This window comes from Sanguibacter sp. HDW7 (genome assembly GCF_011300875.1).
Lineage (GTDB): Bacteria > Actinomycetota > Actinomycetes > Actinomycetales > Cellulomonadaceae > Flavimobilis.
This window is the reverse complement of sequence record NZ_CP049862.1, coordinates 2,686,561-2,741,337: the sequence shown is the minus strand read 5'-3', so window position 1 is coordinate 2,741,337 and position 54,777 is coordinate 2,686,561. Positions and strand designations below refer to the sequence as shown.

Genomic DNA, 54,777 nt, shown 5'->3' with positions numbered 1-54,777 from the left:
GGCCCGACGGCAGCGCCGTGATGTCGTTGCGCCCCGTCTTCTTCGAGAGCTGACGCGCGAAGACGACGTACGCGATCGCGGCGAGCATGACGGCGAGGCCGAAGGCGGGCGCGATGCGACCGATGACCATCGACGTCGGCAGGCCGACGACGCCGACGAGCAGCGCGATCATCGTGAGGAGGTTGGTGAGGTTGTTCGAGAAGAGCCCGAAGTACGCGGCCCAGTCGCCGCGACGCCACAGCGGTGTGGTGGTGGACATCATTCTGCTTTCCGTGAGGGGTGGCGCCCCGCCGTGAGGGGCGGGGCGCCGGGGGAAGGGGTGGACCCGCCCGGGAGCGGTCAGGCGGTGTAGCGGGAGGCGATGGCCGTGAGAGCCTTCGTGAACGCCTCCGTCGGCGGGTTGACGATCCCCGCCCCGATCATGCCGATGCCGGCGTCCTTGTGGGCGATCGCCGTGTTGATGACGGGCAGGACCCCGGTCTCGACGACCTTGCGCACGTCGATGCCCGTCGGGACGCCCATGAAGTCGAGCGCGGGGATCGTCACGTTGGGGTTGTTGCCGGTCGTGATGTCGTTCATCGTGCGCGAGTAGCCCATCGCCTCGTCGACGGTGCCGCCGACGAGCGCGACGATCGCGGGTGCGGAGGCCATCGCGAAGCCGCCGATGCCGTACGTCTCGGTGATCGCGGAGTCGCCGATGTCGAGGCCCGAGTCCTCGGGCTTGTAGCCCGCGAACATCGGACCCATGACCTGCTGCGCGGGGCCCGTGAACCACTGCCCGGGCAGGCCCGCGACGCGGATGCCGAACTCGACGCCGTTGCGGGCCATCGTCGTGAGGACCGTCGAGCCCTCGATGCCCTCGGCGGCGTCGAGCGCCGCCTTGCACGCCGCCATCCACGTCGGGCCCGAGAAGTAGTCGGACGACGCGACGAAGTTGAGGACGTCGACCTTGTCCTGCGTCGAGAACGACGTCTCGACGAGGTAGGGCGAGAGCGCCTGGACGAGGAGCGTCGTCCCGGCGACGTTGCGGTTGTGGCACTCGTCGCCCATGTGGAGGGCCTGCGCCATCATGAGCCGCAGGTCGATGCCGTCGGTGTTGAGGGTCATGGCCTCGGCGAGCATGGGGCCGAGGACGTCGCGCATCCACACGAGGCGGTCGACGACCGACTGGTCGTTGGCACCCATGCGGAGGATCTTCGAGAGCTGCTCGGAGAGGTTCGTGTACGACGTGTTGCCGTGCGTGCGGTTCTCGACGACGTGCATGAACATGCTCGGGCTCGTCACGCCGGCCATCGAGCCGACGGCACCGTGCTCGTGGCACGGGTCGAAGGTGATGTCGCCCGAGCCGGCGAGCTCGTACGCCTCGTCGAGGTCCTTCGCGAGTCCCTCGAAGACGAGCGCACCGGTGATCGCGCCCTTCATGGGGCCGTTCATGTCCGCCCACGCGATGGGCGGGCCCGCGTGGAGGATCGTCGTCGGCGTCATGCCGGGCACGACGTCGAGCGCGCGGCCGAAGCCCGTGAGGACGGGCTGCGCCGAGACGATCCGCTGGTAGGCCTCCGCGTTCGCGGCCTCGATGGTCGCGGCGACGGTCGGCTCCTCGAGGGCGCGGAGCTGGGCGACGACGGCCTGGTCGCCGCCGCCCGGCGGCGTCCAGTCCATGCGGACGGCGGTGCCGCCCTGGCTCGCGACGTCGTCGGCGAACATGTCGAGGCCGAGGTTGACGACCTTGGGGCTGGTGAAGAGGTCGGTGACTGTCATCAGTTCTCCTTGGCGACGAACTCGCGGGCGAGCAGGCCCGTGTTGGTGGACGACGAGGCGATGGTGACGCCGACGGCCTCGAGCTGGGCGACCTGCTCGGCGACCGACGGGGTGTCGAGGTCGGTGCCGAGGACGTAGCCGAGGATCTCGAGGTGGTGGCCGCGCTCGCGGGCGATCGCCTGGGCCTCCTCGATCGCGGGAAGCGTCACACCGACGGGGTCGGTGTGCGAGCCGAGGCCGACGACGAAGTCGAGGGCGATGACGCCGACCTCGGGGTCCTTCGCGGCCGCGACGATCGCGGCGAGGCGGTTGGACGGGTCGATCATCGGGTGGGGCTTGCCGTCGGTGTACTCGTCGGAGCCGAAGTCGATGAACGTGTGCTCCCGCGGCGCGTCGTGGGCACCGAGGACGAACGCGGGGTCCTTCTGGATGTTCGACCACACGTGGCCGGGGTACTTCGCGATCGCGGCGAACATCGACTCGTCGCACAGGGTGCCGCCGCAGAAGAGGCCGCGGACGTAGCGCTGCTCGGGGGCGAGCTTGCCGCGGACCTCCTCGATGAGCGGCCAGTTGAGCGAGTGGAGGTCGAGGGTCGACTCGTCGACGCCGGTCGCGAGCACCGCGGCGAGCGCGGCGGGCTTGGTCCCGGACGCGAACGTGACGTTCGGGTACGGGGACTCGGAGCGGGCGGAGCCGAGGAACGCGACGACGACGGGCTTGCCGGCCTCGCCCGCGACGGCGAGGACCGCGTCCTCGACGGATGGTGCCGGCGGCTTGGAGACGAGGACGATGACGTCGGTGGCCGGGTCGGCGGCGAGCGCGCGGATGCCGTCGATCATCGTGATGCCGCCGATCTCCTCGCTGAGGTCGCGACCGCCGGTGCCGATGAGCTGGGAGATGCCGCCGCCGAAGTCGTGGACCCGGACGGAGACCTCCTGGGCGCCCGTGCCGGACGCGGCGACGACGCCGATGTTGCCGCGGCGCACGGCGTTGCCGAACGCGAGGGCGACGCCGCCGAGGATCGCGGTGCCGCAGTCGGGACCCATCATGAGCAGGCCCTTGTCGTGCGCGAGCTCCTTGAGCGCGCGCTCGTCGGCGACCGAGACGTTGTCGGAGAACATCATGACGTTCTTGCCGGCGACGAGGGCCTTCTGGGCCTCGCGGGCGGCGAAGGCGCCGTTGACGGAGATGAGGACGAGGTTGGCGTCGGGGTGGGCGCCGAGCGCCCCGTCGAGCGTGCGGTAGCGCGTCTCGGCGGCGGTGGCGCCGGTGTTCTTGCGGTCGAGCAGGTCGCCGAGGGCGCCGAGCGCGGCGTCGAGGTCGGTGCCGTCCGTGACCTCGAGGACGACCATGAGGTCGCCGCCGGTCGCGGCCTCGAGCTCGTCGGTGAGCAGTTCGAGGTTGGCGAGGACCTCCTTGTTCATGGCGGTGCCCATGGCGACGAACGCCTGGGTGACACCGTCGATCTGGTTCGCCTTCGTCGAGATCGACATGAGCGAGACGGAGTCGACGTAGGTGTTCTTCCTGACGGAGCGGTGGATGGTCATGCTGTTCCTTCGGTGAGGCGGGTGTCGACGAGGCCCGTGAGGCCGGCGACGAGCCCGGTGAGGAGGTCGTGCCCGGAGGAGTGCCCGATGCTGAGGACGGCGTGGACCGCGTCGGTGACGTGGCTGCCGGTGTGCAGGGCGTGGACGAGGTCGAGCGCCTGCGAGCGCGCTCGCCCGCCGCACGCGTCCTCGAGGAAGGTCGCGGACAGCGGGACGGTGGCACCGTGGTGGGCGCGGACCGCGGTGACGAGGGTCGTGCGGTACGCGACGGCGGGCGACTGCAGGTGCGTGGCGAGCAGGAGGCCGCAGAGCATGTCGTCGCCCGTCGGGGTGAGCCCGTGGCCGAGCCCGACGAGCGCGGCGACCGCACGGTCGACGTGGTCGTCGTCGCGCGTGGCGAGCGCGGCGACGAGCGTCGCGAGCCGGTCCGTGAGCGTGCGCGCGGTGCGCTCCTCCCACGAGCCGAGCGGCGCGGTCGCGGTGCGTCGCACGAGGTGCTGGACGGCCGCGACGGCCTCGGGCCGTGGGGCGAGCGCGGGCACGGCGTGGTCGACGACCCGTGTCGGGACGGGGACGGAGCCGTGCGGTGTGCCGAGCGCGTCCGTGCCGAGCGTGACGGCGTCGCCGGGGGCGAGCCCGAGCGCACAGGGTGCGTGCACGCCGACGGCTCGCGGGCCCGTCCCGAGGGACGGGTCCGCGAGCGTGAGGACCGTGCCGTCGGGGGCGACGAGGTTCACCGCGCGCTCGAAGGCGGAGTGCACGTGGGCGGTGCCTCCGGCTGCGAGCGTTGCTCGTGCCGCCGTGTCGACGGCGAGCGGTGCGGTGAGGTCCATGAGGTCAGGAGTGCTCGCGGATGATGTCGGCGATCTCCGTGAAGCCGCGGTCCTCGGCGAGCTGCAGCGGGGTGCGGCCGAGCTCGTCGGTCATGCCGGGCTTGGCGCCGTGCTCGAGGAGGAGGCGGACGATCTCCTGCTGGACGGGGCCGCCGTCGCGCAGCGTGATGGCCTCGATGAGGGCCGTCCAGCCGAGCGTGTTGGTGAGGTTGACGTTGATCCGCGTGTTCTCGAGGAGGTAGCGGACGATCTCGAGGTGGCCCTTCTCGGCGGCGGGGGTGAGCCCGTTGCCGCCGAACCGGGTGAGGACGCGCATGTCGGCGCCGGCCTCGACGGCTCGGCGGACGAGCTCGATCTGGTCGGTGATGCAGCCGAGGACGAAGAGGTTGAAGCAGGTCTGGTCCTGCTGATCGACGTCGACCCCGGCGGCGATGAGGGCGTCGACGACGTCGAGGTGGCCGCCGCGGGCGGCGCGGAGGATGGCGCTGGCCTCCTCGTGGTCGACGGCGTCCTTGTCGACGCCGTCGGTGAGCGCCTGCTGAACCGCGGCGAGGTCGCCGGCCGCGGCGGCCTCGAGGTAGCTGAGGGCGAGCTGGTCGGTGGTGGGTTCACGCATGGGACGTGTGGCCTTCCTCGTTGATGGCGTCCGTGTACGGTAGACGGTATACCAACGAGGGGGAACGGCCTAGGCCGGAGGTCCCAGACTCAGGTGGGACCCGGCGCACGCGCAGGGGACCGCGCTCAGCGCAGGTCCGGGTTCACCTGCAGCATCATGCGCACCGACTCGGCGAGATGGTCCGCCGCAAGAGCGTCGACGGCCGCGACGTCGCCCGCCCGCACCGCCTCCCAGATCGCGACGTGCTGCCGGTGCACCTCCGCGACGTCCTCGTGCTGCGCGAGCAGCCAGTGCAGCCGCGGGTCGAGCACACCCATGACCGCCTGGAGGCTCCGCGACCCCGCGAGGTCCTTCGTCAGCGTGTGGAACTCGCCGTTGAGGAGCACCGCCTCCGCGTGACGACCCTCGGCGATCGCGCGCGACGTCCGCACGAGCAACGAGTCGACGAGCGTCCGCGACGACGGCGTGAGCATCCGCGTGAGCCTCCGGAACACGAGCGCGTCGAGAAGCCCGCGCAGCTCGGTGATCTCCTCGACGTCGGCCCGCGTCAGCTCCGTGACGTACAGGCCCGAACGACCTCGCTGCTCCGCGAGACCGTCGCGCACGAGCTCCTTGAGCGCCTCGCGCACCGGCACCCGTGAGACGTCGAGGGAGTCCGCGAGCTCGCGCTCGACGAGGCGCGTGCCGGGCGGGAGCTCACGGTCGACGATCTGACCGCGGAGCGCCTCGTACACCGCCTGGCTCAGCGTCGTGTGGGCGCGACCGACGGTGAGGGCTGAGGCGTTCATGCGACGATCCTAGGCGCGAGGTGGCCCGTGCCTCCGGGACCTCGCGCCGCCCGCTATCCTCGTAGGAGATGACGTCGCGCGTATCGCGCGCGTCCCCCTACTTCTTCACCACGAGGTGCGTGTGCCCAGCGGCAAGGTCAAGTGGTTCGACGCCGAGCGCGGTTTCGGTTTCATCGCGTCCGAGGACGGTTCGGAGGTCTTCCTCCACGCCTCGGCGCTGCCCGAGGGTGCCGTCGTCAAGCCGGGTGCGAAGGTCGACTTCTCCGTCGCCGACGGTCGTCGTGGACCGCAGGCGCTCCAGGTGACGCTCACCGACCCGCTGCCGTCCGTCGCCAAGGCCGTGCGCAAGCCGGCCGAGGACATGGCGATCATCGTCGAGGACCTCATCAAGGTGCTCGACCGTCTGGGCAACGACCTGCGACGTGGCCGCTACCCCGAGAAGACGTCGGGCACGAAGGTCGCGAGCCTGCTGCGTGCCGTCGCCGAGAACCTTGAGGCCTGAGGTGTCCACCGCGACGATGACGCGTCCCGCCCGCCGCAAGCCTGACGCCGTGCTCGACTCGGCGATCGACCTCGCGCGCGCAGCCGCCGAGGAGGTCGCAGAGATCCCGGCGCACGTCGGTGAGCACCTCGGCACCGTGACGGTCGAGGACCGTCTCGTCGAGCACCGATTCGCCGCCGCGATGGGTGGCTACCAGGGCTGGGCGTGGACGGTGACGCTCGCGCGAGTGCCGCGCGGCCGCACTGCGACGGTGTGCGAGGTCGAGCTGCTGCCCGGCGACGGCGCGATCCTCGCGCCCGAGTGGCTGCCGTGGTCCGAACGGATCCGCCCCGGGGACATCGGTCCCGGCGACGTCCTGCCGTTCGTCGCGGACGACCCCCGTCTCACCGCCGGCTGGGAGCCGAGCGGCGACGAGGAGCTCGACGCGGTCGCGATCGGCGAGCTGGCGCTGGCCCGTACGCGCGTCCTCTCCGAGGACGGCATCGAGGAGGCGGCGCAGCGCTGGTACGACGGCGCCGCAGGCCCGCACGGAGAGAGCGCGAAGGCCGCGAGCGACGCGTGCCTCTCGTGCGGCTACCTCGTCCCGCTCCAGGGTGCGCTCGGTCAGGTCTTCGGCGTGTGCACGAACCCGTGGTCGCCCGACGACGGCAAGGTCGTCGCGTTCGAGCACGGCTGCGGCGCGCACTCGGAGACCGACGTGCCCACGCGTCCCTCGGACTGGCCCGCGCCGAACCCCGTCATCGACGAGGTGCGCATCGAGATCGTCGACATGCCGCGCGCGGCCGTCGTCGAGCCTGTCGCTGAGGCCCCGGCCGCCGCTGAGCCGGACGACGAGGCCTCGGACGGCACCGCTACGGCCGACGCCTGACGACTCCGCCCACGCCTGAGACACCTGCCGCCCCGTGCGGGCGGTGACGCAGGGTGGCCGCTCCCCCGGGCATGTCCGGGGGCAGCGGCCACCGTCGGCGGACGAGCAGGGACGCTCGCGTCAGAGCTCGGCACCCGAGGGCGTGAGCGCCGTGAGCACCGCGTCGAGAGCCTCCGGGATCGCGTCGAAGTAGGCGCGGGTCACGTCGTCGACCTCGATCCCCATCGCTGTGACGGCGTCGAAGTCGTTGCGCTCATGGGCGACGACCGCCTGGAGCACGTGGCCGAGGGGGCCCTCTCCCAGGACGAGCGCGCCGTACGCGTCGTCCGACAGACGGGTACGCTCCGCGAGCACGTGAGCGGGGATGCCACGTTCTGTCGAGAGCGCCGAGAGCAGCCCGACCGTGTATGCCGACTCGGAGCCGGGGGAGAGCCGCTCGCACGTGATGCCACGAGCGATGAGCAGCCACAGGTTGTCGATCTGGTCGCTCGTCGAGGCGACGAGCGAGGCCATGACGAGACCCTGCACCTGGACCGGGCCGAGCAGCACGATCGCGCGCCGCACCGAGTCGACCCGGTGGGAGAGGCCCGTCGCAGCGCCGTTGACGAGACGTAGCACGCGCAGGACGAGCGCGGGGTCGGCACCGAGCACCCTGCCCACGGCTTCGACGTCGACCTCGGCCTCGCCGAGAAGCCGCACGGCTTCGAGGCACGCGACCTCGTTGGGGAGGAGCTCTGCGTCCCCGATCTCGACGGCCACGCCAGCGGTCGGGGTACCCAGGAGCACACTGACTCCAGGCACCGGCTCCTCCTTGCCGCCCTCCGTCACGAGGCGCGGTGCGACGACGACGGCGCCCTCGCCGGCTGCCGTCACGGCGACCCGGGCGGCCTCCTCTGTCGTGAGGTTCTGGTCGAGCAGGACGTGCGTGAAGAGCTCGAGCATGGCCAGCTGGTTCTCGGTTCCGCGGTAGACGCCGAGGACAAGGAGGTAGCCGCGGCGGCGCAGCCGCACGAGGTGCTCCGCGATGTTCGGGACCATGAGGGTGAGGGGGGTGACGACGAGCGCGATCCGCCCCGCGTGACGCGGGATGCCGATCTTGCCCTCGACCATGTGCGGCGTCGGGACGAGGAACACCGTCCGGTCGAGGGCGAGCCGCGGCAGGTCGAGGTTGAGGTACGCAAGCTCGAGCTCCGCCCACAGGTCGGGGCGCAGGATCAGCGCTGTGCTCGACGGGGTGACGAAGTAGCCCGTGACGACGCCCGTGGCGTCGTACATCGGCATGCGGACGAAGCGGATGTCGGTGTCGACGTTCACGGTGTTCACGAGGTCTTTCGGACGGAGGTGGGGGACAACGGGGTCTGGACGGGCCAGTCGCCCTCGAGGACCACCTGGACGGCCCGGTGTGTCCGCGTGTCGACGAGCAGGGGCGCGAGGAGGTTGACCGTCGGGACCCCGTCGGCACCCTCGGGGTTGAGGACGACGAGCGTCGCGATGTCGTCCGGGGAGGATGCGACCCCGTCCTCCCCGAGCAGCGCAAGGTGCATGGCCGTGGTGTCAGGCGCGTAGCCCGCCACGTGCGCCGCTGCGTGGACGAGGTAGAGCCGGGTGCCGGGCGCGTCGTCGCACGCGTCCTCGGAGCGGAGCGCGAACACCGTCCCGTGCTCGTCGAGGGCGCGGAGCGTGAAGTCGAGCGTCCCGCCGAGACCCAGCAGCGGCGCGACGAGGCGCACGTGGTCGTCCGCGGCGGTGTGCGCGGGTGGGACGGCGGTCATGACAGGTACTGCAGGAGGGTCGGCTGGAGGACGCGCGCCGTTGCGCCGAGCGCCGCCTGGTAAGCGACCTCCTGCGCCTGGAGGTGCACGAGCGTCTCGGCGAGGTCGACGTCCTCGACCGCGGAGATGTCGGACCTGAGGGAGAGCATCGAGCCCGCGTTGACCGAGAGCTGCGCCTCGATCTGGTTCGTGCGTGCACCCGTCGTCGCGAGCGCCGACGTCGTCCGGTTGTGCCAGGCATCGATCTCGGCGATCGCGGGACCCACGTCCGCGCCTGCGCGGACGTCCGCGGCGACACGGTCGAGCAGGGCGAAGACCGAGCCGGTTGCGTCGCCGAAGAGCGCCGCGCCGTCCGCGTCGACACGGACGGTGACGTCCTCCGAGATGCGACGGTCGACGGTGCCCGCGCTGCCCGCGTACGAGTACGTGCCGTCGGGCTGCGCGGCGTAGGCGGCGTCGGCGTCCGAGGTCCCCGCGAAGATCGAGCGGCCCGTGTACGTCGCGTTCGCCTGACCGAGCAGCGCGTCGCGCACGGCCTCGATCTCGAGCGCGATCGCCTCGGCCGACTCGGTCGTCGTCGTGCCCGAGCTTGCGGCCTGCACGACGAGCGTGCGGGCACGGATGAGCTGCGTCGACGTCGTCTGCATCGCGGTGTCGACCGCGGTGAGCCAGCCCTTGCCGTCGGCCGCGTTGCGGTCGTACTGCGTGAGCGCGCGCTGTTCGGCGCGCAGACGCAGGGCCTTCGCGGTGCCTGCCGGGTCGTCCGACGGCTTCTCGATGCGGCGCAGGCTCGAGGTCTGTCCCTGGAGCTTGGACATCGCGGCGAGGTTGCGCTGCACGTTCGCGAGCGCCGTCGTCTGCGACATCTGGTGGGTGACACGGGTGAGGCTCATCGTCCGACGACTCCGGTCCTGTTGATGAGGGTGTCGAGCATCTCGTCGACGGTCGTGAGGACGCGCGCCGCGCCTTGGTAGGCACGCTGGAAGGCGAGCATGTTGACGGTCTCCTCGTCGATGTCGACGCTTGAGCCCGAGAGCCGGACGAGCGACGCCGTCTGACGGGACTGCTCAGAGACCTCCGCGGACCGCATCGCGGCCTGCGTCCGCACACCGAGGTCGACGACGAACGCGGACCAGGCACGGTCGGGGCTGTCGGCCGACGCACCGATCCTGCCGATCTCGTCGGCGACCGACCCGTCGTAGGCGCCGTTGCCGGGCGCGCCCGCCGCGATGTCGGCGGGGTCCTTGACGGCGACGGTGAGGCCGAGCGCCGCGGGGGTGCCCGGGTCGACCGAGAGCGCGAAGAAGCTGCCGCCCGGCGTGCCGACCGTCGTCGTGCCCGTCGAGTGGACGGCATTGACGCGGTCGTGAAGCTGGGTCGCGAGCTTGTTGTACGCGGCCGCGGCCTCGGCGAGCGCGCCGCCGGAGCGGTCGGAGCGCTCGCCCTGGAGGCTCGCAAGGTTGCCCGCGAGGAGGCCGCCGTCGAGCGTGACAGGACCGGCCGAGGTGCGCTCCCACTCGAGCCGAGGGCCGTCGGCCGCGGCGCCCACGAGGGTCGTCGAGCCGACGAGGTTGATGCGGTAGGCGGTGTCGCCCGAGACGAGGTGGTTGCCGCCGACCGAGACGGTGACGGTGCCGTCCTCCTGGAGCCGCGTCGTGGCGCCCGTGAGCTCGGCAAGCTGCGTCGAGAGCAGGTCGCGCTTGTCCATGAGCTCGTTGGCGTTGCCGCCCGAGACGGTGACGGAGCGGATCGCGTCGTTGAGCTCGGCGAGGGAGGCCGCTGCCGAGTTGACCTCCTCGACGTACGCGACCGACTGCGCGCGGGTCTCGTCCCACTGCGTGCGCACGGCGCGATAGCCCGTCGCGACGCCCTCGGCGAGGATGTTCGCCGACTCGAGGACGACCTGGCCCGGGGCGGGGCTGCCGGGGGAGTTCGCGACGTCCTGCCAGCCGGCCCAGAACTGGGCGAGCTGCGCGGAGAGCCCCTTGTCGCCCGGCTCGGAGATCGTCGACTCGAGCCGCGTGAGGGTCGTCGCGCGCGCTGCGAGGTCCGCCGCAAGCGACGTCGACGACCGGACGCGTGCGTCGGCGAAGATGTCGCCGAGGCGCGCGACGCCCGTGACCTTGACGCCCTGTCCGACGGTGAGCCCCGAGGAGAAGCGCGACGCGGCGGCGGTCGCCGAGACCGACGAGGTCTCGGCGCGCTGGCGGGTGTACCCGACGGTGTTGGCGTTCGCGATGTTCTGACCGGCGACGTCGAGCGCTGCCCGCTGCGTGTGCAGCGAGCTCAGTGCGGTCGAGAGCGTCGAGAAGGAAGACATGGTCGAGGGCTCCTAGAGGCTTGCGTCGAACAGGGTCGCGGTACCCACGCCGTTGCCGGCGTGTCCCTGGGCGTCGTAGGTCTGGACCGTGCGGTCGACCGCGAGGAGGGTCTCCTGGGCGGACCGGTGGGCGGCGGTGAGGAGGCGACGGTTGTCGTCGGCGAGCGCGCCGATCTGGTGCGTGAGCTCGAGGAATGCGTCGCGGTGCTCGCCGAGGACGGTGTCCCACGGTGCCGGCGCTGCCGCTGCGAGCATCGCGAGGGTTGCGCCGGGAGCGAGGCCGAGACCGGCGGCGACGGCGTCGGACTCGACGGCGTGGCCGAGCTCGACCGTGCGGATCTCGTCGAGCACGGTCGTCACCTCGTCCGTCGCGTGGGCGAGCCAGCGGTTGCGTCCGTTGGTGAGGAGCAGCTGCTCGACGTCGAGCTTGAAGAGGAGCAGCTCGAGGAGGCGCCGCTCGCGCCACAGGAGTGCGGTGAGGCCCTCCATGCTCATCGTTCGTCTCCGTCCTGGATCGTGGGCCGGTCGGGCCCGTGCAGTGGTCTCATCGGTCTCGCCTCTGCGTACGTGAGGAGTTCGGGCATGAACCGTCCGTCGGTGCAGGGGCTTCGAGCCTATGTCCCGCACGAGGGCGGAGGCTCAGGCTTCACTGGTGTCATCGCACGTCGAAGGCCGTTTCAGATAGTTCTCGTGGCGCTGGCGCGATTCGTGGCGGTCAAGACTTGTTCAGAACGGTACGAACGCGTCAAGCGCTGTTCAGGTGCTGGTGGGTGCGGCGGCGAACCGCGCCAATTTCTGACTCATCTCAGCCTCGTGCTCCCGTCCTGCGGAGGCGGTGGACCCGTGATAACACGCGGTTTCTGGGTGCAACAACCCATGGAGCGGGTGAAGTTGGTCGTCACTTCCGATCGCGCCGGTCCCTTCCGCAAAGCCGCGCCACCCCCCCACACTCCTTACATGTTTGCCAGCAACCCCTCAGGCACCGCCCGTCTCAACGACGAGCAGGTGGAGCTCGTGGAGACCCATCTGCCTCTCATCGGCTACCACGTCAATGAGATCGCAGCGCGGATCCCGCAGCATGTCTCACGCGACGACCTCGCGTCGGCAGGCTCTCTCGCGCTCGTCCGCGCCGCAGTCGCCTACGACGCGGCGACCGGAGTCCCCTTCGCGCGCTATGCAGCGATCCGGCTGCGAGGTGCGCTGCTCGACGAGCTCCGCTCCATGGACTGGGCCTCGCGCGGCACCCGCTCCCGCGTCCGCCGGCTCGCCACCGTGACCGAGGAGCTCACCGCGCAGCTCGGTCGCACCCCCACCCGCGAACACCTCGCCCAGACGCTCGGCGTCGACGTGAGCGAGATCGACCAGACCCGCGACGACGCGGGCCGACGCGTCCTGTCGATCGAAGCGTTCGACGGTGCCGTGAGCGACCTCCTGCCCGATCGTGCCCCCGACCCCGAGGCGAGCGTCGTCGCGACGGAGAGGCTCCGGTACCTCCGCGCCGCCGTCGCCGCGCTCCCCGAACGGCTGCGCCTCGTCGTCCAGCTCGTCTACTTCGAGGACCGCACCGTCACCGAGGTCGCTGGCGTCCTCGGCGTCACCCAGTCGCGCGTGAGCCAGCTCCGTGCCGAGGCCACCTCCCTCATGCGCGAGGCCCTCGACGCCCACCTCGAGGCGCAGGGCTCCGGCGCCGACGAGGCGCACGCGGGCGTCGCGCAGCGCCGTCGCCGGGCCTACGTCGACGCCGTCGGTCAGACCGCGGCCCCCGCCCGCAACGACTTGGCGGTGCTTGCCTCGCGTGCGGCAGCCGTCCCGGCCGCCCACGCCGCCGCCGTCGTCGCACGCACCGCGCGGCACCTCGGTGCCGCATCGGCACAGACGGCCGGCACGCTCGCAGCGCTCGCCTGAGAGGGCACGGAGGGGTGCGCGGGAATCACACGCAAATTCCTTCCGGGAAAACCTCACACCTCGCGGGCAAGGCCCGATGAGGACAGCAGAAGCCCACGGACGGGCATCTGGTTCCGGGCCACTTCAAGGAGGAGAAACACCATGGCTCTCTCGATCAACACCAACGTCGCGGCGCTCAACGCCTACCGCAACCTCTCGAGCACGCAGAGCGACCTCTCGCGCTCGCTCGAGAAGCTCTCGTCGGGTCTCCGCATCAACCGCGCCGCCGACGACGCTGCGGGCCTCGCGATCTCCGAGGGCATGCGTGCCCAGATCGGCGGCACCAAGCAGGCCGTCCGCAACGCCCAGGACGGCATCTCCGTCGTCCAGACCGCTGAGGGTGCGCTCACCGAGACGCACTCCATCCTCCAGCGTATGCGCACCCTCTCCGTCCAGGCAGCGAACGACGGTGGTCTCAACGACGCCGCCAAGGGGAACATCCAGGACGAGATGAACGAGCTCAAGACCGAGCTCACGCGCATCGCCGACACCACGAAGTTCAACGGCAAGGCGCTGCTCGACGGCTCCTACACGGGCTCGTTCCAGGTCGGTGCCAACACCTCGGCCGCTGACAAGATCACGGTCGACCTCACGGGCGGCTCGATGAGCGCCGCGGGCCTCGGCGTCGACGGCGTCGACATCACCGCGTCCGCGTCCTCGATCACGGCGGACGTCGACCTCTTCGCGGCGACCGCCCCGACGGGCACCGGTGCGCTCGAGATCACCACAGGGTCCGGCACCACGACCCTCGACCTCGACCTCACGGGCTGGGCGACGGGCGGCACCTCCGCGGACGCCAAGACGAACCAGGGGATCCTCGACGCCGCCCTCAAGGACGCCGTGAAGAACACCAACTTCTCGGCGAACGTCGACTCCTTCGGCAAGGTCACCGTCGCGGGCGGCGGCATCACCGGCGCGACGGTCGCCGGTGAGACCGGCGCGGCTGCTGCTGCCGGCGGCGGTGCCGACGCGGCGATCAACGCGATCGACACTGCGATCAGCAACGTCTCCAAGACGCGTTCGCAGCTCGGTGCGGTCCAGAACCGCTTCGACCACACCATCAACAACCTCAACGTCGCGGCGGAGAACCTGTCCGCGTCGGAGAGCCGCATCCGCGACACGGACATGGCGGCGGAGATGGTGAACTTCACGCGCTCGCAGATCCTCTCGCAGGCGGGCACCGCGATGCTCGCCCAGGCGAAGTCGATCCCCCAGAGCGTCCTCCAGCTCCTCCAGTGATCTGACGGTCACGCCCCAGGCCGTGACCCGGGGAGCAGCCAGACCCTGACGGCGGGCGGACTCGTCCGCCCGCCGTCAGTCGTCCACCCAGGACGCGGTACGCCGTGCCTGCACCGCGGCCCCGCGTCGCATCTCGACGCGGCCCCCGCCGCACCCGCACGGCTCGCGCCGTGCCTCCGCACACCGTGCACCGCGCGCGGACCCGGAAGGGACCACCCACATGGCCGGCATCGGCATCGACGGCATCGTCTCGGGTCTCGAGACGTCGAAGATCATCAACCAGCTCTTGCAGCTCGAGGCGAACCAGCAGACCCTCCTCAGCATGAAGAAGACGTCGACCTCGGCCGTCGTCTCCGCGCTCCAGGGCCTCAACACTCGCTTCGCCTCCCTCGCCGAGTCCGCGACGAAGATCGCCGACCCGGCCTCGTGGACCGCCGTCACCGCGAGGTCGAGCTCGACGGCCGTCACGGTCTCCGTCGACAGCAGGGCCACGGCCGGCTCCCTCCGCCTCACCGTCGACGCCCTCGCGACCGCGCAGTCCTCGCTCGTCGACGTCCCCGCCGACCTCGACCCCGCGAACCCCGCGCTCGTGCTCCGCGTCGGCTCCGGCACCCCGGTGACGGTCACCGCGCTGAGCACCGACCCGCGCGACCTCGCCGCGGCCGTCAACAAGGCTGATCTCGGTGTGCGCGCCTCGATCATCAACGTCGGCACCGCCGGCGCCCCCGAGCACAGGCTCCAGCTCACCGCGAAGAGCACCGGTGCGGCGAACGACTTCTCCGTCGAGGCCGTGACGACGAGCGGCACGCGCGCCGTCGGCCTCACCGAGATCTCCGCGGCCTCCGACGCGCAGGTCACCCTCTTCCCCGGCAGCGCCGCCGAGCGCACCGTGACGAGCACGTCGAACGCCGTCACCGGGCTGGTCGACGGAGTCACCCTCACGCTCGGCGCGACGACGACCGAGCCCGTCACGGTCGACCTCACCCGCGACGACGCGGCGCTCACGAAGAGTGCCAAGGGCCTCGTGTCCAATCTCAACGTCCTGCTCGAGGAGATCGCCTCGCGGACGAAGGCGTCGACGACGACGAACGAGGACGGCTCGACCAGGCTCAACCCCGGGGTGCTCGCGAGCGAGAGCCTCGTCCGCGGCCTCGGCACCGAGATGCTCTCGGCCGCCGGCCTCACCGTCGATGGGGAGTCCCTCGGGAGCATCGGCATCACGCTCGGCCGTGACGGCCGCTACGCGTTCGACGAGAAGGCCTTCGGCGACGCCCTCGCCGGCGACCCGGCCAAGGCCCAGGCGCTCACGACCGCGCTCGCCAGCGCGACCGGCGACATCGCCAAGCGCGCCTCCGACACCTCCGACGGAACCCTCACGTCCCGCATCCGCGGCGGCGAGGACACCGTCAAGGACCTCGGCAACCGCATCATCGCGTGGGACGACCGCCTCGCCGTCCGCCGCGCCGCCCTCGAGCGCACGTACGCGGCACTCGAGGTCTCGCTCTCGAAGCTCAACTCGACGTCGAGCTGGCTCGAGCAGCAGATCAACCAGCTGAGCTCGGGGACGAAGAAGTGACCGCCACCGCCACCGCCCGCCGCGCACAGTTCCTGCGCGAGTCCGTGCTCTCCGCGAGCCCTGAGCGCCTCGTCACCATGATGTACGACCGCTTGGTCCTCGACCTCGAGCGTGCCGGCGCGGCCGCCGAGGCGCGCGACCGCTCCGCGACCGTGCAGCACGCGAGCCACGCGCAGGACATCCTCGCCGAGCTCATGTCGACCCTCGACCTCTCGTTCTGGGACGGCGCGAAGGAGCTCTTCGCGCTCTACACGCACCTGCTCACCGAGACGATGGGCGCGACGGTCACGCTCGACGCCGCGCGGCTCGCGACGTGCCGCACGCACGTCGCCGGGCTGCGCGACGCCTGGCACGGGGCGCTCCACGAGATCAACGTCGAGGCCCGGGGCATCCCGGCGCCCGAGCGGACCGTGGGACCGCGCGGCGACCTCGGCATCGCCTGAGCCGCCGTGGCCATCATGACCTCACCCGACATCGACGCCTGGGCCCGAGCGCTCGACGTGCTCGAGGCGGACCTCGTCGAGACGAACGCGATGCTCGACGTCTCGCCCGACGCGATCGCGCCGATGGTCCTGCGTCGCGCGACCGCGTGGCGCGTCCCCCAGGGGCTCGGTCCGCTCCCTGCAGAGCTCTCCGAACGCGCGAAGGACGTCCTCGCCGCACAGCGCGCGACGGCGGCGCGCCTCGCGCGCGCGCTCAACGTGACGCGGGTCCGTTCCCGCGTCCTCGACGAAGGCACGGACCGCTCCAAGCCCGTCTACCTCGACGCCGAGGGCTGAGGACACAGAGCACCCGCACCAGGGCGCAACGCGCGTGGCACCGCAGCGACCGGGCCTCCCCGGGGCGGTCGCTGTCCGCTCCCGGGCGCGGCCATCGGCCGCGCAGAGAAACTGCGCATCACTTTCCTCATGGGGGCAGGCCGACGTCCGATGGGACCAGCGAGCAACGGACTGCTCGTCATGAGGCCATGGATCGGCACACCACACCGTTCGACCCTGGAGGCGACGCGTGCTCGAATCCGTGACCCTGTCAGCGCTCGCGAGCGCACTTGACGGCCTGGCCGACCGCCAACGTGCGATCGCCGACAACGTCGCCAACGTCCAGACCCCGGGCTACCACGCCAAGCGCGTCGCGTTCGAGGAGCAGCTGCTGAGCGCCGTCCGCTCGGGCGAGGGTCACGTCGCCGCGACGACGGAGCGCAGCCTCGAGCCCACCCGCCTCGACGGCAACAACGTCAACCTCGACACCGAGACGCTCTCGAACATCGACACCGTGCTGCGCGTCCAGCTCGCCACGCGCGCCGTCGACGGCAAGTTCAGCTCGGTCCGCACCGCACTGAGGAGCTGAGATGACGATCTTCGGAGCGATCGGCATCGCGAGCACGGGGCTCACCGTCCACCGCAAGTGGCTCGATGCGGTGAGCGACAACCTCACGAACGTCAACAACGCCACCTCGTCCGACGAGAGCGCCTTCCGCGCCCGCTACATCGTCGCCGGCGAGATGGCGGGAGGGGGGGTGGAGGTCCGTGGCACGGTCCTCGGCCCGGCCGAGGGTCGCCTGGTCCACGAACCCACGCACCCGCTCGCGGACGAGGACGGTTACGTCCGCTACCCCGAGATCGACATGTCCTCCCAGATGACCCAGCTCATCATGGCGCAGCGCGGCTACCAGGCCTCCGCGACGGTCGTCGACCGTGCCAAGGAGACCTACGAGGCCGCGCTGCAGATCGGACGGTCCTGATGATCGACGCCGTCTCCGCGATCGGCACCACGCCGACCCGCTATCTCGGCGACGACGCGCTCGCCGCGATCGGCACCACCGTCAGCCCCGCCCGTCCCGTCGCCGCGTCCAGCGGCGACGGCGGCTTCGGCGGCGTGCTCGTCGGCGCGCTCGACGAGCTGCGCGCCACGCAGGAGACGTCCGACGCCCTCGCGGTCCGCTCCGTCACCGGAGACCTCCAGGACGTCCACCAGTACACGATCGCCTCGTCGCAGGCCGCGCTCATGCTCGAGCTCACCGCGACCGTCCGCACCAAGGCGGTCGACGCCTTCAACGAGATCATGAGGATGCAGGCCTGATGCCCGAGAAGTTCTCCGTCGCCCTCGGGCGCGTCGGCGGCGCCGTCCGCGAGTTCACCGTCGCGCAGCGCACGCTCGCCCTCATCGGGCTCGCGGGCATCGCGCTCGTCGTCGTCGCGCTCTTCGTGTGGACCAACCGCCCCACGTACGCCCCCCTCCTCACGGGCTTGTCCGCGAAGGACGCGAGCGCCGTCGTCGATGTGCTCGAGAGCGAGGGCGTCGCCTACGAGCTCGCGGACGGTGGTGGCTCCGTCCTCGTCGGACGTGACGACGTCTACCGCATGCGCCTCGCTACCGCCGCCGCAGGCCTGCCCGCCGACTCGAGCCAGGGCGGCTACTCGCTCCTCGACGACATGGGCATGAGCTCGTCGGAGTTCCAGCAGACGACGACGTACAAGCGCGCTCTCGAGGGCGAGCTCGCTGCGACGATCGGCGCCCTCGACGGCGTGCGCGCCGCCTCCGTGCGCCTTGCTCTCCCCGAGAAGTCCGTGTTCGTCTCCGAGACCCCCGACGCGACCGCGTCCGTCTTCGTCACCCTCGACCGCGGCACGACGCTCAGCAGCGACCAGGTCCAGGCCGTCACCCACCTCGTGTCCGCGTCGATCGAGGGGATGAGGTCGACCGACGTCGCCGTCGTCGACTCGTCCGGCACGGTCCTGTCAGCGGTCGGTGCGTCCCCCGGCGCGGCTGACGGCGGCACCGACAAGCGCGTCAGCGCCTACGAGGGTCGCGTCGCCGCTGCCGTCCAGACGATGCTCGACCGCATCGTCGGCCACGGGCGTGCCGTCGTCTCCGTCACCGCCGACCTCGACCTCGACAACCGCACGACCACGTCGGAGAAGTTCGAGACCCCCGAGGAACGTCTGCCGCTCACGGAGAAGACCAGCCACGAGGAGTTCACGGGCTCGGGCAACGGCGGCGCGGGCGTCCTCGGCCCCGACAATATCGCCGTCCCCGGCGGCTCGGGCAACGGCGACGGCACGTACCTCAACGAGTCGAGCACCGTCACCAACGCGGTCGACAAGATCACCGAGATCACCGAGCAGACGCCCGGCACCGTCCGCCGCCAGTCCGTGTCCGTCGCCGTCGACTCCGCGACCGGCAACGCGCTCGACATGGTCGACCTCCAGCAGCTCGTCGCGACCGCCGCCGGCATCGACACCGCACGTGGCGACGTCGTCACCGTCCAGCGCATGGCGTTCGACACGAGCGCCGCCGACGCGGCCGCCGAGGCCCTCGCCGCCGAGGCGGCCGCCGCCGAGGCCGGCGCGCGCGAGGAGCTCATCCGCAACGCAGGTATTGCCGGCGTCGCTCTCCTCGCACTCATCGTCCTCGCGTTCGCCCTGCGCCGACGCCGCACGCCCGTCGAGCCCGAGCGCCTCGCCCTCGACCTCGGGGAGATCGGTGTCCGGACTCTCTCCTCCGACCCGACCGCGCTCGCGCTCGACGTCGTCGACGAGGCCCAGCGCACGCTCGTCGCCGCCCGCCCCGTCGACCGGGCCCAGATCGAGGCCGACGCCAAGCGCGCCGAGGTCATGACCGCCGCCGACGAGGACCCCTCCGACATGGCCGACCGGATCCGCGCACTCATGGACTCGGGGGCCCGCTCATGACCGTCGCCACCACGACCGCCCCGGCAGGCGGCGAGGCGACCTCCGTCGCCGCCGGACCCGTCGAGGAGACGCCACGGCCCCGGCCGCGGCCCAACATCGCGGGCCTCTCCGGCACGCAGCGCGCCGCGCTCGTCCTCATGCAGCTGGGCCGCGACCGCGCAGCCCGCATCCTCGCGCGTCTCTCGGATCCCGAGATCGAGGAGGTCACCGCCGCGATCGTCCGCATGGAGCGGATCGACCGCGACGTCGTCGACGCCGTCATCGGCGAGTTCCACGAGACGATGTCGGTGAGCCAGCAGGTCTCCCGCGGTGGCCTCGGCTACGCGACCCAGCTCCTCGAGGGCGCCATGGGTGCCGAGAAGGCCGGGGAGATGCTCGAGCGTCTCCAGACCTCGCTCGCCGGCAAGCCGTTCGAGTACCTCCAGCAGGCCGACGCACGCCAGGTCATCGCACTCATCAACGGTGAGCACCCGCAGACGGTCGCGCTCGTGCTCGCGCACCTGCGTCCCGAGCACGCCTCGCAGATCCTCACGGGCCTCCAGCCCGCGATGCAGGCGCAGGTCGCGCACCGCATCGCCCTCATGGAGCGTGCCGCGCCTGACATCGTCGCGGCCGTCGCTGACGCGCTCGAGCGCAAGTCCGCGTCCGTGCTCACACCGCGCGAGTCGTCCGCGATCGGCGGCGTGCAGCCGCTCGTCGAGATCATCAACCGTGCCGACCCGAGCACGGAGAAGCTCATCCTCGAGGGGCTCGAGGACCGCGACGCCGACCTGGCCGACGAGGTGCGCTCGCGCATGTTCGTCTTTGCCGACATCGTGCTGCTCGAGGACCGTGCGCTCCAGCTCGTCATGCGGGGCGTCGACGCCCCGACGCTCGCTCTCGCGCTCAAGGGCGCGGGCGACGCCGAGCGCGACGCCGTCCTGCGCAACATGTCCGAGCGTGCCCGCACGAACCTCGTCGAGGAGATCGAGCTGCTCGGCCCCGTCCGCGTCTCGCAGGTCGAGGAGGCGCGCTCGGAGATCGTCCAGGGCATCCGCCGCCTCGAGGAGGCCGGCCAGATCGTCATCACCCGCGAGGGCGAGGACGAGTATGTCAGCTGAGCAGACGTTCGCGCCGACGCAGCTGCCGGTCGTCGCCGCCGCCCGGACCGCCGAGGTCCGCGAGCGGGCGCGCGTCGCTGGGCACGCTGCAGGCTGGGCGGCGGGCGCCCGTGCGGCGGCCGACGCGGCGTCGCTCGCGGCGCAGCGCGTCGCCGAGCGGGCCGCGGCCGCCGAGGAGGACGCCCGCGCACGCCTCGGCGAGGCTCTGTGCACGCTCGGCGCCGCGTCCGGCGCCGCTGCCGCCCGTGAGGGTGGCGTTGTCGAGGACGCGACCGCGACCGTCGTCGCGCTCGCGCTCGACCTCGCGGTGGTCGTCGTCGGCGTCGAGCTCGCCGACGACGAGCGGTCCGCCCGCGCGGCGCTCGCCCGGGCCCTCGCGGTGCCCGCGCCCGCGACGCCCGTCGCTGTGCGCCTCCACCCAGCTGACCGGGCGTTGCTGCGCGAGCTGTGCGACACCGACGAGCTCGCGCTCCCCGCGAGCGTCACGCTCGTCGACGACGCCTCGCTCGAACGAGGCGACGCCGTGAGCGAGCTGCCGACCGGCCACCTCGACGCGCGGCTGCGCCCCGCAGTCGAACGGTTGCGCACCCTGCTCGAGGAGATGCTCGCCGAGGGCGAGGGGCTCGACGAGCTCCTCGCCGCCTCGGGCGCGCTCACGCGGGGCGGTGCCCGATGACCTGGGCGACCGTCCTCGAGGCGGCGCGCCCCGAGCTCGTCGGGCGCGTCCGCGAGGCCGTCGGGCTCTCCGTCGAGGTCGAGGGGCTGCGCTGCGCGATCGGTGATCTCGTCGAGCTCGGAGCCGACCGTCTTCCCGCCGAGGTCGTCGCGGCCTCCGGCAGTGTCCTGCGCTGCATGCCGCTCGCCCCGGCCGTCGGCATCCGCACGGGCCTCGAGGCGCGCTCCGCGCACGGCCCGCTGCGCGTGCCCGTCGGCCCCGGCCTGCTGGGCCGCGTCCTCGACGGTCTCGGCCGGCCGATCGACGGGCGGGGCCCGCTGCGCGACGTGCGCCGCGTGCCCGTCGACCACGCTGCACCGCACCCGCTCGAGCGCGCCCGCGTCGCCGAGCCCCTCCATCTCGGCGTGCGCGTCCTCGACACCCTCACGTCCGTCGGCCGCGGCCAGCGCATCGGACTGTTCGCCGGCTCGGGCGTCGGCAAGTCGACGCTCCTGTCGATGGTTGCGCGCGGCACCGAGGCCGAGGTCTCCGTCATCGCGCTCGTCGGCGAGCGCGGCCGTGAGGTCCGCGAGTTCCTCGAGGACGATCTCGGCCCGGAGGGCCTCGCCCGGTCGGTCGTCGTCGTCGCGACGAGCGACCAGCCCGCGCTCGTGCGCCGCCGTTCCGCGTTCGTCGCGACCCGCATCGCCGAGGACCTGCGCGACCAGGGCCGCCATGCCGTACTCATGATGGACTCCCTCACGCGCGTCGCCATGGCCCAGCGCGAGATCGGGCTGTCAGTCGGCGAGCCGCCCGCGACGCGCGGCTACCCGCCGTCGACGTTCTCCGTCCTCGCCGAGCTCCTCGAGCGTGCCGGCACGGGCGTGGCCGGCTCCGTCACAGGCATCTACACGGTGCTCGTCGACGGCGACGACCACAACGAGCCCATCGCGGACGCGGCCCGCTCGATCCTCGACGGTCACGTCGTCCTCGACCGTCGCCTCGCGACCGCCGGGCACTTCCCGGCCGTCGACGCGCTCGGCTCGATCTCCCGAGTCGCCTCGCGCGTCACGGACGCCGCGCAGCGCGGCGACGCGACCGAGCTGCGGCGCGTCATGGCGGCCCGTCGAAGCGTCCAGGACCTCGTCGACGTCGGCGCGTACGTCGCGGGTGCCAACCCGCTCGTCGACGCGGCGCTCGCGCACTCCGACGAGATCGACGACTTCCTGCGCCAGCCCGTCGAGGCCGCTGCGACCGCAGCGGACTCCTGGCAGCGCCTCGCCGAGCTGGTCGAACGACTCGGGACCCGGAGGGCGGCCGCATGAGCAGGCAGTTCAGGCTCGCCTCGCTGCTGCGGGTGCGCAAGGTCCAGGAGGACGAGGCCGCCTCGCAGCTCGCGAGCGCGAACCGTGAGGTGTCCGAGGCGCGCGAGCGCACCGCGCGCGCGTCCGCGCGGCTAGCCGGCTCGACGCTCGACGGGTCCGTCCCGGTCGGCGTCTGGCACGCGATCACCGCGTCGCGCGCTGCGATGCGCCGCGAGCTCGAGGACGCCCAGTCGCTCGTCAGCGCGCGCTGCGCCGCCCGCGACGAGGCCGAGCGCGTGTGGCTCGAGGCTCGTGGTCGAGTGCGGACGTTCGAACGTCTCGAGGAGCAGCACGACGCGCAGGTCGCGGCGGACGAGCTCGCGGAGGAGCAGAAGTCGCTCGACGAGGTCGCGGGACGCCGTCCCGCGACGTACGAGCAGGAGGAGCAGGGATGACGACGATCACGCAGGTGCTGCCCGCGCCCGCGCCCGTGCGGTCGGGTGCCCGCGCCGCAGCGCCAGGGAGCTTCGACGACTTCTCGCGCTCGCTCGCGGCCGCGAACGAGCCGCCGCCCGAGGCCCCCGGGGAACGGACGGCTCAGGTGGCCCGGGCCGACGACGCGACGCCCGGCCAGGAGGGCTCGGCCCCCGACCTCGGTGCCGTCGGCGACGTCGTCGTGAACCTCGTCCCGCAGCCTGCACCCGCGCCGACGGGCGCCGCTTCGCTGCTCGCCGGGGCTTCCGCGGACACGCAGGTCGGCGCGCCCGCGGTGCCGACCGACGGGACGCACGCGACGGACGACCGCGCCGCCGAGGCCGCCGGGCAGGTCCCGGCCGCGGGCGCGCTCACGACCTCCGCCGAGGTCGTGACGGTCGTCGCGACAGCACCCGCCGTCGCCGCACCCGCGGACGTGGCCGCGGCCCCCGCCGCCGCGTCCGACGCCGCACCCGTGGACGTGGTCGCGGCCCCCGCCGGGGCGGTCGCGTCGGCGGGCAGCGCCCCCACGCCGTCCACCGCGACCATGCCCACCGCGATCACGTCCGGCGCACCCGCGGGCGGCGCGTCCGCGGGTGCGATGGCCCCGGCTGATGCTGCTGCGGGCGTGCCCACGGGCCTGGCCGCGGCACCGAAGACGGCCGCCGCACCCGCGACCGAGCAGGCGCCCGCGCTGGTGGCTGCCCTGACGGATCCCGTCGTCGCCCCCGTGCCGACGCCGCGGGCCCCCACCCAGGCCGCACCCGTTGTCGCCCCCGCAGTGCCGAGCGTCCCGCAGCAGGCCGCGCCTCTCGACGACCAGCTCCGCGTGCCGCTCGGCGCGCTGCGCACCCTGCCGTTCGGCGACCACATCCTCACCCTGCGTGTCGAGCCGCGTGACCTCGGCCCCGTCCAGGTCCGCGCCCACCTCGGCGCGGACGGCCTGCGCGTCGAGCTTGTCGGCGCGACCGACACCGTCCGCGAGCAGCTGCGCGCGGTCCTGCCCGACCTGCGCCGCGAGCTCGCGGCCACGGGCGGCGGCGACCTCAGCCTCGACGAGGGCACGATCGCCGAGCGCGACGGCCGGAACGCCGAGCGTGAGGCACCCGACGCCCGGCCTGGCGTCGCCGCTCTCACGACCAACGCGTCGGCCACTGCCGACCGACCCGTCACACCCACCGACGACGCGGCCCGCCACGGCGGCGTCGACGTGATCGCCTGAGAGGACACGTCATGACAGATGCAGTGACCGCTGCCGGAGGCACGTCGATCTACTCGGGCGTGAACCCGTCGACCGCGAAGAACGAGCTTGACGGGGAGTCGTTCCTCAAGCTGCTCGTCGCCCAGCTGCGGTACCAGGATCCGTCGTCCCCCATGGATACGAACCAGATGATGGCGCAGACCTCGCAGCTCGCGTCGGTCGAGCAGCTCACGCAGCTCGGCAGGACGTCGCTCGAGTCGTTCGCGCTCCAGATGCGCGCGACCGCGACCGCGTTCGTCGGCCAGCACGTCTCCTACACCGACGCCGAGGGGAACACCCGGACCGGGTACGCCTCCGGAGTCTCCTTCGCCGGCCCCGTGCCGACGGTCCGCGTCGGGGACACCGACGTCACGCTCGACGCGATCTCCGGGATCCTCCCGCCTCCCGAGCCCGAGAAGCCCGACTCCACGCAGGACCCGGCCGAAGCGGCCGACCCCGGCGCCACCCCGACCCCCGACAGCTCCGCGGCCTGACGGCCCCCACCCCAAGGACACCACCATGCTGCGCTCTCTCTTCTCCGGCATCTCCGGGCTCCGCTCGCACCAGACCATGCTCGACGTCACGGGCAACAACATCGCCAACGCCAACACCGTCGGCTTCAAGACCTCGCAGGTCCAGTTCCAGGACACGCTCTCGCAGGTCCTGCAGAACGCGGGCTCACCGCAGGCCGGGCAGGGCGGCTCGAACCCCGCCCAGGTCGGTCTCGGTGTGCGCGTCGCCGCGATCACGACGAACTTCCAGCAGGGTGCGTCGCAGACGACGAACCGCTCGACGGACATGATGATCTCGGGCGACGGCTTCTTCGTCGTCGAGCGCGCGGGTCAGCAGTACTACACGCGCAACGGCTCGTTCGAGCTCGACGCGCTCGGCCAGATCGTCACGGCCGACGGCTCGCTCGTCCAGGGCTGGACGGCCGCGGCCGACGGCACGGTCGACGTGGGCGGTCCGGTCGGTGACCTGCGTCTGCCGATGACGACGCTCGTCGGCGCGAGCGCGACGACCGAGGTGAAGTTCGGCGGCAACCTGCCGGACGACGCGGCGCTCGGCACGATCCTCACTCGCGACGTCGAGGTGTACGACGGCGTCGGCACGGCCTCGACGCTCGCCGTGACCTACACGCGGACCGCGGCCGGCTGGGACGTCTCCGCGTCCGACGGCGTCAACACGGCGACCGGCGCGATGACGTTCGGCCCCGACGGCCTCCTCACGGGCGGCGGCACGATGACCGTCGGTGCGCGCACCGTCGACCTCTCGGGCGTCACAGGCTACGCGGCCCTCACGACGGTCGAGGCGACCGGCCGTGACGGTGCGCGCGCCGGGGCGCTGCAGTCTTTCGCGATCAACCCCGACGGCACGATCATGGGTGCGTTCTCGAACGGCACGAAGCAGGCGGTCGGCCGCATCTCGATCGCGTCCTTCGCGAACCCGGTCGGCCTCGAGAAGGCTGGTGGCTCGACCTACACGACGTCCGTCAACTCGGGTGACGCCCAGATCGGCGTCGCGGGCCAGGGTGGCCGCGGCAACCTCATGGGTGGCGCGCTCGAGATGTCGAACGTCGACCTCTCGCAGGAGTTCACGAACCTCATCATCGCGCAGCGTGGCTTCCAGGCGAGCTCGCGCGTCATCACGACGAGCGACGAGCTGCTCTCCGAGCTCGTCAACCTCAAGCGCTGAGCCACGCGCTGATGCGCTGACGCGGGGCGTGGCGCCCCGCGTCCCCGAGGGCCCGTGCGGCCGGCCACCCAGGTGGCCGCCCGCCCGGGCCCTCGGTCGTTCCCGGACTCGTCCCCGACGGGCGCACCCCCAGCGAGGGTTTGACGCTCTCCCCCATTCGATCGGGGGCAGAGCGTCAATCCGTCGGGAAGGGATGGGGAGGGCGCTTGTCCGTGGGGTCGCAGCGGGGAAGGTGGGGACAGCACAGGACCGGGCGCCCGGCTGCGGGGAGAGCAGCTGGTCGCCCGGTCCCGTGGGGGAGAGCTTCAGAAGCTGAAGACGGAGACCTTCGAACGCAGGTCCGCGGCGAGGCGCGCAAGCTCGTCGACCGCGGAGCCCGTCTGTGTGACGACGTCGCTCGTCGACGCCGACGCCGTCGCGACGCCCGTGATCGACCGTGCGATCTCGGACGAGCCCGTCGCGGCCTCGGTGACGGAGCGCGACATCTCGTTCGTCGTCGCCGTCTGCTCCTCGACCGCCGAGGCGATCGTCATCTGGTAGTCGTTGATCTGCCCGACGATGTGCGTGATCTCGCCGATCGCGGTGACGGCGCCGTCGGTGTCGGCCTGGATGGCCTCGACCCGACGAGCGATGTCCTCGGTGGCGCGCGCCGTCTCCTGGGCGAGCTCCTTGACCTCGCCGGCGACGACGGCGAAGCCCTTGCCTGCCTCGCCGGCGCGGGCGGCCTCGATGGTCGCGTTGAGCGCGAGGAGGTTGGTCTGCTCGGCGATCGAGGTGATAGCGCGGACGACCGCGCCGATCTCCTGCGAGGACGCGCCCAGGCGGGCGATCGTCTCGGAGGTCGTCGCGGCCTGCGACGTCGCGGTGGCGGCGACCGACGCGGCCTCGGCGGCGTTCTGCGCGATCTCACGGATCGACGCGCTCATCTGCTCGGCGCCCGCGGCGACCGTCTGGACGTCGCGCGAGACCTGCTCGGCGGCAGCGGCGACGACGCCGGCGCGGGCCGACGTCTCCTCGGCGCCGGACGTGATCTGCGCGTTGCCCGCAGCGAGCTCCTCGGCGGACGCGGAGACGGTCGTCGAGGACTCGGCGACGCCCGCGATGACGTCGCGCAGCGTGGCCTGCGCCTCGTTGAGCGCGATCGACATCTGGCCGACCTCGTCGCGGCTGCGGATGGGGACGTCGGTCGAGAGGTCGCCCCGGGCGACGCGCTGCAGCGCGTCGCGGACGCGGATGATGGGGCGCGCGATCGCCCCGGCGATGTAGAACGCGCACGTGAGGCCCAGGACGATGAGGATGACGGAGAGGGCGACGAGGAGGACCGTCGTCGACGTCGCCTTGCCGTGAGCCTCGTCGAGAGAGGTCTCGATCGCGCCATCGAGGTCGGCCTTGATGCCGTCGAGCGCGACGATCGCCGCATCGCCCGTGGTCGCCCCCTCGGTCGACTGCAGGGCCTGGAAGGTCTCGTCGCCGCCGGCGAGGGCGGCGGGAACCATCTTGTCGACGGCGACCGCGCCGTACGCGCGCCACGCGTCGTAGAACGCGCCCGCCGAGACGAGCTCCTGGCCGGTGACGCGCCTGAAGTACTCCTCGTACGACGCCTGCGACGCGGCGACCTCGGCGTAGACGCTGTCGATCTCGGCCTTCACCGCGCCGCGCTGCGCCTCCGGGACCGCACCGATCTCGAGGACCGCCGCGCGGGTACGCCAGACGTTGCTCTGCAAGAGCCGGAGCGACTCGCTCATCTCGGCGGTACCCCGGCCCACTGACGAGGTGAGCGTCGCGAGGCTCTGGAGCTGGACCGAGGCGAACGTCGCGACGACGGTGGCGGCGAGGCTGAGGAAGATCGCGAGCACGAGGATCTTCGAGCGGATGCGCAGGTCGGCAAGTCGCCATCGTCTCGTGTCCGTGGTCGCTGCGGTGGTCGTGGTCATCGTGGGGGATCTCCTGTGAGTCGTCGGGAGAGCGCGGTGCACCACCCGTCTGCCGCTCCCATCGGCTGGGTACCGCCATCGATGAGGCACGGTCCGTGGCGTTCCCCAACCCCTCATGGACCCCACGGGCGGTCCGATGGGAAGCATGAGGGTCCACGGAAGGACCCGTTCACACCAAGGACCGGTGAGCAGGATGATCGTCGTCACACGCCTTCACGGGGGACGTTTTGCCGTCAACCCCGACCTCGTCCAGCGTGTCGAGACGACTCCCGACACGGTCATCACACTGGTCGACGGCACCAAGTACATCGTGAGCGAGACGCTCGAGGAGCTCGTCGACGCGATGACCGACGCACGGGCCCGCGTCATCGCCCGAGCCCAGGCCATGACAGACGAGGAGCCTGCGCCCGCGGGGCGCCAGACGCTCTCGGTGGTCCCCTCGTCGCCGCAGGAGGCCCGCTGATGGATCCGGCAACCGCTCTGGGACTGATCGTCGGCTTCGGTGGCGTCCTCGCGATGATCTTCCTCGAGGGCGCGTCGCCGATGAGCATCATGCTCCCGGCCCCGATGGTCCTCGTGTTCGTCGGCACGTTCGGCGCCGCGATGGCCGGCGGTCCGATGCGTGACTTCGTCGGCGCGCTCAAGGCGCTGCCGCGGGCGTTCTCCGCGAAGGTCCCCTCGCCCGACGCGTCGATCGCGTCGATCGTCTCCCTCGCGGAGCGTGCCCGACGTGAAGGCCTGCTCGCGCTCGAGGGCTCGGCCCGCGACCTCGACGACCCCTTCCTCAAGGAGGGTCTGCGTGCCGCGATCGACGGGACGGATCCTGAGGACCTCCGGGTCATCCTCGAGGACCGGATCTCGGCGAAGCGCGCAGCCGACCGCGTCTCCTCGAAGATCTTCCAGGACATGGGGGGCTACGCCCCGACGATCGGCATCGTCGGCACGGTCGTCTCGCTCGTCCACGTGCTCGAGAACCTCTCGCAGCCCGAGCAGCTGGGCCACATGATCGCAGCGGCGTTCGTCGCGACCCTCTGGGGCATCGCGTCGGCCAACCTCATGTGGCTGCCGATCTCCAACAAGCTCCGCCGGCTCTCGGACCTCGAGTGCGCACAGATGGAGCTCGTCGTCGAAGGGCTCCTCTCGGTGCAGTCGGGTGCCAACCCGCGCCTCGTCGGTGAACGGCTCCGGTCGCTCCTGCCGCCCGGCCAGCAGCTCAAGGACGCGGCGTGAGCGCGCCCCGCCGCCGGCGTCGCGAGGAGCCGGAGGAGCACGTCAACCACGAGCGTTGGCTCGTCAGCTACTCGGACATGATGACCGTCCTCATGGCACTGTTCCTCGTCATGTACGCGATCGGTCAGGTCGACGCGGGCAAGTTCGAGGCGTTGAAGTCCTCGTTGTCGCGCGGCTTCGGGCACACGGGGGACGTCGTGCTCGTCGGCGGGACGGGCGTCATGGACGCGACGAGCGACCTCGTGGGCGTGCCGGACATCGGGTCGACGCTCACGGGGCTCGGCGACCAGGTCGCCAACGACGGCGGTGACAAGGGCCCGACGCAGGCCGAGATCGAGGCCGCGAAGGGCGAGCTCGCCGACCTCACGGGGCTGCGCGACGAGATCGCGCGTGCCCTCGGTGCGAAGGGCCACGCGGGCGCGGTCGAGTTCCGCGTGACGGCCGAGGGCCTCGTCATCGGCATGGTGACGGAGGACGTGTTCTTCACGCCGGGCTCGGACCGGATCGCGGGCGAGTTCGGCGAGGTCATCGACGCGATCGGCGGGCCGCTCGCGAAGAGCGGCTTCGAGCTGAAGATCGAGGGGCACGCGGACACCGTGCCTGCCGGGTCGCGGTTCGAGACGAACTGGGACCTGTCGGCGGCCCGGGCGACCGCCGTCCTGCGACGGCTCGTCGAGCACCGTGGCGTCGCCCCGGCACACGTCTCCGCTGTCGGCTACGGCGAGGCACGACCGCTCGTCGCGGGCCAGGACTCCGAGGCGCTCGCGACGAACCGTCGTGTCGACATCGTCGTGCTGAGCGCACAGCCCGAGCGGGTGCGCGAGCTCCTGCCGCAGATCACGTACGAGAAGGAAGGGGCCTGACGTGGCCGTCGTGGAGCAGCGGGTCGTGGGTGCAGGGCGCCAGAGGGTCGGTGCCGGGCGTGGAGCGCCCCCCGAGCCGGAGCCGGAGGAGACCGGGTCGGGCTCGGGCAGGAGGTCGAGGCTCAAGCTCGTCGCGACCGTCGCGGCCGCGGCCGTCCTGGTGATCGCCCTGGCCGTCTATCTCGTCGTGGTGCGCCCGGAGGCCGCGGCACGCAAGGCGGCGGCGCCGCCCGAGCCGGGCGCGATCGTCCAGCTCGAGCCGATGAACGTCAACCTCGCGGCGGGCAAGTACCTGCGGGTGGGGCTGGGGCTGCAGCTCACGGACGAGGCAGGCGCTGAGTTCGACGTCACGCGCGCCAAGGATGCGGTCATCACGCTGCTCACGGGGCGCAAGGTCGACGAGGTCGTGACGCCCGAGGGGCGTGAGGCTGTCCGGGAGGCTCTTGAGGAGCAGCTCGGCGCTGCGTACGACGGCGACGTCATGGGCGTGTACTTCACGGACTTCGTCACGCAATGACGGACGTCTGACCTGCGGCGGCGTACGTCGCGCCGCGAAACGCTCATGCCTTCACCCGGTGGGCCGATCTTGGCCTGCGTGACAGACGAACCACCCCGGGTCGCTCCGCCGACCGTCGAGCCCTACGACTTCAGGCGTCCCATGACGCTCGCACGCGAGTACTCACGTGCGATCGAGATGGCCGCGGAGACCTTCGCGCGCCAGTGGGGCACCCTGCTGACGTCGCGCCTGCGCGTCGTCACGGGCATCCAGCTCGACTCCGTGCACATGGTGTCGTACGACGACTACATCGGCAGCCTCGACGACCCGACGCTCATGGTCGTCGGGAAGCTCGCGGGCTCGCACGCGCCTCTCGTCGTGCAGGTGCCGCTCGAGCTGTCGCTCCTGTGGATCGACCTCATGCTCGCCGGGCCCGGCCTCCACGGTGCGGTGCCGGCGCGCGAGCACACGGAGATCGAGTCGGAGCTGCTGACGAAGGTGCTGCAGACGGCGCTCGGTGACCTGCGGTACGCGTTCGCGTCCGTCGCGCCGCTCGACGCGGCGATCTCCCAGCTCCAGTACAGCCCGCAGTTCGCACAGCTCGTGCCGGCCGCGGAGCCCGTCGTGCGCATCGCCTACACGGTGGCCCTCGACGGTCACGAGTGGACGGCGACGGTCATGACCCCCGCCGAGCACCTCATCGACGCGCTGCGTGCGACGGAGGGCTCGGGCCGCGGCCGCAGCGAGTCCGACGACGTCCGTGAGGCTCGTCGTCGTGTCAACGCGCACGTCCACGAGGTCCCGCTCGAGATCGCCGTGCGGCTCCGGTCGCTGCCGGTCCGCCCCCGTGAGCTCGTCGAGCTCGCGGTAGGGGACCTCGTCATGCTCACGCATCCGTCGTCACGCCCGCTCGACGTGGTTGTCGACGACAAGGTCCTGGCCCACGCGGTGGTCGGTGCCCACGGCCGGCAGCTCGCGTGCCAGGTCGTCAACTTCGAGGAGGACGAACGATGACATCCCAGACCGACAGCGCCGCACTGGCGCTCCCCGCCGCCCTGGCCCTCGCCGCCGCGCTGCCGACGGACGTCCCGCTGGGCGTGCGTGCACGCTCGGTCGACGACGTCGTCCCGGCGGGTGCCGGCGTCAGTGCGAAGGTCGTGGGCGCCGCCGGTGCCACGCTCACGCTCGTCGTGGGAACGGCGGTCGATGCGGCGCTCGAGAGCGCAGGCGGGTCCGTCGTCGACGTCGTTCGGCCGGCGCTCGAGGCTGCGGCGCTCTCGCTGCGGGAGGGCGTGGTCTCCGAGCTGCGTGATGTGGCGTCGACCGAGGCGGCGTTCGCGGTCGAGGGGACCGAGGTCTTCGCGCTCACCGAGGGCGAGGCGGTCGTCGGCTGGTTCGCAGTGCGTGTCGCTCCGGCTGCGGCGCGGACGCCCGGGCGTCCGGCGCAGCAGGGGCCGACCGCGGCCGCGCTACGCATGCTCTACGACGTCGAGATGACGCTCACGGCCGAGATCGGCAGGGCGAAGCTCCCGGTCCGACAGGTTCTCGACCTCGTGCCGGGCTCGGTCATCGAGCTCGACCGGGTCGCGGGAGCTCCTGCGGACCTCATGGTCAACGGTCACCTCGTGGCGCGCGGCGAGGTCGTCGTCGTCGACGAGGACTACGGCCTGCGCATCACGGAGATCGTCGACCTCGCGCACGCGGGGCTCTGATGGAGCTCGTCGTCCCTCTGCTGCGGACCGTGGTCGCGGTCGCCGCGATCGTCGGGCTCCTGTGGTGGGCCGGGCGACGGCTCTCGGGCCGTGCGCCGTCGGGCGCGGGCCTCGCGGGCTCGGGCCTCGGCGGCCCGGGCCTGGCATCTCGTCCGCGACAGGCAGCCAGCAGGGGTGCCGGCCTGGGATCGGTGCTCGCGGCGGTGAGGGCGAGGCTCGGTGAGCGCCGTCCTGCGCCCGAGCGTGCGCTGCGCGTCGTCGAGCGCGCGACCCTGTCACCGCGCGCGAGCGTCGCGCTCGTCGAGCTCGGAGGTCGACGCCTGCTGCTCGGCGTGGGGGAGCAGGGCATCACGGTGCTCGACCGTTCCGTCGTGCCGGCGGCGTCCGCCTCCGCAGACGGGGACGAGCCCGACGATGCCCCCGCGCACGACGCGACGGCCGAGCCGTCGTGCGTCGACCTGGACTTCGAGGCGATCCTCCAGGAGAGCCTCGCGACGACCGAGGGCGCGCCGGGGCGCGCTGAGAACCGGTGAGCGTCCGCGCCGGGCGACGTCTTCACGCGGCCCTGCGCGCCGCGGTCGTCGTCGCGATGGCGTTCGTCGTCACCGTCGGCGTGGGGCTTGCGATGTCGTCACCGGCCGAGGCCGGCCCGGTCGTGCCCCAGCACGTGGCGGCCGTCCAGCAGGTCGCCACGACGACGGCGGCAGAGCTGCCGGCCGCTCCGTTGCCCGCAGCTCCCGACGATGCGGACGACGACGGCGAGGGCACCGTCTCGATCTACATCGACGGCGAGAGGTCGAAGCCGTCGACGTCCCTGCTCGTCCTGCTCGGCACGACCGTCCTGTCGGTCGCACCCGCGATCCTTCTCATGATGACGAGCTTCACGAAGATCTTCGTCGTGCTCGGCCTCACCCGGAACGCGCTGGGCCTCACGACCGTCCCTCCGAACCAGGTGCTCGCGGGGCTCGCACTGTTCCTCTCGCTCTTCGTCATGCAGCCCGTCCTCGGGCAGATCAACGAGACGGCGCTGCAGCCGTACCTCGACGGCTCGATCGACCTCGGTGGCGCCGTCGAGGCGGCGACCGGACCGCTGCGCGAGTTCATGCTCGGTCTCACGCGCGAGGACGACATCGCCCTCATGACGCGCGCGGGCAATCTTGAGAACCCGGCGAGCCCGCAGGACGTCCCGATGCTCACGCTCATCCCGGCGTTCATGCTCTCAGAGCTGCGGGCCGCGTTCATCATCGGCGTCGTCATCTTCGTGCCGTTCCTCGTCGTCGACCTCGTCGTCTCGTCCGCCCTCATGAGCATGGGCATGATGATGCTCCCGCCCGTGATGATCTCGCTGCCGTTCAAGCTGCTGCTCTTCGTCCTCGTCGACGGCTGGTCGCTCATCATCACGTCGCTCGTCGGGACGTACACATGAGCCCGAACGCGGTCCTCGACGTCGCGCTCAGCGCGATGGTGATCGCCGCGAAGCTTGCGGCGCCGATCCTCATCACTGCGCTCGTCGTCGGGTTCGCCGTCTCGCTCCTGCAGTCGATCACGCAGGTGCAGGAGGTCACGCTGTCGTTCGTGCCGAAGGCGATCGCTGTCGCGGTCGCGCTGCTCGTCGCGGGGCACTGGATGATCGCGGAGCTCGTCGCGTTCACGCAGGAGCTCTTCGCCCGAATCCCGACGCTCCTCGGGGGCTGAGCCTCATGGAGGTGTCGTTCGCGCTCGCCACGGTCGAGACGGTCGCGCTCGCGTCCGTCCGCATCGTCGCATTCCTCGTCCTCGCTCCGCCCTTCTCGCACCGGGCCGTGCCGGCCCGCGTGCGCGCGATGCTGTCGGTGGGGCTCGCGCTCGCGGTGCTGCCGCGGCTCGAGGAGCCGACGACGACGGAGATGAGCGCGTTCCTCGGCGCTCTCGTCGTCCAGGTGCTCGTGGGCGCGGCGCTCGGCTTCGTCACGTACGCGCTCGTCGCGGCCGTCGCGGCGGCGGGCTCGTTCATCGACTTCTTCGGCGGCTTCCAGATCGCGCAGGCGTACGACCCGCAGTCGATGGTCATGGGTGCGCAGTTCACGCGGCTCTTCCAGATGCTCGCGGTCGTCCTCATGTTCGTCACGGGCGCCTACCAGGTGACGCTCGCGGGGCTCGCCGCGAGCTTCGACGTCGTGCCGCTCCACGGCGGGCTCGACCTCGGCCCGGTCGCGGGCGAGATCGCGGCCGTCGCAGGCCGCATGTTCCTCGTCGCGCTGCAGGTCGCTGGACCCCTCGTCGTCGTGCTGTTCCTCGCGGACGCGGCCCTCGGCCTCATCACGCGCGTCGCGCCGGCGCTCAACGCGTTCGTCCTCGGCTTCCCGCTGAAGATCCTCCTCACGCTCCTGCTCGTGCCGTTCGTCATGCTCGCGCTGCCGCACCTCGTCGAGAGGCTCGCGGACGACTCGGTGCTGTCGTTCGGCCGGCTCCTGGGGGCGGGGTAGTGGCCGACGCGCCCGGGGGCGGGGAGAAGACCGAGAAGGCCACCCCGCAACGGATGAAGAAGCTCCGCAAGGACGGGGCCCTCCAGCGCAGCCAGGACCTCTCGGCGTGGCTAGGCGTGGGTGCCGCCGCGATCATGCTGCCGGGCGTCGTCGCCTCGGGCCGGGCAGCCGGCGAGGCACAGCTCGCGACGCTCGACGACGTCATCTCCGACCCGTCCCCCGAGCGTGCGCTCGCGGCCCTCACGGACGGACTGGGCTCGGTGCTCGGCACGCTCACGCCCGTCCTCGTCGTCGTCGTGCTCGCGGCCGTCGTCGCGAACGTCGCGCAGGGCGGCCTGCACGTCTCGACGAAGAAGCTCAAGCCGTCGTTCAAGCAGCTCAACGTCGTCCAGGGTCTCAAGCGGGTCTTCTCCGTGCAGTCCCTGTGGCAGGGCCTCAAGGCTCTCCTCAAGACGGTCGTGGTCGGGCTCGTCCTGTGGCAGGCAGTCGGATCGATCGTCCCGCAGCTCACGGCGGCGGGCGGCCACTCGCTCATGTCGCTCCTCGGGATCGCGGGAGGTGCGGTGCGGGCGCTCGTCGTCGGCGCCGTCGCGGCCGGGCTCGGGCTCGCCGTGCTCGACCTCGTCGTCGTCGTGCGCAAGAACCGCAAGCAGTCGCGCATGTCGAGGCAGGAGATCAAGGAGGAGCACAAGCAGTCGGAAGGCGACCCCCTCCTCAAGGGGCAGATCCGTTCGCGGCAGCTTGCGATGAGCCGCAACCGCATGATCGCGGACGTCGCGGGGGCGGACGTCGTCGTCGTCAACCCGACGCACGTCGCGGTCGCGCTGCGCTACGAGCCCGGCACGGGTGCGCCGCGACTCGTCGCGGCCGGCAAGGGTGCGCTCGCCGCGCGCATCCGTGAGGCGGGGGAGTCGCACCGCGTGCCGCTCGTGCACGACGTGCCTCTCGCACGCGTGATCTACGCGTCGTGCCGCGTCGGCGAGGAGATCCCGACGGAGCTCTTCACGGCCGTCGCGCAGGTGCTCGCGTTCGTCATGGCGCTCAAGCAGCGTGGCGCGGGCCAGGGCCACCACACGATGCCGAAGACCACCGCGGTCCCTGCGATGTCGCGGGCGGACCGCCTGCGGTCGCGGCGCGAGGGGCAGCGTCGTGCCCGTGAGCCGCGAACCTCTCAACCCTCGCCGCCGCCGGCCGATGGGGCTTCCGTCAGCCGCGCCACCGACGATCCCCAGGAGTCCGTGCGATGAAGAAGGTGGGACCCCTCGCCGTGCCCGTGGGGATCGTCGGCATCGTCCTCATGCTCGTCGTGCCGCTGCCCGCGGCGCTCATCGACGTGCTCATCGTCGTGAACATCGCGGGGTCGCTCATGATCCTGCTCATCAGCATGTACGTGAAGAAGCCGCTGGACTTCTCGATCTTCCCGTCGATCATCCTCGTCGCGACGCTGTTCAGACTGGGTCTCAACGTCGCCTCGACGCGCCTCGTGCTGCGCGACGGCTATGCGGGCGAGGTCATCAGCGCGTTCGGTCACTTCGTCATCGGTGGTTCGCTCGTCATCGGCATGGTGATCTTCCTCATCCTCGTCGTCATCCAGTTCGTCGTCATCACGAACGGTGCGGGGCGTGTGGCGGAGGTCGGGGCGCGCTTCACGCTCGATGCGATGCCGGGCAAGCAGATGGCGATCGACGCCGACCTCAACGCTGGTCTCATCACGGAGGACGAGGCGCGACGCCGTCGTGCGGAGGTGTCGGCCGAGGCCGACTTCCACGGTGCGATGGACGGTGGCTCGAAGTTCGTCAAGGGCGACGCGATCGCGGGCATCATCATCACGGTCATCAACCTCGTCGGCGGCTTCGCGATCGGCATGGCCCAGCGAGGAATGAGCGCGGGCGAGGCTCTCGAGACATACTCGCTGCTGACGATCGGCGACGGTCTCGTCACGCAGATCCCGGCGCTGCTGCTGTCGGTGTCGACCGGCCTCATCGTCACTCGTTCCGCGAGCGACTCCGACCTCGGGACGGCGACGGGCGCGCAGCTCTCGCAGTCGAGCACCGCGATGCTCATCGCGGGCAGCGCGTCGATCGGCCTCGCTCTCCTGCCGGGCATGCCGAAGCTGCCGTTCCTCGGCGTCGGCATCGTCCTCGTCCTCGCGAGCCGGCGCATCCGGGGTCGTGACGCCGCGCGTGAGGCCGCGGCCGAGCTCGAGGCGGGGGCCGGCCAGGCCGAGCCGCAGCGCGACGCGACCGAGCAGATCCTCGAGGAGATGCGTGTGCACGCGCTCGAGGTACGTCTCGCGCCCGACCTCGTCGACCTCGTGCGTCCGGGGGCGAGCGACGACCTGCTCGGCCGGATCCGCTCGTTGCGCCGGTCGATCGCTCTCGACCTCGGAATCGTCGTGCCGCCTGTGCGGACGCGCGACTCGGTCGAGCTGCCGCCGGCGACGTACTCGGTGCTCGTCGCGGGCGTCGAGGTCGGGACGGGCGTCCTTCCGCCCGGGCGTGTCCTTGCGCTCGGTGACGATCTGGGCTCGCTCCCGGGCGAGCCGGTCCGTGAGCCCGTGTTCGGGCTCGACGGCCGTTGGGTGCCGACCGAGTCGCGGTTCTCCGCGGAGATGATGGGGGCCACGGTGGTGGACCGGGTCTCGGTCCTCGCGACGCACCTCTCGGACATCGTCGTCCAGCACGCGGACCGGCTGCTCACGCGCGAGGACGTGCGCGTCCTCACGGAGAGCCTCAAGCAGGTCAGCCCGGCGGTCGTCGACGAGCTCGTGCCGGGCCTGCTTCCGCTCGGCGAGGTCCAGCGCGTCCTCGCAGGCCTGCTCGTTGAGGGCGTCTCGGTGCGGGACCTCGGCAGGATCTTCGAGGCGCTGACGACGCGGGCTCGCGTCTCGACGGACCCCGAGGGGCTCGTCGAGGCGGCGCGGCGTGCTCTGGCGCCGGCGATCACGGCGCAGCGCACCGTGCAGGGTGTCGTGCCGGTCCTCACGATCGAGCCGGTGCTCGAGCACGGGCTGCTCGAGGCGCTGCGGGCGGGCGAGGGCGGCACGCAGATCGCGTTCGACCCGGACCGGCTCGCGGCGTTCTGCGAGCGGGTGCGAGACCTGCGCGTGGCGGGGGCGGCCCAGGGCCGGGAGCCCGTGCTCGTGTGCGCGCCCGCGCTGCGCCCGGCGCTGTCGCGCCTCGTGCGTTCGCAGCTGGGCGACGTCCCTGTCATGTCGTACGCCGAGGTGACGGGCACGGTGCAGCGGATCGAGCCTGTCGGGGTGGTGAACGATGTCCCGGCGGTTGCTGCTTGAGGGCCCTGATCTCGATGCGCTCGTCGCGCGGGCGCGGCGTGAGCACGGGCCGCGCGCGAAGGTCGTGCAGGCGGAGCGGGTGCGCTCGGGCGGTGTCGGCGGGTTCTTCGCCAAGGAGTATTTCGAGGTGCTCGTCGATGTCCCGGACGACGACGGCCTCGTCCCCGGCGCGTCGGCTGTCGGGCCCTCGTCCCTCGAGGACCTCCTCGACGCCGCGGACGCGGCAGAGGCGCGCGCCGCGGGCGTGGACGCCCCGCCGTCGGCCGGGCTCTCGACGGACGGATCGGACTTCGCCGAGGTGCTCGACCGGGTGCGTGCGCTCGTCGCGGCGCAGGGCGTCGCGCCGTCGGCGGACGTGCCCGCTGTGCGTCCGCGCGCGCTGCGTGCGGTGCCTGACGATCTGGAGCAGCCGGACGCGCTCGCGGCCGTGCGCGTGCCCGCACCGTCGCGTCTCGTGCAGCGCCCCGTGGTCGCGCCTCGCTCCGGGGTGACGGTGCCCGAGCTGCTCGAGGTCGGCGTGCCCTCGGAGGTCGTGGCCGCGGCGCTCGGTCACGTGCCGCCGTCGCCGGGGGTGCGGGTCGCGCTGTCCTCCGTGCTCGTGCACGTCGAGAAGGCTCCTGCGGTCGTGCGGCCCGACGGGGGCGTGATCGTCGTCGTCGGCGAATCTGGCGTCGTGACGGCCGTCGCGGAGCAGGTCGCGCGACGTGCGGGCGTCGCCCCGTCGCGCATCGTCCTCGCGGGCGACCACGACCGTGCGGGCTTCCCGGCTGAGGGCGGCCCGGGCGCCGACGCGCCGAACGACCAGATCAGGCTCGTGGACGTCGAGGACGCCGCGCTTCTCGCGGAGCGGCTCGCTGTCTCGCACGTCGCGGTCGTCGTCGCGCTCGCGGTGCCGGCGCACCGGGCGGGGCGCGAGCGTGCGGTCGCGATGCTCGACGTGCTGCGCCCAGTGCAGCTGTGGGCGGCTGTCGACGTCGGTCGGTCGTCGGTCGAGACGCGCCGTTGGCTCGCGCTCGTCCGGGACCACCGGACGGTCGACGCGCTCGGCGTCGTCGGCGTCGAGGGGTCCTCCGCCCCCGCTCACGTGCTCTCGCTCGGGGTTCCCGTGGGGATGCTCGACGGTCTTGCGGCGTCCGCACCGGTGTGGGCGGCGACCCTGGCGGAGCGTCTCGACGACGCGGTCTGGGACTGACCCGACGGCGAGAGGCCGGATCGAGAGGTGCCGTCGCTGACAGGGTGAGGGCGTTCCTGGGTTAGCCTCTCACCATGCTGGTGCTGAGTCGCAAGGTCGGTGAGAGTGTGCTCATCGGTGACGACATCGTCGTGACGGTGGTCGAGCTGCGCGGAGACGCGGTGCGCCTCGGCATCGACGCCCCCCGGTCGACGAGGGTGCACCGTGCGGAGGTTGCTGTCGCGGTGTCGGACGCGAACGCGGCCGCGAGCGCGGTCGACGTGAGCGACGACGACGTGCGCGACATCTTCGGCGGGCTGCAGCGTCCGGAGTAGCGTCCCGCCGGTGTGTACGACGGCGGGTGCGAGGAGGTGCGCGACGCCTCATGGAGGCTCTCCTGCGTCCGATGGTGGTGGTTGACGGTCGTTCCGGCCGTGCGTGCAGCCCCGCCGAAGGAGTGCCATGGAAGGCATCGACGAGATCGTCCGAGAGTTCCTCATCGAGAGCACCGAGAACCTCGACCAGCTCGACCGGGACCTTGTCGCGCTGGAGTCCGACCCCGGATCGCGCGAGCTGCTCGGCTCGATCTTCCGGACGATCCACACGATCAAGGGCACGAGCGGCTTCCTGTCGTTCCATGCGCTCGAGTCGGTGACGCACGTCGGCGAGTCGCTCCTCGTCGAGCTGCGTGGGGGCGAGCGTCAGATGGACCAGCCGACGACGGACGTGCTGCTCGAGATGGTCGACACGGTGCGGGCGATCCTCGAGCGCATCGAGGAGTCGAGCCTCGAGGACGGCGTCGAGACCGAGGCCGTCGTCGCGCGGATCCAGCGGATGCTCGACGGCGTCGCGGAGCCTGTCGACGCGAGCGAGCCCGCCGTCGCGGCGGAGCGGGTCGACGCGGTGGTCCCCGAGGACGTGGCCGAGCCGGTCGAGGAGCTCGTGGCCGTCGCCGCGGCCCCGACGCAGGCCGCGGTCTCCGTCGCCACCGCAACCCCTGTCGTCGGAGCGTCCCGGGTCGCCCCGCGCTCGCGCGGCGCGCGCGCGGACGTGCACGCGGCCACGACCACGGTCGCCCAGCCCCCGGCCCAGGTCGCAGGCGGTGCGACGCGCTCGGCGAGCGTCGAGACGTCGATCCGTGTCGACGTCGAGCTGCTCGACGAGCTCATGCGGCAGGTGGGCGAGCTCGTCATCGTGCGCAACCAGATCGCGCAGAACACGGGCCGGGACACGGACCCGGAGCTCCTGCGCTCGGCGCAGCGCCTCTCGACGATCGCGACCGAGCTGCAGGAGGGCGTCATGAAGACGCGCATGCAGCCGATCGAGCACGTGTGGTCGAAGATGCCGCGCGTCGTGCGCGACCTCGCGAACGGGGCAGGCAAGCAGGTCGACCTTGAGATGGTCGGTGGCGAGACGGAGCTCGACCGGTCGCTCCTCGAGGCTGTCAAGGACCCGCTCACGCACCTCGTGCGCAACGCGGTCGACCACGGCATCGAGACGCCCGAGCAGCGCGAGGCTGCGGGCAAGCCCCGTCCGGGCCGCCTCGTCATGCGTGCCTACCACGCGGGCGGTCAGGTCGTCGTGGAGGTGAGGGACGACGGTCGTGGGATCGACCCGGAGAAGGTTGCGGCGAAGGCCCTCCAGCGTGGCCTGCGCACGGTCGAGCAGCTCGACGCGATGAGCGTCTCGGAGCTGCAGTCCCTCGTCTTCCTGCCGGGCTTCTCGACCGCGGAGACCGTGACGAACGTGTCGGGCCGCGGCGTCGGCATGGATGTCGTCCGCGCGAACCTCGAGGAGATCGGCGGTCAGGTCGACGTCGAGTCCGAGGTCGGCACGGGTACCGTGTGGCGGTTGCGGATCCCGTTGACGCTCGCGATCATGCCGGCGCTCACGGTCGTCTCAGGCACCGAGATCTACGCGATCCCGCAGGTGAGCCTTCTCGAGCTCGTCGCGCTTGACACGGCCCGCACGGTGGGCTCGATCGAGCACGTCGGTGCGTCGGAGGTCTACCGGCTGCGCGGCGAGCTGCTGCCGCTCGTGCGGCTGCGCGACGTGCTGCGCACGCCCGGCGACGCTGGCTCCTCGATGGTCATCGCGGTGCTGCGTGCCGACAACCTGCGCTTTGGCCTCGTGGTCGACCGCGTTCTCAACACCGAGGAGATCGTCGTCAAGCCGCTCGCCTCGCAGCTGCGCGCCGCGGCGACGTACGCGGGGGCGACGCTCATGGGCAACGGACGTGTCGCGCTCATCCTCGACGTCCAGGCGATCGCGCGCCGGTCGCTCGTCGCGGACCTCGTCGAACAGGTCGGCACGGTCGTATCCGCGGCCGTGACGACGACGTCGACGCGGGACCTCCTCGTCGTCGCGCTCGACGAGAACCGCCGGGCGGCGATCCCGCTCGACGCGGTGACGCGCCTCGAGCAGATCGACCCGTCGCGCATCGAGGTCGCGGGCCACCGTGAGGTGCTGCGCTATCGCGGCGCAATCCTGCCGGTGCTACGCCTGTCGTCCGTGCTCGGAGCTGAGCCGGCGGGAGAGGGGCCGCTCGACGTCGTCGTCTTCACGCGTGGCGCGCGATCAGTCGCGATGGTCGTCGGGGCGATCGTCGAGATCGTCGCGGACACCTCCGAAGAGCGGCGGGTGGCCGACACGCACGGCATCGTCGAGCTCGTGTCGCTCGGCGGCCGTGTCACGGAGCTCGTCGACCTCCCCGTCGTCCTCGGCTCGGCCGATCCCGGCTACTTCTCCGACCCTCTTCCCGTCGACGGAGACGTCGACGCCGACTCGCTCATGGCGGTGGCCTCGTGACGACCCAGCTCGTGACCTTCGAGATCGACGGCGCGACGTACGGCGTGCCTGTCTCTCTCGTGCAGGAGACGCTCGGCCACCAGCCGCGCACGCTCGTGCCGCTCGCGCAGCCCGGTGTCGCCGGGCTCGTCAACCTGCGTGGTCAGGTCGTCCTCACGGTTGACCTGCGCCCGATGCTCGGGCTCGTACCGCTCGGGCCGGGCGCCGAGGCGATGATGGTCGTCGTCAAGGTCGACGGTGAGGCGGTGAGCCTCCTCGTCGACGCGGTGGGCGAGGTGCTCGACGTTGACGACGCGACGTACGAGGCCGTCCCGGAGACGCTTGGTGCGGCGATGCGTGCGCTCGTCGTCGGCGTGCACAAGCTCGACGGGAAGCTGCTGCTCCTGCTCGACGTCGTCGCTGCGCTCGCGCTGCAGCCTGCCGACGAGCTGGTGTCGTGACGCGCCCGCGTGCGTCCCTCGCACCTCTGCTGTCCCGGCTGGACCCGCGTGCACCGGCCCGGCTCGTGCGGCAGCGTGTGCGTCGTCCGGGCCCGGCCGGTGACGTGGCTCCCGCAGGCGCCGCGTCCGCGGACGCGGAGCCCGCGCACGTGCTCTCCGACGAACAGCCCGTGTCCGCGCACGGGTCACCCGTCCCTGCAGGGACGGCGATCCTGCCGGACGCACCCGTCGTCGCCCTGACACGGCTGACGCTCCGCGGCCAGATGGTCGCGCTCGTCGTGGTGGCAGCACTGTGCCTCGCGGCGCTCGGGTTCACGGGTATCGCACAGGTGACCGCGCTCTCGGACGCGACGAAGGATCTCGCTCGCACGAGCTCGCAGGTCGCGATGCCCGTGGCGCGGTTGCGTGCGCAGGCCGAGAGGTCGAGCGCGCTCATCGCGCAGGCGTCGGCGACGTCGAACGTCCTGACCCTCTACGGGCTCCTCGACGAGCTCAACAAGAACGACGTCGTCGTCGCGGAGTCGGTCTCTGCGCTCCAGGAGGTCCTCGATCCCGCCGTCCTCGGCCCGGTCGCGGACGCCGTCGGGCGCACGAGCGAGGTGCGGGCCGAGCTCATGGAGCTGCTCGGGAGCGGCAGCACGGACTTCGGACCGCACTACCAGGGCGAGTACGTGCCGCTCGTCGCGACGCTCGGCACGGAGCTCGACGCGCTCGAGAGCCTCATGGACTCCCGTCTCGAGGAGTCCGTGACCGCCGCGTCGGCGACGGTGCGGCGCGCTCTCGTCGTCGTGCTCGTCGTGCTGCTTGCCGGGTTCGCCGGGACAGCGCTCGTCGCGTTGCGCGTGACGCGGCGCATCCGCCGCGACGTCGGCGACCTCCAGCGCTCGATCGAGTCGATCGCCGAGGGCGACCTCACGCGGGGGCCGCGCGTCACGACGCGTGACGAGCTGGGCCGGGCCGCGGACGCGCTCAACACGGCGCGTGCGTCGCTCGGGCAGCTCCTCGCGGGGGTCCGGGAGACGACGGACCTCGTCATCGAGGGCGCGGGCAGGGTCGAGACCGGTACGGCCCAGGCCGGCTCGGCGGCGGCGAGCGCGTCGGAGCAGGCGGGCACGGTCGCGGGCGAGGCGGGCGAGGTGCGCTCCTCGGTCGTCACCGCGGCCGAGGGTACCGAGCAGCTCGGCGTCTCGATCCGGGAGATCGCGCGCAGCGCCTCGGAGGCTGCGCAGATGGCGTCGGCCGCGGGGGACGTCACGAGCTCGACGGTCGCGACGGTGCTCGAGCTCGAGCGTGCGAGCGAGGAGATCGGTGAGGTGGTGGGCGCGATCACGCGCATCGCCAAGCAGACGAACCTCCTGGCGCTCAACGCGACGATCGAGGCGGCGCGTGCCGGTGCGGCGGGCCGCGGGTTCGCGGTCGTCGCCGACGAGGTCAAGGAGCTCTCGCTCGTCACGGAGCGCCAGGCGCAGGACATCGGCGACCGCGTCGGCGCGATCCAGGCGGGCACGGCGCAGACCGTGCGGCGCATCGAGGAGGTGCGCGACATGGTCGCGCGCATCAGCGACATGCAGACGACGATCGCGTCGGCGGTCGAGGAGCAGACGGCGACGAGCGCGGAGCTCGGCGGCTCGGTGGGCCGGGCGTCCACGGGCGCCGACAGGATCGCGGAGGCGATCGCCTCGGTCGCGGAGGCTACGCGCATGTCGAGCGCGGTCGCGCAGGAGCTGCGGCCCGAGGCCGAGCACCTCGCGGGCGCGGCACGCGGCCTGCGGGAGCGGGTCGACGCGTTCGTCTTCTGACCCGGGGTCGCGGACCGCTCACGACGGGCGGTCCGCGACCGATGGGCAGGGCGTGGGGCTGCGTGCCCCGGGTGCGCCGTCCGGTGCGTCCAGGTCGTGAGGTAGGGAGGAGGTGCGTCGTGCCGATACGGGTTCTTGTCGTCGACGACTCCGTCGTCATCCGCAGGCTCCTCGTCCAGGCTCTCGAGTCCGAGACGGACGTCGAGGTCGTGGGGACCGCCTCTGATGGTGCCCGCGCGCTCCTCAAGGCGGAGCAGCTGCGCCCGGACGCCATCACGATGGACATCGAGATGCCGGAGATGGACGGCGTGACGGCCGTCCGTGAGCTGCGCCGCCGCGGTGTGCGTGTGCCGATCGTCATGTTCTCGACGCTCACGGCCCGTGGCGCGTCGTCGACGCTCGACGCGCTCGCGGCGGGCGCGAGCGACTATGTGACGAAGCCTTCGAACGTCGGGTCGCTCGCGGAGGCGCTCTCGCGGGTCGCGGGCGAGCTCGTGCCCAAGCTGCGTGCTCTCGTGGGGCGTGGAACGCGCCCCACGGCACTTGCGCCCGCCGGGGCACGCCCCGCCCTGGGCGCGGCCCCGGCCCGTGCGACGGTTCCTGCCCCCGCCCCTGCCCCGGCCCTCGGGGGTCTGCGCGGGGTCTCGGTGCGACGCACCCCGGCCGTCCTGCCGCCAGCGCCGACGCACCCGGTGCGTGCGGTCGTCGTGGGTTCGTCGACAGGTGGTCCCGAGGCGCTCTCGCGCGTGGTCGGCGGGCTGCGTCGTCCGCTGCCCGTGCCGATGATCGTCACGCAGCACATGCCTCCGCTCTTCACGGCGCAGCTCGCGCTGCGCCTCGACCGGCTCGGCCCGTCAACCGTCGTCGAGGCGTCCGACGGCGACGTCCTGCGACCGGGTCACGTGTACGTCGCACCGGGCGACTTCCACCTCGAGCTCGCGGGGACGGCGACCGCGGCGCGCATCGTGCTCACGCAGAGCCCGCCCGTGAACTTCTGCCGGCCGAGCGTCGACGTCATGGTGCGGTCCGCGCTCTCGGTTCTGGGCCCGCACCTGCTCGGCGTCGTGCTCACGGGCATGGGGCAGGACGGCGCTGCAGCCGCCGCCGAGCTCGTCGAGGCGGGTGGCACGATGATCTCGCAGGACGAGGCGACGTCCGTCGTCTGGGGGATGCCCGGTGCGGTCGCTGCCGCGGGCTCGACGCACCGGATCCTGCCGCTCGACGTGGTCGCGGACGCGATCATGTCCAGGTGTGCCGACTCCGGCGCCTTCACGGTGGGAGGCGCGTCATGACGCTCACCCTCGACTCGTTCGAGTTCGTCGCCGATCTCGTGCGGCGGCGCTCGGCCATCAGCCTGGGCCCGGGCAAGGAGTACCTCGTCGAGTCTCGTCTCGCGCCGCTCGCGCGCGAGCGGGGGGACGATGTCGAGGGCTTCGTGCGCCGGCTGCGCCAGGGGAGCGACCTCGGGCTGCAGGAGGCGGTGGTCGAGGCGATGACGACCAACGAGACGTCGTGGTTCCGTGACCACCAGCCGTTCGACGCGCTGCGCTCGATGATCGTGCCGATGCTCCTCGAGGGGCGGGTCGTGCCGCGCCTCGACGTGTGGTCGGCGGCGTGCTCGACGGGTCAGGAGCCGTACTCGATCGTCATGATGCTCGACGAGCTGCTGCCTGAGCACGCGCTGGTCAACGTCACGGCGACGGACCTGTCGAACGAGGTGCTCGACAAGGCGCGTTCGGGCTCGTACACGCAGCTCGAGGTCAACCGCGGTCTGCCGGCCCCGTACCTCGTCAAGCACTTCCGGCGCGAGGGCGCGGCCTGGACGATCGACGCGCGGATGCGCCAGCGCGTGCGGTTCCTGCGGCACAACCTGCTCGACGCGCCTCCCGCGGGCGGGCCGTTCGACGTCGTGTTCCTGCGCAACGTCCTCATCTATTTCGACCTCCCGGTCAAGCAGCAGATCCTGCGCCGCATGGCGCAGGTGATGCGACCCGGAGGGTTCCTCGTCCTCGGCGCCGCCGAGACGACAGTCGGCGTCGACGACGCGTGGGAACGCGTCCCGGTCGGCCGCACGTCCGTGTACCGCCTGGGCCCAGGGAGGACCTCATGAAGGCGTTGGTGATCGACGACTCGCGCACGATGCGCAGGATCGTCGCGGGGGTGGTGCGCGATCTCGGGTTCGAGGTCGTCGAGGCTGCTGACGGTCAGGAGGCGCTCGCGCGCATGGAGGACTCCGGTCCTGTCGCGCTGTGCTGCATCGACTGGAACATGCCCGTGATGAACGGCCTGGAGTTCGTCCAGGCTGTCCGGGCGCGCCGCGAGTGGCGCGAGACGACGCTCATGATGGTGACGACCGAGTCGGAGCACGGGCAGATCGTCAAGGCTCTCGCCGCGGGTGCGCACGAGTACGTCATCAAGCCGTTCAGCCCGGACGCGATCCGGGACAAGCTCGACTGGCTCGGGCTGCTGCCGCAGGAGGTGTCATGACGGTCATCGACGCTGCGGCGGCGACGCCGGAGACGGTCGTCGCGATCGCGCAGGACGTGTTCGCTGCGCTCGTGGACGACGGTGAGGTCCTCGTGCACGAGGGCGCGACCCCGGACGGATGGACGGACCCGGTCTCGGCCTGGGTCGATATGCGGTCGGAAGGGGTCCCGGGCGCTGTGCGCACGGGTGTCGTCGCGGAGCGCGGGGACGTCGAGGCGCTCGTGCGTGCGCTGCTGCGCGAGCCGGACGACGCCGTCGTGTCCCACGAGGACGTCGTCGACGCGTTCGGCGAGATCGCGAACGTCGTCGGAGGGAATGTGAAGGCCCTGCTGCCGGCGCTCGCGACGCTCTCGCTGCCGCAGGTCGCCGAGGGGCAGGTCGCTGCCGAGGGCGTGCTCGTCGTGCGGGTCCCGCTCGTGTGGCGTGGTCGCGTGGTGGTCGTCTCGCTCGCTCACGTCGCGTGAGCTGCGAGACCGGACGAAGCAGGAACGAAGGAGAGAGGGGCTGACATGAGCCTGTATGTCATGGTCGCTGACGACTCGCGCGTCATGAGGCAGATCGTCGTGCGGACGCTGCGTCAGGCGGGGTACGACTGGGAGATCCTCGAGGCTGTCGACGGGCAGGACGCGTTCGACAAGGCGCGCGCCGAGCAGCCCGACTTCGTCCTCTCGGACTGGAACATGCCCGGTCTCACGGGCATCGAGCTGCTGAGGGCGCTGCGCGCTGCGGGCGACGACGTGCCGTTCGCGTTCATCACGTCGGAGGGGTCGGCGGAGATGCGGGCCCAGGCCGAGGAGGCGGGGGCGCTGTTCCTCGTGTCGAAGCCGTTCACCCCGGAGGCGTTCCGCGACGCGATCGAGCCGGTGCTCGCATGAGCGCCCCGACGCCGCTGCCGAGCGCGCTCGCAGCCCGCGAGCTCCTCGAGGGGCTTGTCGGGCGGGACGTCAACGTCGCGGTGCGCGGTCGCGGCATCGACCCCGCGCGCGGTCTGGGTGTGACGGTCGCGGAGTACGTCGACGACCAGATGCAGCTGGCGGCGCTCGTCGTCGCTGAGCTCGAGCTGGCTGCGGCGGCGGGCTCGGCGATCGGTCTCGTGCCGGCCAAGGAGGTCGAAGCCTCGGTGAGGTACAAGGAGCTGAGCGCCGCTCAGCTCGAGAACTTCGGCGAGATCTGCAACGTGCTCGCGTCGTTGTTCAACGCGGACGGCGCGCCGCACCTGCGGTTCACGACGATGCACCAGCCGGGGGCGGCGCTCCCGGGGGACGTCGGGCAGTGGGTGACGGCGCACGTCGCGCGTCTCGACCTCGACGTCGAGGTCTCGGGTTACGGCGCGGGAGCGTTCGCGGTCGTCGTCGTCCCTCGCGGCTGAGGCGCGGCCGTCAGCGTCACTGCCGGAGGTTCGCGGCCCTCCACCAGTCGGCGGCCGCGTCTGCGAGCTCGTCGGGTGTCGCGGCGACGTCGAGCCTGATCCCGACCTCGTCGTCCGCGAGGGCCTCGAGCGTCGCGAGCTGTGTACCGAGCAGCGACGAGGGCATGAAGTGGTCGGTGCGGGCGCCGAGGCGTGCGGCGAGGAGCTCGGGCGCGCCGTCGAGGTGGACGTGGGTGGTGCCCGGAGCGCCCGCCCGCAGGCGGTCTCGGTAGGTGCGGCGCAGGGCTGAGCACGCGACGACGAGGCCGTCGGGGGCCGCGACGAGGGTCGCGGCCACGAGGTCGAGCCAGGGTGCGCGGTCGTCGTCGGTGAGGGGGATGCCCGCGCTCATGCGCGCGACGTTCGCATCGGGGTGGAGGTCGTCGGCGTCGACGAACTGCACGCCGAGACGTGCGGCGAGGAGCGTCGCGACCGTCGACTTGCCGCAGCCGGAGACGCCCATGACGACGATCCGTGGGCGCGGTGCGGGCGGGGTTCCGTGTGCCACGGCTGCGGGTCCTCCTGGGTGCGGTGATGTGCTCCGATCAGGCTAGGGCACGACGCCCGGTAGGACAGAGGTCCCCGCCCGAGGTCGGGACCAGGTCGAAGATGCCTCAACGAGTCCGGAACCTGAGAAGTTCCCGCATGAAATTGCATTCCCGTGGGAATATGCGGGGCATGACTTCCTCCCCCTCCACGGTCGCGCCCGCAAGCGCGATCGACCGCTTCTTCAAGATCTCCGAGCGCGGCTCGACGATCGGTGCGGAGATCCGCGGCGGCCTCGTGACCTTCCTCGCGATGGCGTACATCATCGCCCTCAACCCGCTCATCCTCGGTGGTGTCCCGGACAGCACCGGCGCCTTCCTCGGTGGTGCGGACGACAACCTCGCGAAGATCGCTGCGGTGACCGCGCTCGCGGCCGGCGTGCTGTCGATCCTCATGGGCCTCGTGGCGAACTTCCCCATGGCGCTCGCCGCCGGTCTCGGCCTCAACGCGGTCGTCGCCTTCCAGATCGCCGGTATGCCGAAGATGACCTGGGCCGACGCGATGGGCATCGTCGTCCTCGAGGGTCTCGTCATCCTCGTGCTCGTCCTCACGGGCTTCCGCACCGCAGTGTTCAAGGCGGTCCCGCGCACGCTCAAGACGGCGATCTCGGTGGGCATCGGCCTGTTCATCGCGCTCATCGGCTTCGTCAACGCGGGCTTCGTCCGTCAGGGTGGCGGCACGCCGCTCGAGCTCGGCATCGGTGGTTCGCTGCAGACCTGGCCCGTCGTCGTCTTCGTCGTCGGCCTCACGGTCGCGGTCGTCCTCACGGCGCGCAACGTCCGCGGTGCGCTGCTCATCGCGATCGTCTCGGCGACGGTCGTCGCGCTCGTCATCGAGAAGGTCGCGGGCCTCGGCCCCGCGGTCGTCAACCCCAAGGGCTGGCACCAGAACGTCCCGGCGCTCGACGGCTCGCCCGTCGCCGTTCCGGACTTCTCGCTCGTCGGCAACTTCTCGCTCTTCGGCGCGTTCGGCAAGATCGGCGTCGTCTCGGTGCTGCTCCTCGTCTTCGCCCTCCTGCTCGCGGACTTCTTCGACACGATGGGCACGATGGTCGCGGTCGGCTCGGAGGCCAAGCTGCTCGACGCCGACGGCAACCCGCCCAAGGCGACGCAGATCCTCGTCGTCGACTCCGTCGCCGCCGCGGTCGGCGGCATGGCCTCGGCGTCGTCGAACACGAGCTACGTCGAGTCGACGACGGGTGTCGCTGCAGGTGCCCGCACGGGTCTCGCGGCAGTCGTCACGGGCGTCTGCTTCCTGCTGGCGACGTTCCTCGCGCCGCTCGTCAACCTCATCCCCAACGAGGCGGCCGCCCCGGCGCTCGTCATCGTCGGTTACCTCATGATGACGCAGGTCCTCGACATCGACTGGAAGTCGCCGGACATCGCGATCCCCGCGTTCCTCACCCTCGCGATCATGCCGTTCGCGTACTCGATCACTGCGGGCATCGGCGTCGGCTTCATCGCCCACGTCGTCATCAAGACGGCGACGGGCAAGGTCCGCAGCGTGCACCCGCTCATGTGGGTCGCCTCGGCGATGTTCGTCGTGTATTTCACGCTCGTTCCGCTGCAGGTCCTGCTGGGCATCTGAGTCTTCGCTAGGCTCGGTCGGACGATCGAACGAGGCCCCGGGCACGCGACGTGCCCGGGGCCTCGGCCGTCCCGGCTCCCGCCGGGCCGAGACAGGAGCCCGATGTACCGCCTCACGAACCCGGTCAAGCACTACGACTGGGGATCGACGACCGCGATCCCGGCGTTCCTGGGGCGTCCGGCCGACGGTCGCCCGGTGGCCGAGGTGTGGATGGGCGCGCACCCGTCGGCCCCGTCGGGCATCAAGGGGCGCGGGCTCGACGAGCTCGTCGCGCAGGACCCGGCGGGGCTGCTCGGCGAGCGTGTGATCGAGCGCTTCGGGCCGCGCCTGCCCTACCTCTTCAAGATCCTCGGGGCCTCGCGCCCCCTGTCGCTGCAGGTGCACCCGGACCTCGCGCAGGCCGCCGCGGGCTTCGCGCACGACGAGCTCACGGGACTCCCCGCGGGGAACCCGGAGCGCAGCTATCACGACGACCAGCACAAGCCGGAGATGCTGCTCGCGCTCTCGCGCTTCGAGGGGCTGTGCGGCTTCCGCCGGCCCCGGCAGGTGCTCGAGCTGCTCGAGCCGCTCGAGGGCGAGCTCGTCGACACGATCCGGTGCGCGCTTCGGGGATCTCCGACGCCGGACGGGATGCGGTCCGCGTTCGAGGCGGTGCTCCGTGCGCGGGGCAGGATCAAGCCTGAGGACATCGAGGTGACGGTCAGGGGCTGCGAGCAGCAGCTGGCCCAGGGCTTCGGCTCGCAGCAGGCGTACGGCACCGTCGCGGCCCTCGCCCACTGGTATCCCGGGGACCCGGGCGCGGTCGCCTCCCTCCTGCTCAACAGGTTCACGCTCGAGCCCGGCGAGACGGTGTTCGTCGGTGCGGGCGTCGTCCATGCGTATCTCGCGGGGCTGGGGCTCGAGGTCATGGCGAGCTCGGACAACGTGCTGCGCGCGGGGCTCACGCGCAAGAAGATCGACGTCGACGAGCTGCTGCGTGTCGTCGACTACGCGGACGTCGCACCTGTGCGGCCGGCGGTCGTGCCTGGCGCGGAGGGACGGCCTGCGGTCGTGCGGGCGCCCGCGCAGGAGTTTGCGCTCGCGCTCGTCGAGCCGACGCGCACCGAACGAGGTCGGGCCACGTACCTCACGCAGGACGGCCCGCGGATCGTGCTGTGCACGGAGGGCACGCTCGCGCTGCGCACCGCGGCGGGCTCGGAGGTTGCCCTCACGCAGGGCGAGTCGGTGTTCGTGCCGGACTCCTCGGGCCGCATCGAGGCGCGGGGTGAAGGTCGTGCGGTCATGGTGTTCGTTCCCTGACATTCCGGGTGGCACGCCCCTAGCCTGGGCAGATGACGACACAGGGGAATGACGACGAGTCGGTTCCGACCCCGCTCCAGGAGGCGACGACGCCTGCGGCAGAGCCTGACGAGGGTGAGGTGCGCGAGCGCAGGGCAGGCCGACGCGCGCTCGTCGTCGCGCTCGTCGCGCTCGGCGGGCTCGTGCTCGTCGTGGCGCTCGCGCTCGGTGGTGGCGCGCTGTGGCTGAACTCGCGCGTCGAGCGGTTCGGTGACCCGTTCACGTCGATCCCGGAGGCTGAACGGCCGACGCGACCGGCGCCGGTCGTGCCCGCGGACAGGGACCCGCTCAACGTGCTCGTGCTCGGCTCTGACTCGCGGATCTCGGCGGGCGACCCGAGCGACTGGCAGGCGGGTGCCCAGCGGACGGACGCGATCATGCTCGTCCACCTCGACGGGGACCGCGAGCACGCGAGCGTCATGTCGATCCCTCGCGACTCGTGGGTCGACGTCCCGGGGCACGGCATGGCGAAGATCAACGCGTCGTACTCCTACGGCGGGCCGGCGCTGCTCGTGCAGACGGTCGAGACGCTCACGGGCGTGCGCATCGACCACGTGGCGATCGCCGACTTCGACTCGTTCACCGAGCTCACCGACGCGCTCGGCGGGGTCGAGATCACGGTGGGGCAGGACGTGTACGACTCGGGCGGCCTGGGCGGTCTCATCGTCGCGAAGGGCACGCACGTGCTCGACGGCAAGCAGGCGCTCGCCTATGCGCGGCAGCGGTACGGCCTGCCGGGCGGCGACTTCGACCGTGTGAAGCGGCAGCAGAACTGGGCGCGCGCGATCCTCACGAAGGCGGTGTCGCAGGGGACGCTCACGGACCCTGCGAAGGCGACGAAGTTCGTCACCACGGTGTCGGGCTCGGTCGCGGTCGACGACGGGCTGGGGCTCGACGATCTCGTGCGGCTCGCGACGGAGCTCAAGGGGCTGCGGTCGAGCGACGTCGCCTTCCTCACTGCGCCGGTCGCGGGGACAGGGTGGAGCCCCGACGGCAAGCAGTCGATCGTCAACCTTGACCTCGAGCTGCTCGCGCCGCTCACGGAGGCGATCGCGACGGACGACGTCACGCGGTACCTCGCGGAGGACCCGGACGCCCCGGAGCTGCTCGGCAAGGACGTGCGCTGAGCCTGTGGTGAACCTGTGTGACGTGCACCCCCCACCCCTGTCCTTAACCGAGGTAATGAACTAGGGTAAGGAGTTGTGGGACAGGACGACATCTGCGCACCGGGCTCGACCCGGGCGGCACTCAGCACCGAGCTCACGTCCGCCGTCAACCGGCTGCAGCGCCGCCTGAGGTCGCAGCGCGGGGACGTCGAGATCGGCGAGGGGCAGATCAACGTCCTCATGACGCTCAAGCACCACGGGGCCATGTCGCCGGGTGCGCTCGCGGACCACGAGCGCGTCTCCGCGCCCGCGATGACCCGGTCGGTCAACGCGCTCTCGGAGCTCGGGCTCGTGTCGAAGCTCGAGCACCCGACGGACCGCCGCCAGGTGCTCGTCGAGCTGAGCGAGCGCGGCGCGGCCGAGGTCGGCACCGTGCGACGGCGTCGTGACCAGTGGCTCGCCAAGCAGCTGAGGTCCCTCACACCTGACGAGCGCGCCACGCTCGCCGCAGCTACGGAACTGATGACACGGATCGCCAACGGATGACCCAGACCTTCGCCTCACTCCGCTTCTTCAACTATCGCGTGTGGTTCGCCGCCGCCCTCGTCGCCAACATCGGCACGTGGATGCAGCGCGTCGCCCAGGACTGGCTCGTCCTCACAGAGCTCTCCGACAACTCGGGTGTCGCCGTCGGCATCGTCACGGCCCTGCAGTTCGTCCCCGCCCTCCTCTTCTCTCCCTACGCGGGCGTCATCGCGGACCGGGTCGACAACCGCAAGCTGCTCATGTGGACGCAGGCGCTGCAGGGCGTGCTCGCGGTCCTCCTCGGAGGCCTCGTCATCTCGGGTCGTGCCGAGCTGTGGCACGTGTACGTGCTCGCGTTCGCGCTCGGCTCGGTCTCGGCTTTCGACGGTCCCGCGCGCATGACCTTCGTCGCAGCGATGGTCCCGCAGGACTCGCTCGCCAACGCCGTCGGCCTCAACTCGGCGTCGTTCAACGCCGCACGCCTCATCGGCCCGGGCCTCGCGGGCCTGCTCATCGCGGCGGTCGGCTCCGGCTGGGCGTTCGTCATCAACGGCGTCTCGTTCGCGGCGACGATCGCGGCGATGATGCTCATGCGCACGGCGGAGCTGCGGCCGTTGCCGCGCGCCGACCGCTCCAAGGGCGGGATGCGCCAGATGCGCGAGGGCGTCGGGTACATCCGCCAGCGCACCGACATCCTCGTCATCATGGCGGTCGCCGGCGTCGTCTCGGCACTCGGCCTCAACTTCCAGCTGACGAGCGCGCTCATGGCGACGAGCGAGTTCGGCAAGGGCGCGGGGGAGTACGGCATCCTTGGCTCCGTCCTCGCGATCGGTTCCCTCACGGGCGCGCTGCTCGCGGCGCGGCGCAAGCGCCCGCGCGTGCGCCTCGTCATCGGTGCTGCGTTCGCGTTCGGCGCGGCGAGCGGCGTCATGGCGCTCATGCCGACGTTCTGGTCGTACGCCGCCGCCTCGATCCTCGTGGGCCTGTGCTCGCTGACGATGCTCACCGCGGCGAACACGACGCTGCAGATGAGCGTCGCCCCGCAGATGCGCGGGCGCGTCATGTCGATCTACCAGATGGTCCTGCTCGGCGCGACGCCCATCGGCTCGCCGCTCGTCGGCTGGATCGGCGAGCACTGGGGAGCGCGCTGGTCGATCGGCGTCGGCGCGATCGCCTCGCTGCTCGTCGCCATCGCCGCAGCCTGGTGGACGAAGCGTCGCTGGGAGTACGACGTGCGCTACTCGCTCACGGAGCGGCCGCACCTGCAGGTGCGGTACCACGAGCCCGTGACGCGCGACGCTGTACGCGACGGCCTGCGCACTGATGACGCGCAGCAGAGGTCGGCGGCGGCGTAGCGGGTCGGGGTCAGGCCTCGTCGAGGAGGCCCAGCAGGTAGGTGCCGTAGCCGGACTTCTCGAGCGCGCGACCGCGGGCTGCGAGCTCCTCGTCGCTGAGGAACCCGTGGCGCCACGCGATCTCCTCGGGGGCACCGATCTTCATGCCCTGACGGTTCTCGATCGTCCGGACGAAGTCCGAGGCCTCGAGCAGCGAGTCGAACGTGCCGGTGTCGAGCCATGCCGTCCCACGGGGCAGGACTCCGACCTGCAGCCGTCCCTGCCGCAGGTACTCCTTGTTGACGTC

Annotated in this window: 60 protein-coding genes (2 of these 60 cut by a window edge); 46 read left to right on the top strand and 14 right to left on the bottom strand. The window is 71.9% G+C overall.

The features are described 5' to 3' along the window. The 6 genes from G7063_RS12405 to G7063_RS12380 all read right to left on the bottom strand — a co-directional run. Positions 1-259: the 5' end (the start) of a hypothetical protein gene (locus G7063_RS12405; protein WP_206188154.1), read on the bottom strand. 1,397 nt of this gene lie to the left of the window's left edge; only the first 259 of its 1,656 coding nucleotides appear in the window; its start codon is at positions 257-259; its stop codon lies beyond the left edge, outside the window. An 80-nt stretch (positions 260-339) separates the two neighbouring features. Continuing rightward, complete coding sequence (locus tag G7063_RS12400) at positions 340-1,761, bottom strand: DUF1116 domain-containing protein (protein ID WP_166414670.1); 1,422 nt, start codon at positions 1,759-1,761, stop codon at positions 340-342. Beyond that, entirely contained in the window at positions 1,761-3,308 is a 1,548-nt protein-coding gene (gene fdrA, locus G7063_RS12395; protein ID WP_166414669.1) for an acyl-CoA synthetase FdrA, read from the bottom strand. Before fdrA ends, G7063_RS12400 begins: the two co-directional genes overlap by 1 nt. Then, complete coding sequence (locus G7063_RS12390) at positions 3,305-4,141, bottom strand: DUF2877 domain-containing protein (RefSeq protein WP_166414668.1); 837 nt, start codon at positions 4,139-4,141, stop codon at positions 3,305-3,307. The genes fdrA and G7063_RS12390 overlap by 4 nt, the downstream gene beginning before the upstream one ends. Before the next feature lie 4 nt (positions 4,142-4,145). Further along, on the bottom strand, positions 4,146-4,757 hold the full coding sequence (locus tag G7063_RS12385; RefSeq protein WP_166414667.1) for an ankyrin repeat domain-containing protein: 612 nt from the start codon (positions 4,755-4,757) through the stop codon (positions 4,146-4,148). Between the two features lie 125 nt (positions 4,758-4,882). Beyond that, entirely contained in the window at positions 4,883-5,545 is a 663-nt protein-coding gene (locus G7063_RS12380; RefSeq protein ID WP_166414666.1) for a GntR family transcriptional regulator, read from the bottom strand. 121 nt (positions 5,546-5,666) lie between these two features. On the opposite strand from G7063_RS12380, the gene G7063_RS15450 reads away from it, so the two are divergent. Both G7063_RS15450 and G7063_RS12370 read left to right on the top strand, forming a co-directional pair. Continuing rightward, positions 5,667-6,047: a cold-shock protein gene (locus G7063_RS15450; RefSeq protein ID WP_166414665.1), complete on the top strand. Its 381-nt coding sequence runs from the start codon at positions 5,667-5,669 to the stop codon at positions 6,045-6,047. Between the two features lie 16 nt (positions 6,048-6,063). Then, a complete protein-coding gene (locus G7063_RS12370) occupies positions 6,064-6,915 on the top strand; it encodes a DUF3027 domain-containing protein (protein ID WP_166414664.1) in 852 nt (283 codons plus the stop codon). Between the two features lie 120 nt (positions 6,916-7,035). Here G7063_RS12370 and G7063_RS12365 read toward each other — a convergent pair whose 3' ends face one another. The 5 genes from G7063_RS12365 to flgN are packed head-to-tail and all read right to left on the bottom strand — an operon-like array spanning position 7,036 to position 11,502. Continuing rightward, positions 7,036-8,238 carry an HDOD domain-containing protein gene (locus tag G7063_RS12365; protein WP_166414663.1) on the bottom strand — a complete coding sequence of 401 codons (1,203 nt, stop codon included), beginning with the start codon at positions 8,236-8,238 and terminating at the stop codon, positions 7,036-7,038. After that, positions 8,235-8,687 (bottom strand): flagellar assembly protein FliW, encoded by a 453-nt coding sequence (locus tag G7063_RS12360; RefSeq protein ID WP_166414662.1) that lies wholly within the window; start codon positions 8,685-8,687, stop codon positions 8,235-8,237. The genes G7063_RS12365 and G7063_RS12360 overlap by 4 nt, the downstream gene beginning before the upstream one ends. Next, the gene (gene flgL, locus G7063_RS12355) at positions 8,684-9,580 is read right to left on the bottom strand and encodes a flagellar hook-associated protein FlgL (protein ID WP_166414661.1); all 897 of its coding nucleotides are present in this window, start codon (positions 9,578-9,580) and stop codon (positions 8,684-8,686) included. Before flgL ends, G7063_RS12360 begins: the two co-directional genes overlap by 4 nt. After that, complete coding sequence (gene flgK, locus G7063_RS12350; protein WP_166414660.1) at positions 9,577-11,007, bottom strand: flagellar hook-associated protein FlgK; 1,431 nt, start codon at positions 11,005-11,007, stop codon at positions 9,577-9,579. The genes flgL and flgK overlap by 4 nt, the downstream gene beginning before the upstream one ends. 12 nt (positions 11,008-11,019) lie before the next feature. Beyond that, a complete protein-coding gene (gene flgN / locus G7063_RS12345; RefSeq protein ID WP_166414659.1) occupies positions 11,020-11,502 on the bottom strand; it encodes a flagellar export chaperone FlgN in 483 nt (160 codons plus the stop codon). Between the two features lie 462 nt (positions 11,503-11,964). Between flgN and G7063_RS12340 the strand changes: the two genes are divergently transcribed. From G7063_RS12340 to G7063_RS12265, 16 genes are all read left to right on the top strand, one after another. Then, positions 11,965-12,912 carry a sigma-70 family RNA polymerase sigma factor gene (locus G7063_RS12340; RefSeq protein ID WP_166414658.1) on the top strand — a complete coding sequence of 316 codons (948 nt, stop codon included), beginning with the start codon at positions 11,965-11,967 and terminating at the stop codon, positions 12,910-12,912. 141 nt (positions 12,913-13,053) lie between these two features. Then, positions 13,054-14,190, top strand: a complete 1,137-nt coding sequence (locus tag G7063_RS12335; RefSeq protein ID WP_166414657.1) for a flagellin — start codon at positions 13,054-13,056, stop codon at positions 14,188-14,190. A 220-nt stretch (positions 14,191-14,410) separates the two neighbouring features. Further along, positions 14,411-15,766: a flagellar filament capping protein FliD gene (gene fliD / locus G7063_RS12330; protein WP_166414656.1), complete on the top strand. Its 1,356-nt coding sequence runs from the start codon at positions 14,411-14,413 to the stop codon at positions 15,764-15,766. Then, the gene (gene fliS, locus G7063_RS12325) at positions 15,763-16,209 is read left to right on the top strand and encodes a flagellar export chaperone FliS (RefSeq protein ID WP_166414655.1); all 447 of its coding nucleotides are present in this window, start codon (positions 15,763-15,765) and stop codon (positions 16,207-16,209) included. Before fliD ends, fliS begins: the two co-directional genes overlap by 4 nt. A gap of 15 nt (positions 16,210-16,224) precedes the next feature. After that, on the top strand, positions 16,225-16,545 hold the full coding sequence (locus G7063_RS12320; protein WP_166414654.1) for a hypothetical protein: 321 nt from the start codon (positions 16,225-16,227) through the stop codon (positions 16,543-16,545). Between the two features lie 229 nt (positions 16,546-16,774). After that, positions 16,775-17,113: a flagellar basal body rod protein FlgB gene (gene flgB, locus G7063_RS12315; RefSeq protein ID WP_166414653.1), complete on the top strand. Its 339-nt coding sequence runs from the start codon at positions 16,775-16,777 to the stop codon at positions 17,111-17,113. A 1-nt stretch (position 17,114) separates the two neighbouring features. Further along, complete coding sequence (locus tag G7063_RS12310) at positions 17,115-17,507, top strand: flagellar basal body rod protein FlgC (RefSeq protein ID WP_166414652.1); 393 nt, start codon at positions 17,115-17,117, stop codon at positions 17,505-17,507. Next, a complete protein-coding gene (gene fliE, locus G7063_RS12305) occupies positions 17,507-17,845 on the top strand; it encodes a flagellar hook-basal body complex protein FliE (RefSeq protein WP_166414651.1) in 339 nt (112 codons plus the stop codon). Before G7063_RS12310 ends, fliE begins: the two co-directional genes overlap by 1 nt. Then, on the top strand, positions 17,845-19,458 hold the full coding sequence (gene fliF, locus G7063_RS12300; protein WP_166414650.1) for a flagellar basal-body MS-ring/collar protein FliF: 1,614 nt from the start codon (positions 17,845-17,847) through the stop codon (positions 19,456-19,458). Before fliE ends, fliF begins: the two co-directional genes overlap by 1 nt. Further along, entirely contained in the window at positions 19,455-20,558 is a 1,104-nt protein-coding gene (fliG, locus tag G7063_RS12295) for a flagellar motor switch protein FliG (RefSeq protein WP_166414649.1), read from the top strand. The genes fliF and fliG overlap by 4 nt, the downstream gene beginning before the upstream one ends. Then, positions 20,548-21,234: a FliH/SctL family protein gene (locus tag G7063_RS12290; protein WP_166414648.1), complete on the top strand. Its 687-nt coding sequence runs from the start codon at positions 20,548-20,550 to the stop codon at positions 21,232-21,234. Before fliG ends, G7063_RS12290 begins: the two co-directional genes overlap by 11 nt. Continuing rightward, positions 21,231-22,538 carry a FliI/YscN family ATPase gene (locus tag G7063_RS12285; protein WP_166414647.1) on the top strand — a complete coding sequence of 436 codons (1,308 nt, stop codon included), beginning with the start codon at positions 21,231-21,233 and terminating at the stop codon, positions 22,536-22,538. The genes G7063_RS12290 and G7063_RS12285 overlap by 4 nt, the downstream gene beginning before the upstream one ends. Next, a complete protein-coding gene (locus G7063_RS12280) occupies positions 22,535-22,972 on the top strand; it encodes a flagellar export protein FliJ (protein WP_166414646.1) in 438 nt (145 codons plus the stop codon). Before G7063_RS12285 ends, G7063_RS12280 begins: the two co-directional genes overlap by 4 nt. Then, positions 22,969-24,213 (top strand): flagellar hook-length control protein FliK, encoded by a 1,245-nt coding sequence (locus tag G7063_RS12275; RefSeq protein ID WP_166414645.1) that lies wholly within the window; start codon positions 22,969-22,971, stop codon positions 24,211-24,213. Before G7063_RS12280 ends, G7063_RS12275 begins: the two co-directional genes overlap by 4 nt. Positions 24,214-24,224: 11 nt before the next feature. Then, positions 24,225-24,725, top strand: coding sequence for a flagellar hook assembly protein FlgD (locus G7063_RS12270; RefSeq protein ID WP_166414644.1), 501 nt, complete (start codon positions 24,225-24,227; stop codon positions 24,723-24,725). A gap of 25 nt (positions 24,726-24,750) precedes the next feature. Next, positions 24,751-25,926 carry a flagellar hook protein FlgE gene (locus G7063_RS12265; protein ID WP_166414643.1) on the top strand — a complete coding sequence of 392 codons (1,176 nt, stop codon included), beginning with the start codon at positions 24,751-24,753 and terminating at the stop codon, positions 25,924-25,926. 305 nt (positions 25,927-26,231) lie between these two features. Here the strand turns inward: G7063_RS12265 and G7063_RS12260 are convergent, their stop codons facing one another. After that, on the bottom strand, positions 26,232-27,860 hold the full coding sequence (locus tag G7063_RS12260) for a methyl-accepting chemotaxis protein (RefSeq protein WP_166414642.1): 1,629 nt from the start codon (positions 27,858-27,860) through the stop codon (positions 26,232-26,234). 193 nt (positions 27,861-28,053) lie between these two features. Here G7063_RS12260 and G7063_RS12255 point away from each other — a divergent pair, with 193 nt between their 5' ends. The 23 genes from G7063_RS12255 to G7063_RS12145 all read left to right on the top strand — a co-directional run bounded on the left by G7063_RS12255 (position 28,054) and on the right by G7063_RS12145 (position 47,995). Beyond that, a complete protein-coding gene (locus G7063_RS12255; protein ID WP_166415357.1) occupies positions 28,054-28,323 on the top strand; it encodes a flagellar FlbD family protein in 270 nt (89 codons plus the stop codon). Continuing rightward, positions 28,323-29,090 (top strand): motility protein A, encoded by a 768-nt coding sequence (locus G7063_RS12250; RefSeq protein ID WP_166414641.1) that lies wholly within the window; start codon positions 28,323-28,325, stop codon positions 29,088-29,090. The genes G7063_RS12255 and G7063_RS12250 overlap by 1 nt, the downstream gene beginning before the upstream one ends. Then, positions 29,087-29,953 (top strand): flagellar motor protein MotB, encoded by an 867-nt coding sequence (locus tag G7063_RS12245; protein ID WP_240916074.1) that lies wholly within the window; start codon positions 29,087-29,089, stop codon positions 29,951-29,953. The genes G7063_RS12250 and G7063_RS12245 overlap by 4 nt, the downstream gene beginning before the upstream one ends. A 1-nt stretch (position 29,954) precedes the next feature. Next, on the top strand, positions 29,955-30,470 hold the full coding sequence (locus G7063_RS12240; RefSeq protein WP_166414640.1) for a flagellar basal body-associated FliL family protein: 516 nt from the start codon (positions 29,955-29,957) through the stop codon (positions 30,468-30,470). 45 nt (positions 30,471-30,515) lie between these two features. Further along, positions 30,516-31,463 (top strand): flagellar motor switch protein FliM, encoded by a 948-nt coding sequence (locus G7063_RS12235; RefSeq protein ID WP_255454222.1) that lies wholly within the window; start codon positions 30,516-30,518, stop codon positions 31,461-31,463. Beyond that, a complete protein-coding gene (gene fliN, locus G7063_RS12230; protein WP_166414638.1) occupies positions 31,460-32,161 on the top strand; it encodes a flagellar motor switch protein FliN in 702 nt (233 codons plus the stop codon). Before G7063_RS12235 ends, fliN begins: the two co-directional genes overlap by 4 nt. Next, a complete protein-coding gene (locus tag G7063_RS12225; protein ID WP_166414637.1) occupies positions 32,161-32,694 on the top strand; it encodes a flagellar biosynthetic protein FliO in 534 nt (177 codons plus the stop codon). Before fliN ends, G7063_RS12225 begins: the two co-directional genes overlap by 1 nt. Then, positions 32,691-33,587: a flagellar type III secretion system pore protein FliP gene (fliP, locus tag G7063_RS12220; RefSeq protein WP_240916073.1), complete on the top strand. Its 897-nt coding sequence runs from the start codon at positions 32,691-32,693 to the stop codon at positions 33,585-33,587. Before G7063_RS12225 ends, fliP begins: the two co-directional genes overlap by 4 nt. Beyond that, positions 33,584-33,856, top strand: coding sequence for a flagellar biosynthesis protein FliQ (gene fliQ / locus G7063_RS12215; protein ID WP_166414636.1), 273 nt, complete (start codon positions 33,584-33,586; stop codon positions 33,854-33,856). Before fliP ends, fliQ begins: the two co-directional genes overlap by 4 nt. A 5-nt stretch (positions 33,857-33,861) precedes the next feature. Further along, the gene (locus G7063_RS12210; RefSeq protein WP_166414635.1) at positions 33,862-34,626 is read left to right on the top strand and encodes a flagellar biosynthetic protein FliR; all 765 of its coding nucleotides are present in this window, start codon (positions 33,862-33,864) and stop codon (positions 34,624-34,626) included. Further along, a complete protein-coding gene (locus G7063_RS12205) occupies positions 34,626-35,873 on the top strand; it encodes a flagellar biosynthesis protein FlhB (protein WP_166414634.1) in 1,248 nt (415 codons plus the stop codon). Before G7063_RS12210 ends, G7063_RS12205 begins: the two co-directional genes overlap by 1 nt. Next, complete coding sequence (flhA, locus tag G7063_RS12200) at positions 35,870-37,921, top strand: flagellar biosynthesis protein FlhA (protein WP_166414633.1); 2,052 nt, start codon at positions 35,870-35,872, stop codon at positions 37,919-37,921. The genes G7063_RS12205 and flhA overlap by 4 nt, the downstream gene beginning before the upstream one ends. Beyond that, positions 37,899-39,113: a hypothetical protein gene (locus G7063_RS12195; protein WP_166414632.1), complete on the top strand. Its 1,215-nt coding sequence runs from the start codon at positions 37,899-37,901 to the stop codon at positions 39,111-39,113. Before flhA ends, G7063_RS12195 begins: the two co-directional genes overlap by 23 nt. Positions 39,114-39,187: 74 nt before the next feature. Then, the gene (gene csrA, locus G7063_RS12190; protein WP_166414631.1) at positions 39,188-39,427 is read left to right on the top strand and encodes a carbon storage regulator CsrA; all 240 of its coding nucleotides are present in this window, start codon (positions 39,188-39,190) and stop codon (positions 39,425-39,427) included. A 127-nt stretch (positions 39,428-39,554) separates the two neighbouring features. Then, positions 39,555-41,900: a chemotaxis protein CheA gene (locus G7063_RS12185; RefSeq protein WP_166414630.1), complete on the top strand. Its 2,346-nt coding sequence runs from the start codon at positions 39,555-39,557 to the stop codon at positions 41,898-41,900. Then, positions 41,897-42,340: a chemotaxis protein CheW gene (locus G7063_RS12180; RefSeq protein ID WP_166414629.1), complete on the top strand. Its 444-nt coding sequence runs from the start codon at positions 41,897-41,899 to the stop codon at positions 42,338-42,340. Before G7063_RS12185 ends, G7063_RS12180 begins: the two co-directional genes overlap by 4 nt. Continuing rightward, positions 42,337-44,139 (top strand): methyl-accepting chemotaxis protein, encoded by a 1,803-nt coding sequence (locus G7063_RS12175; protein WP_166414628.1) that lies wholly within the window; start codon positions 42,337-42,339, stop codon positions 44,137-44,139. Before G7063_RS12180 ends, G7063_RS12175 begins: the two co-directional genes overlap by 4 nt. Before the next feature lie 119 nt (positions 44,140-44,258). Then, on the top strand, positions 44,259-45,431 hold the full coding sequence (locus G7063_RS12170) for a chemotaxis response regulator protein-glutamate methylesterase (protein WP_240916071.1): 1,173 nt from the start codon (positions 44,259-44,261) through the stop codon (positions 45,429-45,431). Then, complete coding sequence (locus G7063_RS12165) at positions 45,428-46,249, top strand: protein-glutamate O-methyltransferase CheR (protein WP_166414626.1); 822 nt, start codon at positions 45,428-45,430, stop codon at positions 46,247-46,249. Before G7063_RS12170 ends, G7063_RS12165 begins: the two co-directional genes overlap by 4 nt. Next, the gene (locus G7063_RS12160) at positions 46,246-46,626 is read left to right on the top strand and encodes a response regulator (protein ID WP_166414625.1); all 381 of its coding nucleotides are present in this window, start codon (positions 46,246-46,248) and stop codon (positions 46,624-46,626) included. The genes G7063_RS12165 and G7063_RS12160 overlap by 4 nt, the downstream gene beginning before the upstream one ends. Continuing rightward, positions 46,623-47,090: a chemotaxis protein CheX gene (locus G7063_RS12155; protein WP_166414624.1), complete on the top strand. Its 468-nt coding sequence runs from the start codon at positions 46,623-46,625 to the stop codon at positions 47,088-47,090. Before G7063_RS12160 ends, G7063_RS12155 begins: the two co-directional genes overlap by 4 nt. 45 nt (positions 47,091-47,135) lie before the next feature. Then, positions 47,136-47,501, top strand: a complete 366-nt coding sequence (locus G7063_RS12150; protein WP_206188153.1) for a response regulator — start codon at positions 47,136-47,138, stop codon at positions 47,499-47,501. Beyond that, positions 47,498-47,995, top strand: coding sequence for a hypothetical protein (locus G7063_RS12145; RefSeq protein WP_166414623.1), 498 nt, complete (start codon positions 47,498-47,500; stop codon positions 47,993-47,995). Before G7063_RS12150 ends, G7063_RS12145 begins: the two co-directional genes overlap by 4 nt. 16 nt (positions 47,996-48,011) lie before the next feature. Here G7063_RS12145 and G7063_RS12140 read toward each other — a convergent pair whose 3' ends face one another. Continuing rightward, a complete protein-coding gene (locus tag G7063_RS12140) occupies positions 48,012-48,542 on the bottom strand; it encodes a gluconokinase (protein WP_240916070.1) in 531 nt (176 codons plus the stop codon). A gap of 161 nt (positions 48,543-48,703) precedes the next feature. Between G7063_RS12140 and G7063_RS12135 the strand changes: the two genes are divergently transcribed. The 5 genes from G7063_RS12135 (at position 48,704) to G7063_RS12115 (ending at position 54,491) form a co-directional block, all read left to right on the top strand. Further along, positions 48,704-50,167, top strand: a complete 1,464-nt coding sequence (locus G7063_RS12135) for an NCS2 family permease (protein ID WP_166415353.1) — start codon at positions 48,704-48,706, stop codon at positions 50,165-50,167. Between the two features lie 102 nt (positions 50,168-50,269). Next, positions 50,270-51,466: a mannose-6-phosphate isomerase, class I gene (gene manA, locus G7063_RS12130; RefSeq protein ID WP_166414622.1), complete on the top strand. Its 1,197-nt coding sequence runs from the start codon at positions 50,270-50,272 to the stop codon at positions 51,464-51,466. A gap of 32 nt (positions 51,467-51,498) precedes the next feature. Beyond that, positions 51,499-52,632, top strand: a complete 1,134-nt coding sequence (locus G7063_RS12125) for an LCP family protein (protein ID WP_166414621.1) — start codon at positions 51,499-51,501, stop codon at positions 52,630-52,632. A gap of 75 nt (positions 52,633-52,707) precedes the next feature. Next, positions 52,708-53,157: a MarR family winged helix-turn-helix transcriptional regulator gene (locus G7063_RS12120; protein ID WP_166414620.1), complete on the top strand. Its 450-nt coding sequence runs from the start codon at positions 52,708-52,710 to the stop codon at positions 53,155-53,157. After that, the gene (locus G7063_RS12115) at positions 53,154-54,491 is read left to right on the top strand and encodes an MFS transporter (protein WP_166414619.1); all 1,338 of its coding nucleotides are present in this window, start codon (positions 53,154-53,156) and stop codon (positions 54,489-54,491) included. The genes G7063_RS12120 and G7063_RS12115 overlap by 4 nt, the downstream gene beginning before the upstream one ends. Positions 54,492-54,501: 10 nt before the next feature. Here G7063_RS12115 and rfbA read toward each other — a convergent pair whose 3' ends face one another. Next, positions 54,502-54,777, bottom strand: partial view of a glucose-1-phosphate thymidylyltransferase RfbA gene (rfbA, locus tag G7063_RS12110; RefSeq protein ID WP_166414618.1) — the end only. The gene runs 591 nt beyond the window's last position; only the last 276 of its 867 coding nucleotides appear in the window; the start codon falls outside the window, past its right edge — the gene reads right to left on this strand; it ends in the stop codon at positions 54,502-54,504.

What these genes read in the sequence shown, in the direction of transcription:
- G7063_RS12285 (WP_166414647.1), top strand. Translation starts at nt 21,231, where the DNA reads ATGACCTGGGCGACCGTCCTCGAGGCGGCGCGCCCCGAGCTCGTCGGG.
- G7063_RS12115 (WP_166414619.1), top strand. Translation starts at nt 53,154, where the DNA reads ATGACCCAGACCTTCGCCTCACTCCGCTTCTTCAACTATCGCGTGTGG.
- G7063_RS12135 (WP_166415353.1), top strand. Translation starts at nt 48,704, where the DNA reads ATGCGGGGCATGACTTCCTCCCCCTCCACGGTCGCGCCCGCAAGCGCG.
- G7063_RS12210 (WP_166414635.1), top strand. Translation starts at nt 33,862, where the DNA reads ATGGAGGTGTCGTTCGCGCTCGCCACGGTCGAGACGGTCGCGCTCGCG.
- G7063_RS12380 (WP_166414666.1), bottom strand. Translation starts at nt 5,545, where the DNA reads ATGAACGCCTCAGCCCTCACCGTCGGTCGCGCCCACACGACGCTGAGC.
- flgL (WP_166414661.1), bottom strand. Translation starts at nt 9,580, where the DNA reads ATGAGCCTCACCCGTGTCACCCACCAGATGTCGCAGACGACGGCGCTC.
- G7063_RS12320 (WP_166414654.1), top strand. Translation starts at nt 16,225, where the DNA reads ATGACCTCACCCGACATCGACGCCTGGGCCCGAGCGCTCGACGTGCTC.
- fliG (WP_166414649.1), top strand. Translation starts at nt 19,455, where the DNA reads ATGACCGTCGCCACCACGACCGCCCCGGCAGGCGGCGAGGCGACCTCC.
- G7063_RS12150 (WP_206188153.1), top strand. Translation starts at nt 47,136, where the DNA reads ATGAGCCTGTATGTCATGGTCGCTGACGACTCGCGCGTCATGAGGCAG.
- G7063_RS12235 (WP_255454222.1), top strand. Translation starts at nt 30,516, where the DNA reads ATGCCTTCACCCGGTGGGCCGATCTTGGCCTGCGTGACAGACGAACCA.
- G7063_RS12390 (WP_166414668.1), bottom strand. Translation starts at nt 4,141, where the DNA reads ATGGACCTCACCGCACCGCTCGCCGTCGACACGGCGGCACGAGCAACG.
- G7063_RS12195 (WP_166414632.1), top strand. Translation starts at nt 37,899, where the DNA reads ATGTCCCGGCGGTTGCTGCTTGAGGGCCCTGATCTCGATGCGCTCGTC.
- G7063_RS12290 (WP_166414648.1), top strand. Translation starts at nt 20,548, where the DNA reads ATGTCAGCTGAGCAGACGTTCGCGCCGACGCAGCTGCCGGTCGTCGCC.
- G7063_RS12145 (WP_166414623.1), top strand. Translation starts at nt 47,498, where the DNA reads ATGAGCGCCCCGACGCCGCTGCCGAGCGCGCTCGCAGCCCGCGAGCTC.
- G7063_RS12335 (WP_166414657.1), top strand. Translation starts at nt 13,054, where the DNA reads ATGGCTCTCTCGATCAACACCAACGTCGCGGCGCTCAACGCCTACCGC.
- manA (WP_166414622.1), top strand. Translation starts at nt 50,270, where the DNA reads ATGTACCGCCTCACGAACCCGGTCAAGCACTACGACTGGGGATCGACG.
- G7063_RS12185 (WP_166414630.1), top strand. Translation starts at nt 39,555, where the DNA reads ATGGAAGGCATCGACGAGATCGTCCGAGAGTTCCTCATCGAGAGCACC.
- fliD (WP_166414656.1), top strand. Translation starts at nt 14,411, where the DNA reads ATGGCCGGCATCGGCATCGACGGCATCGTCTCGGGTCTCGAGACGTCG.
- G7063_RS12265 (WP_166414643.1), top strand. Translation starts at nt 24,751, where the DNA reads ATGCTGCGCTCTCTCTTCTCCGGCATCTCCGGGCTCCGCTCGCACCAG.
- G7063_RS12165 (WP_166414626.1), top strand. Translation starts at nt 45,428, where the DNA reads ATGACGCTCACCCTCGACTCGTTCGAGTTCGTCGCCGATCTCGTGCGG.
- csrA (WP_166414631.1), top strand. Translation starts at nt 39,188, where the DNA reads ATGCTGGTGCTGAGTCGCAAGGTCGGTGAGAGTGTGCTCATCGGTGAC.
- fdrA (WP_166414669.1), bottom strand. Translation starts at nt 3,308, where the DNA reads ATGACCATCCACCGCTCCGTCAGGAAGAACACCTACGTCGACTCCGTC.
- G7063_RS12385 (WP_166414667.1), bottom strand. Translation starts at nt 4,757, where the DNA reads ATGCGTGAACCCACCACCGACCAGCTCGCCCTCAGCTACCTCGAGGCC.
- fliQ (WP_166414636.1), top strand. Translation starts at nt 33,584, where the DNA reads ATGAGCCCGAACGCGGTCCTCGACGTCGCGCTCAGCGCGATGGTGATC.
- fliF (WP_166414650.1), top strand. Translation starts at nt 17,845, where the DNA reads ATGCCCGAGAAGTTCTCCGTCGCCCTCGGGCGCGTCGGCGGCGCCGTC.
- G7063_RS12370 (WP_166414664.1), top strand. Translation starts at nt 6,064, where the DNA reads ATGACGCGTCCCGCCCGCCGCAAGCCTGACGCCGTGCTCGACTCGGCG.
- G7063_RS12270 (WP_166414644.1), top strand. Translation starts at nt 24,225, where the DNA reads ATGACAGATGCAGTGACCGCTGCCGGAGGCACGTCGATCTACTCGGGC.
- flgK (WP_166414660.1), bottom strand. Translation starts at nt 11,007, where the DNA reads ATGTCTTCCTTCTCGACGCTCTCGACCGCACTGAGCTCGCTGCACACG.
- G7063_RS12125 (WP_166414621.1), top strand. Translation starts at nt 51,499, where the DNA reads ATGACGACACAGGGGAATGACGACGAGTCGGTTCCGACCCCGCTCCAG.
- G7063_RS12260 (WP_166414642.1), bottom strand. Translation starts at nt 27,860, where the DNA reads ATGACCACGACCACCGCAGCGACCACGGACACGAGACGATGGCGACTT.
- fliE (WP_166414651.1), top strand. Translation starts at nt 17,507, where the DNA reads ATGATCGACGCCGTCTCCGCGATCGGCACCACGCCGACCCGCTATCTC.
- G7063_RS12360 (WP_166414662.1), bottom strand. Translation starts at nt 8,687, where the DNA reads ATGACCGCCGTCCCACCCGCGCACACCGCCGCGGACGACCACGTGCGC.
- G7063_RS12250 (WP_166414641.1), top strand. Translation starts at nt 28,323, where the DNA reads ATGGATCCGGCAACCGCTCTGGGACTGATCGTCGGCTTCGGTGGCGTC.
- G7063_RS12255 (WP_166415357.1), top strand. Translation starts at nt 28,054, where the DNA reads ATGATCGTCGTCACACGCCTTCACGGGGGACGTTTTGCCGTCAACCCC.
- flhA (WP_166414633.1), top strand. Translation starts at nt 35,870, where the DNA reads ATGAAGAAGGTGGGACCCCTCGCCGTGCCCGTGGGGATCGTCGGCATC.
- G7063_RS12160 (WP_166414625.1), top strand. Translation starts at nt 46,246, where the DNA reads ATGAAGGCGTTGGTGATCGACGACTCGCGCACGATGCGCAGGATCGTC.
- G7063_RS12155 (WP_166414624.1), top strand. Translation starts at nt 46,623, where the DNA reads ATGACGGTCATCGACGCTGCGGCGGCGACGCCGGAGACGGTCGTCGCG.
- G7063_RS12275 (WP_166414645.1), top strand. Translation starts at nt 22,969, where the DNA reads ATGACGACGATCACGCAGGTGCTGCCCGCGCCCGCGCCCGTGCGGTCG.
- G7063_RS12310 (WP_166414652.1), top strand. Translation starts at nt 17,115, where the DNA reads ATGACGATCTTCGGAGCGATCGGCATCGCGAGCACGGGGCTCACCGTC.
- G7063_RS12225 (WP_166414637.1), top strand. Translation starts at nt 32,161, where the DNA reads ATGGAGCTCGTCGTCCCTCTGCTGCGGACCGTGGTCGCGGTCGCCGCG.
- fliN (WP_166414638.1), top strand. Translation starts at nt 31,460, where the DNA reads ATGACATCCCAGACCGACAGCGCCGCACTGGCGCTCCCCGCCGCCCTG.
- flgN (WP_166414659.1), bottom strand. Translation starts at nt 11,502, where the DNA reads ATGAGCATGGAGGGCCTCACCGCACTCCTGTGGCGCGAGCGGCGCCTC.
- G7063_RS12280 (WP_166414646.1), top strand. Translation starts at nt 22,535, where the DNA reads ATGAGCAGGCAGTTCAGGCTCGCCTCGCTGCTGCGGGTGCGCAAGGTC.
- G7063_RS12340 (WP_166414658.1), top strand. Translation starts at nt 11,965, where the DNA reads ATGTTTGCCAGCAACCCCTCAGGCACCGCCCGTCTCAACGACGAGCAG.
- G7063_RS12400 (WP_166414670.1), bottom strand. Translation starts at nt 1,761, where the DNA reads ATGACAGTCACCGACCTCTTCACCAGCCCCAAGGTCGTCAACCTCGGC.